At 71.6% G+C, this 47,477-nt stretch carries 40 protein-coding genes (1 of these 40 running past the window's edge); 24 read left to right on the forward strand and 16 right to left on the reverse strand.

The genetic code is table 11. From position 1 onward, the window contains the following. The 3 genes from ABZ794_RS05435 to ABZ794_RS05445 all read left to right on the forward strand — a co-directional run. Positions 1–602: the final stretch of an NADH-quinone oxidoreductase subunit M gene (locus ABZ794_RS05435; RefSeq protein ID WP_112585696.1), read on the forward strand. Its footprint begins 934 nt before the window's first position; only the last 602 of its 1,536 coding nucleotides appear in the window; its start codon lies beyond the left edge, outside the window; its stop codon occupies positions 600–602. Further along, the gene (nuoN, locus tag ABZ794_RS05440) at positions 599–2,152 is read left to right on the forward strand and encodes an NADH-quinone oxidoreductase subunit NuoN (RefSeq protein WP_238689482.1); all 1,554 of its coding nucleotides are present in this window, start codon (positions 599–601) and stop codon (positions 2,150–2,152) included. The genes ABZ794_RS05435 and nuoN overlap by 4 nt, the downstream gene beginning before the upstream one ends. 90 nt (positions 2,153–2,242) lie before the next feature. Beyond that, entirely contained in the window at positions 2,243–3,328 is a 1,086-nt protein-coding gene (locus tag ABZ794_RS05445; RefSeq protein WP_210785496.1) for a polyprenyl synthetase family protein, read from the forward strand. Here ABZ794_RS05445 and ABZ794_RS05450 read toward each other — a convergent pair. Beyond that, complete coding sequence (locus tag ABZ794_RS05450) at positions 3,304–4,533, reverse strand: MFS transporter (protein WP_357514393.1); 1,230 nt, start codon at positions 4,531–4,533, stop codon at positions 3,304–3,306. The two genes, ABZ794_RS05445 and ABZ794_RS05450, sit on opposite strands and share 25 nt — an antisense overlap. Positions 4,534–4,687: 154 nt before the next feature. Between ABZ794_RS05450 and ABZ794_RS05455 the strand changes: the two genes are divergently transcribed. Then, positions 4,688–5,470, forward strand: a complete 783-nt coding sequence (locus tag ABZ794_RS05455; protein ID WP_210785498.1) for an IclR family transcriptional regulator C-terminal domain-containing protein — start codon at positions 4,688–4,690, stop codon at positions 5,468–5,470. A gap of 102 nt (positions 5,471–5,572) precedes the next feature. On the opposite strand, the gene ABZ794_RS05460 is transcribed toward ABZ794_RS05455, so the two are convergent. Then, a complete protein-coding gene (locus tag ABZ794_RS05460; RefSeq protein WP_357514395.1) occupies positions 5,573–7,699 on the reverse strand; it encodes a PhoX family phosphatase in 2,127 nt (708 codons plus the stop codon). Positions 7,700–7,925: 226 nt separating this feature from the next. On the opposite strand from ABZ794_RS05460, the gene ABZ794_RS05465 reads away from it, so the two are divergent. Next, positions 7,926–8,441, forward strand: a complete 516-nt coding sequence (locus ABZ794_RS05465) for a sigma-70 family RNA polymerase sigma factor (protein ID WP_051708644.1) — start codon at positions 7,926–7,928, stop codon at positions 8,439–8,441. After that, positions 8,438–9,154 (forward strand): zf-HC2 domain-containing protein, encoded by a 717-nt coding sequence (locus ABZ794_RS05470; protein WP_210785500.1) that lies wholly within the window; start codon positions 8,438–8,440, stop codon positions 9,152–9,154. The genes ABZ794_RS05465 and ABZ794_RS05470 overlap by 4 nt, the downstream gene beginning before the upstream one ends. 104 nt (positions 9,155–9,258) lie before the next feature. Here the strand turns inward: ABZ794_RS05470 and rarD are convergent, their stop codons facing one another. The 4 genes from rarD to eccE form a co-directional block, all read right to left on the reverse strand. Further along, the gene (gene rarD / locus ABZ794_RS05475; protein WP_238689484.1) at positions 9,259–10,185 is read right to left on the reverse strand and encodes an EamA family transporter RarD; all 927 of its coding nucleotides are present in this window, start codon (positions 10,183–10,185) and stop codon (positions 9,259–9,261) included. Then, positions 10,182–10,679, reverse strand: a complete 498-nt coding sequence (locus ABZ794_RS05480) for a GNAT family N-acetyltransferase (protein ID WP_210784021.1) — start codon at positions 10,677–10,679, stop codon at positions 10,182–10,184. The genes rarD and ABZ794_RS05480 overlap by 4 nt, the downstream gene beginning before the upstream one ends. Before the next feature lie 128 nt (positions 10,680–10,807). Further along, on the reverse strand, positions 10,808–11,194 hold the full coding sequence (locus ABZ794_RS05485) for a phage holin family protein (protein ID WP_091395522.1): 387 nt from the start codon (positions 11,192–11,194) through the stop codon (positions 10,808–10,810). 62 nt (positions 11,195–11,256) lie between these two features. Further along, complete coding sequence (gene eccE, locus ABZ794_RS05490) at positions 11,257–13,218, reverse strand: type VII secretion protein EccE (RefSeq protein ID WP_307850555.1); 1,962 nt, start codon at positions 13,216–13,218, stop codon at positions 11,257–11,259. 290 nt (positions 13,219–13,508) lie between these two features. Between eccE and ABZ794_RS05495 the strand changes: the two genes are divergently transcribed. After that, on the forward strand, positions 13,509–13,829 hold the full coding sequence (locus ABZ794_RS05495; protein ID WP_030486283.1) for a WXG100 family type VII secretion target: 321 nt from the start codon (positions 13,509–13,511) through the stop codon (positions 13,827–13,829). Between the two features lie 22 nt (positions 13,830–13,851). Then, the gene (locus ABZ794_RS05500; protein ID WP_210784020.1) at positions 13,852–14,145 is read left to right on the forward strand and encodes a WXG100 family type VII secretion target; all 294 of its coding nucleotides are present in this window, start codon (positions 13,852–13,854) and stop codon (positions 14,143–14,145) included. A 127-nt stretch (positions 14,146–14,272) separates the two neighbouring features. Here the strand turns inward: ABZ794_RS05500 and mycP are convergent, their stop codons facing one another. Next, on the reverse strand, positions 14,273–15,496 hold the full coding sequence (gene mycP / locus ABZ794_RS05505; RefSeq protein ID WP_210784019.1) for a type VII secretion-associated serine protease mycosin: 1,224 nt from the start codon (positions 15,494–15,496) through the stop codon (positions 14,273–14,275). A gap of 152 nt (positions 15,497–15,648) precedes the next feature. Here mycP and ABZ794_RS05510 point away from each other — a divergent pair, with 152 nt between their 5' ends. Next, a complete protein-coding gene (locus ABZ794_RS05510; RefSeq protein ID WP_357514400.1) occupies positions 15,649–18,450 on the forward strand; it encodes an SseB family protein in 2,802 nt (933 codons plus the stop codon). Then, a complete protein-coding gene (locus ABZ794_RS05515) occupies positions 18,447–18,812 on the forward strand; it encodes a hypothetical protein (protein WP_210784017.1) in 366 nt (121 codons plus the stop codon). The genes ABZ794_RS05510 and ABZ794_RS05515 overlap by 4 nt, the downstream gene beginning before the upstream one ends. Before the next feature lie 4 nt (positions 18,813–18,816). On the opposite strand, the gene ABZ794_RS05520 is transcribed toward ABZ794_RS05515, so the two are convergent. From ABZ794_RS05520 to acs, 4 genes are all read right to left on the reverse strand, one after another. Continuing rightward, positions 18,817–19,749 carry an alpha/beta hydrolase gene (locus ABZ794_RS05520; protein ID WP_210784016.1) on the reverse strand — a complete coding sequence of 311 codons (933 nt, stop codon included), beginning with the start codon at positions 19,747–19,749 and terminating at the stop codon, positions 18,817–18,819. Between the two features lie 202 nt (positions 19,750–19,951). Then, positions 19,952–22,390 carry an immune inhibitor A domain-containing protein gene (locus ABZ794_RS05525; RefSeq protein WP_210784029.1) on the reverse strand — a complete coding sequence of 813 codons (2,439 nt, stop codon included), beginning with the start codon at positions 22,388–22,390 and terminating at the stop codon, positions 19,952–19,954. Positions 22,391–22,723: 333 nt separating this feature from the next. After that, a complete protein-coding gene (locus ABZ794_RS05530; RefSeq protein ID WP_247669396.1) occupies positions 22,724–25,519 on the reverse strand; it encodes an immune inhibitor A domain-containing protein in 2,796 nt (931 codons plus the stop codon). 267 nt (positions 25,520–25,786) lie between these two features. Beyond that, positions 25,787–27,751, reverse strand: coding sequence for an acetate--CoA ligase (gene acs, locus ABZ794_RS05535; protein WP_357514403.1), 1,965 nt, complete (start codon positions 27,749–27,751; stop codon positions 25,787–25,789). 219 nt (positions 27,752–27,970) lie between these two features. Here acs and ABZ794_RS05540 point away from each other — a divergent pair, with 219 nt between their 5' ends. After that, complete coding sequence (locus ABZ794_RS05540) at positions 27,971–28,717, forward strand: oxidoreductase (RefSeq protein ID WP_210784013.1); 747 nt, start codon at positions 27,971–27,973, stop codon at positions 28,715–28,717. A gap of 23 nt (positions 28,718–28,740) precedes the next feature. Here ABZ794_RS05540 and ABZ794_RS05545 read toward each other — a convergent pair whose 3' ends face one another. Continuing rightward, positions 28,741–29,544 (reverse strand): HAD-IB family hydrolase, encoded by an 804-nt coding sequence (locus tag ABZ794_RS05545; protein ID WP_210784012.1) that lies wholly within the window; start codon positions 29,542–29,544, stop codon positions 28,741–28,743. Positions 29,545–30,167: 623 nt separating this feature from the next. Next, entirely contained in the window at positions 30,168–31,196 is a 1,029-nt protein-coding gene (locus ABZ794_RS05550; RefSeq protein WP_357514406.1) for a hypothetical protein, read from the reverse strand. A 146-nt stretch (positions 31,197–31,342) separates the two neighbouring features. On the opposite strand from ABZ794_RS05550, the gene ABZ794_RS05555 reads away from it, so the two are divergent. The 10 genes from ABZ794_RS05555 to ABZ794_RS05600 all read left to right on the forward strand — a co-directional run bounded on the left by ABZ794_RS05555 (position 31,343) and on the right by ABZ794_RS05600 (position 39,857). Continuing rightward, entirely contained in the window at positions 31,343–32,533 is a 1,191-nt protein-coding gene (locus tag ABZ794_RS05555; RefSeq protein ID WP_357514408.1) for a serine hydrolase domain-containing protein, read from the forward strand. A 111-nt stretch (positions 32,534–32,644) separates the two neighbouring features. After that, a complete protein-coding gene (locus ABZ794_RS05560; RefSeq protein WP_238689497.1) occupies positions 32,645–33,199 on the forward strand; it encodes a sigma-70 family RNA polymerase sigma factor in 555 nt (184 codons plus the stop codon). Beyond that, entirely contained in the window at positions 33,199–34,209 is a 1,011-nt protein-coding gene (locus tag ABZ794_RS05565) for a CU044_5270 family protein (protein ID WP_357514410.1), read from the forward strand. Before ABZ794_RS05560 ends, ABZ794_RS05565 begins: the two co-directional genes overlap by 1 nt. A gap of 219 nt (positions 34,210–34,428) precedes the next feature. Then, positions 34,429–35,532, forward strand: coding sequence for a septum site-determining protein Ssd (gene ssd / locus ABZ794_RS05570; protein WP_357514412.1), 1,104 nt, complete (start codon positions 34,429–34,431; stop codon positions 35,530–35,532). Beyond that, positions 35,529–36,740 (forward strand): TadA family conjugal transfer-associated ATPase, encoded by a 1,212-nt coding sequence (locus ABZ794_RS05575; RefSeq protein WP_357514414.1) that lies wholly within the window; start codon positions 35,529–35,531, stop codon positions 36,738–36,740. Before ssd ends, ABZ794_RS05575 begins: the two co-directional genes overlap by 4 nt. Further along, entirely contained in the window at positions 36,713–38,020 is a 1,308-nt protein-coding gene (locus ABZ794_RS05580; RefSeq protein WP_307850552.1) for a hypothetical protein, read from the forward strand. The genes ABZ794_RS05575 and ABZ794_RS05580 overlap by 28 nt, the downstream gene beginning before the upstream one ends. A gap of 170 nt (positions 38,021–38,190) precedes the next feature. Beyond that, complete coding sequence (locus ABZ794_RS05585) at positions 38,191–38,811, forward strand: type II secretion system F family protein (RefSeq protein WP_210783988.1); 621 nt, start codon at positions 38,191–38,193, stop codon at positions 38,809–38,811. A gap of 22 nt (positions 38,812–38,833) precedes the next feature. After that, positions 38,834–39,001, forward strand: a complete 168-nt coding sequence (locus ABZ794_RS05590; protein ID WP_081883916.1) for a DUF4244 domain-containing protein — start codon at positions 38,834–38,836, stop codon at positions 38,999–39,001. Positions 39,002–39,048: 47 nt separating this feature from the next. Next, the gene (locus ABZ794_RS05595; RefSeq protein WP_357514648.1) at positions 39,049–39,444 is read left to right on the forward strand and encodes a TadE family type IV pilus minor pilin; all 396 of its coding nucleotides are present in this window, start codon (positions 39,049–39,051) and stop codon (positions 39,442–39,444) included. Between the two features lie 50 nt (positions 39,445–39,494). Further along, positions 39,495–39,857 (forward strand): Rv3654c family TadE-like protein, encoded by a 363-nt coding sequence (locus ABZ794_RS05600; RefSeq protein WP_282102831.1) that lies wholly within the window; start codon positions 39,495–39,497, stop codon positions 39,855–39,857. A gap of 413 nt (positions 39,858–40,270) precedes the next feature. On the opposite strand, the gene ABZ794_RS05605 is transcribed toward ABZ794_RS05600, so the two are convergent. The 3 genes from ABZ794_RS05605 to ABZ794_RS05615 form a co-directional block, all read right to left on the reverse strand. Then, positions 40,271–40,849: a hypothetical protein gene (locus tag ABZ794_RS05605; protein WP_210783986.1), complete on the reverse strand. Its 579-nt coding sequence runs from the start codon at positions 40,847–40,849 to the stop codon at positions 40,271–40,273. 165 nt (positions 40,850–41,014) lie between these two features. Continuing rightward, positions 41,015–41,224, reverse strand: coding sequence for a hypothetical protein (locus ABZ794_RS05610; RefSeq protein WP_030334221.1), 210 nt, complete (start codon positions 41,222–41,224; stop codon positions 41,015–41,017). Between the two features lie 99 nt (positions 41,225–41,323). Then, entirely contained in the window at positions 41,324–43,744 is a 2,421-nt protein-coding gene (locus ABZ794_RS05615; RefSeq protein WP_307850551.1) for a DEAD/DEAH box helicase, read from the reverse strand. A gap of 140 nt (positions 43,745–43,884) precedes the next feature. Here ABZ794_RS05615 and ABZ794_RS05620 point away from each other — a divergent pair, with 140 nt between their 5' ends. The 3 genes from ABZ794_RS05620 to ABZ794_RS05630 all read left to right on the forward strand — a co-directional run bounded on the left by ABZ794_RS05620 (position 43,885) and on the right by ABZ794_RS05630 (position 47,352). Continuing rightward, positions 43,885–44,241, forward strand: coding sequence for an STAS domain-containing protein (locus ABZ794_RS05620; RefSeq protein ID WP_210783984.1), 357 nt, complete (start codon positions 43,885–43,887; stop codon positions 44,239–44,241). Continuing rightward, positions 44,238–44,675: an ATP-binding protein gene (locus ABZ794_RS05625; protein ID WP_030334228.1), complete on the forward strand. Its 438-nt coding sequence runs from the start codon at positions 44,238–44,240 to the stop codon at positions 44,673–44,675. Before ABZ794_RS05620 ends, ABZ794_RS05625 begins: the two co-directional genes overlap by 4 nt. Before the next feature lie 316 nt (positions 44,676–44,991). Then, positions 44,992–47,352 (forward strand): sodium-translocating pyrophosphatase, encoded by a 2,361-nt coding sequence (locus ABZ794_RS05630; protein ID WP_210783983.1) that lies wholly within the window; start codon positions 44,992–44,994, stop codon positions 47,350–47,352. Positions 47,353–47,477 lie beyond the last annotated feature (125 nt).

Here is a 47,477-nt window from a genome sequence, read left to right on the forward strand (position 1 = left end):
CGCACTTCGGCTTCATCGGCGTGGGCATCTTCGCCTTCACCACCCAGGCCGGCACCGGCGCGGTGCTCTACATGCTCAACCACGGGCTGGCCACCGGCCTGCTCTTCCTGGTGGTGGGCATGCTGATCTCCCGGCGTGGTTCGGCGCTGATCAGCGACTTCGGTGGCGCCGGCAAGCTCGTCCCGGTGCTCGCCGGGGTGCTCTTCTTCGCCGGTCTCGCCTCGCTCGCGCTGCCCGGCACTGCGCCGTTCATCTCCGAGTTCCTGGTGCTGATCGGCACCTTCACCGTGAACAAGCCGGTCGCGGTCATCGCCACGCTCGGCATCATCCTGGCCGCCGCGTACGTGCTGTGGATGGTGCAGCGCACCACCCAGGGCACCCTCAACCCGGCGCTGACCGAGGTCGACGGCATGCGCCGGGACCTCAACCTGCGCGAGAAGGTAGTGGTCGCCCCGCTGATCGCGCTGATCGTGCTGCTCGGCTTCTTCCCCAAGCCGGTCACTGACGTGATCAACCCCGCCGTCCAGGCGACCATGGACGACATCGGCAGAACCGACCCGGCGCCGTCCGTGGGCGGCACCGTCCAGGAGGCGGCAAAGTGACCGAGTTGAAGCTGCCGTCGATCGACTACGCGGCGATCTCTCCGATCCTGATCATGCTGGGCACGGCGTTGCTCGGCGTGCTGGTCGAGGCCCTGGTGCCTCGTCGCTGGCGGCACGTGGTGCAGTTGACGCTGGCGCTGCTCGCGGTGCTCGCGGCCCTGACCATGGTGGTCCTCAGCGCCGATGAGCGGATCATCACCGCGGGTCAGGCGCTCGCGATCGACGGGCCGACGCTCTTCCTCCAGGGCGCGATCCTGGTGCTGGCAGCGATGGCGCTGCTGCTGATCGGTGACCGCTCGGTCGAGCGGGGCGGGGCGTTCGTCGCCCAGGCCGCGGTGACCGCGGAGTCGGCCGACGACCGGCGGCAGGCCGAGGGGCGCAACGGTCTCACCGAGGTCTACCCGCTGACCACGTTCGCGATCGGCGGCATGCTGATCTTCGTGGCGGCGAACGACCTGCTGACCATGTTCATCGCACTCGAGGTCTTCTCCCTGCCGCTCTACCTGCTCTGCGCGCTGGCCCGTCGCCGGCGTCTGCTGAGCCAGGAGGCGGCGATGAAGTACTTCCTGCTCGGCGCGTACGCCTCTGCGTTCTTCCTGTTCGGCGTGGCCCTGATCTACGGCTTCACCTCCGGCATCCCGGGCCGCACGGCCGGCGTCGACTTCGCCACCATCCACGCGGCGGTGGGCGAGTCGCCGGCCAGCCCGGTGCTCCTCTTCGCCGGCATGGCGCTGCTCGCCATCGGTCTGCTCTTCAAGGCCGCGGCGGCCCCGTTCCACGTCTGGACCCCGGACGTCTACCAGGGTGCTCCGACCCCGGTCACCGGGTTCATGGCGGCCTGCACCAAGGTCGCCGCGTTCGGTGCCCTGCTACGCGTCTTCCAGGTCGCGTTCGCCGACGCCAACTGGGACTTCACGCCGGTCCTCGGCGCGGTGGCGGTGCTGACCATGCTGGTGGGCGCGGTGCTCGCTGTCACCCAGACCGACATCAAGCGGCTGCTCGCGTACTCCTCGATCGCCAACGCCGGCTACCTGCTTGTCGGTGTGTTGGCGCCGAGCCGCGACGGGCTGGCCGGCACGATGTTCTACCTGGTCGCGTACGGCTTCTCGGTGCTGGCCGCGTTCGCCGTGGTGACGCTGGTACGGGACGACGACGGCGAGGCCACCCACCTGTCCCGCTGGGCCGGGCTGGGCCGCCGGTCGCCGTTCTTCGCCGCGCTGTTCACGTTCATCCTGCTGGCCTTCGCCGGTATTCCGCTGACCAGCGGCTTCACCAGCAAGTTCGCCATCTTCGGGCCGGCGCTGGAGGGTGGCCAGGCCTGGCTGGTGATCGCCGGTGTGCTGACCAGCATGATCCTCGCGTTCCCGTACCTGCGGGTCGTGGTGATGATGTGGCTCTCCGAGCCGGGCGAGTCCACCCCGACCGTCATGGTGCCCGGTGGGCTAACCTCCGCCGCGCTGATGATCGGTGTGCTGGCGACCCTGGTGTTGGGTGTCGCCCCGGCGCCGCTGCTCGATCTGGCTGCCGGAGCCGCCGAATTCGTTCGGTAACCGAAGGTTCGATCACCAGGGGTCGGCGCGTGTTCACGTGCCGGCCCCCGGTGCGTATCCCCGGGCCGGAGCAGGTCGAACGGGTGTGGCATGGTTGATAGCGTGGTGAATCCGGCGGGCGAGCGTTCAGGTGCCTCCGGCTCCGGCGGTCGACGGGGTCGGGCGAGCACGAGTCAGTTCGGCGCGCTTGGCCTCAGCCTCTCCGATCCCCGTGTCGAGGCGTCCGTGCTGGGTCTTCTGGACACGGTCGAGGTCGAGTTGCGGGCCAGCGTGGCCAGTGCCGACCCGTTCGTCACCGAGGCCGCCCGGCACCTCGTCGAGGCCGGCGGGAAGCGGTTCCGGCCGTTGCTGGTGGCGCTCGGCGCCCAGTTCGGTGACCCGACCGGTGCGCAGGTGGTCCCGGCCGCCGTGGTGATGGAGCTCACTCACCTCGCCACCCTCTACCACGACGACGTGATGGACGAGGCCGCCGTCCGTCGGGGCGCGCCGAGCGCGAACTCCCGGTGGACCAACTCGGTCGCCATCCTGGTCGGCGACTACCTCTTCGCCCGCGCGGCGGACATCGCCGCCGACCTGGGCCCCGAGGCGGTCCGGTTGCAGGCGCGCACCTTCGCCCGGCTGGTGCACGGCCAGATCGCGGAGACGGTCGGGCCGCGCGCCGACGACGACCCGGTGGCCCACTACCTGCACGTGATCGCCGAGAAGACCGGCTCGCTGATCGCCACGTCCGCCCGTTTCGGTGGCATGTTCGGTGGCGCCGCCCCTGAGCACGTGGAGGCCCTGGCCGGGTACGGCGAGACGATCGGCGTCGCCTTCCAGCTCTCCGACGACCTGCTGGACATCGCCTCCGAGTCGGTGCAGTCGGGCAAGACCCCCGGCACGGACCTGCGCGAGGGTGTCCCGACGCTGCCGGTGCTCTACGCCCGCGAGGCGGACGACTCCGACGCGTCGTCGGTGCGGCTGCGGGAGATCCTGGCGACCGGCCCGTTGACCGACGACGCGCTGCACGCCGAGGCGTTGGGGCTGCTCCGGGAGAGCGCGGCGCTCAAGCGGGCCCGGGAGACCGTGCGCAGCTACGCCGAGGAGGCCCGCGCGCAGCTCGCCCCGCTGCCACAGGGCCCGTCCCGCAGCGCGCTCGAGTCGCTCTGCGACTACATCGCCGACCGCACCAGCTGATCCACGCCCCGGCCCGCTGCGGCGGCGGCGCGGGTCAACAGTCGGCTGCCGACGAGCATGAGGGCGGCGGCGAGCAGCATCGCCACGGCCGCGATGGTCCACATCGCCGGGTAACCGAGGTGGGCGGCGAGTGGGCCCAGGCTCAGCGGGCCGAGACAGCCGCCCGCGTACACCCCGGTCTGGGTGATCGAGGTGGCGGCGGCCGGTGACTGCGGGTGGAGCCGGACCACGGCGAAGTTCATCAGGCCGGGCCAGGCCCAGCCCAGGCCGAAGCCGAGCACCACGCCGACCACCAACGGCACCGAGCCGGTCAACGCGAGCAGGCCCAGCCCGGCCGCGCCGACGAGCAGCATCGCGGCGATGAGGGCGACGTGGCCGGTCTCGCGGCGGTCGGCCACCCAGCCGGCGCCCACCCGAGACGCCACGCAGACCGCGCTACCCAGGGTCAGGGTGAGGCCGGCGAGGCCCGGCGACAGACCCCGGGCTGCGGCGGAGTCCACCAGGAAGGTGCCCAGCGAGTTGGCCGCGCCCGAGGCCAACGTCGCCGCCGCGCCGATCACCACCAGCGCCGCCGTCGCCCGACCGGCGCGCGCGGCGCCGGCCCGCCGGGCCGGGCCGGGCATCTGCCGGGGTACGGCGGCCAGCGTCGCCAGCGCGGCCACGGCGGCGGCCACGAACGCCCAGCGCCAGCCGGCGGTGAGCGCGATGGTGGGCACCGCCACCCCGGCCAGCAGGGTGGAGACCGGGATGGCGGCCTGCTTGACACCGAACGACAGCCCCTGCCGCCGGGCCGGCACGTGCTGGGCCAGCGCGGCGTTGCTGGCCAACTGGCCGAGCGCGTTCGCGGCGGCGCTGAGCGCGAGCAGGCCGACCAGCACCGGGTACGACCGGGCGAAGGCGGCCACGGCCAGCATCGACCCGGCGGCCAGCAGGATGCCGCAGCGGGCCACCACTGCCGGCCCGTACCGCTCGACCAACCGCCCGGAGGGCACCGAGGCCAGCGCGCTGATCCCGAAGTAGACGGAGACGGCCAGGCCCAGGCCGGCCGGCGAGAAGCCGAGGTCCGTGCCCATCTGCACGGCGAGACCGCCGAGCAGGAAGACGGGGAGTACGCAGGCCACTGTGGTGACGACTGCGCCGGCGCTGGCCCGGACCGGACGGGGTCGGGCAACGGCCGGATCGGGGGTGTTGGAGGTGTCGGTCATCGTTCGGCAAACCTACGCGAGCCCCGCTCACAGCACTCTTGGTGACTGGCGGGGCACAAGCTGTGGATGGTGATCTGGCATCCTCGACCCGAACAGGCATTTCGCACTGGGCCTGTTTTTCATATGGTGTAAGTCCCCGGCGGCGGAGGTGGTTGTGCGCGACCCCTTGGCAGAACCTTCGGACCTGATTCGCAGCGTGTCCCGAGCGCTACGGGTGCTGGAGTCGGTCGGTCGCGCCCCGAAGGGCCTGACCGTCAAGCAGATCGCCCGGCGCTGCGAGCTGACAGTGGCCACCACCTACCACCTGGTCCGCACCCTCGCCTACGAGGGCTACGTGATCCGTCGCGAGGACGGCACGTACATCGTGGGGTTGGAGGTGGCCGACCGGTACCGGGAGCTGGTGACGGCGTTCCGGGGCCCGCCGGCGGTCGGTGAGACGCTGCGGCGGGCCGCCCTGGACACCGGCTACAGCCACTACCTCGGTCGGTTCGTCGGCGGTCAGGTGGCCCTCACAGCGGTCGCCGAGGGGCACCGGTCGCCCTACCTGGAGGATCTGGTCCCCGGTTTCGACGAGGGGGCGCACGCGACAGCGCTCGGCAAGTCGTTGCTCGCCACCCTCACTACCGACCAGCGCTACCGCTATCTGCGCGAGTACGGCATGCGCCCGTTCACCACCGCCACGCTGACCACCACCGAGAGTTTCGAGGCCGACCTGGCCGCCGGCGACCGGCGTGGCATGCAACTGGAGATGGGGCAGTTCCGCCAGGGGGTGGCCTGCGCCGCGGTGCTCGTCGCGCCGGACAAGGACATGGAACGCCGGGTCGTGCTGGCCTGCGCGTTGCCGGCCAGCGAGATGATGACCTCCGCCCGGGTGGTACGCGCCAAGTTGCTCACAGTGGCCCGCGGCGTGGCCGACAGCATCGCCACCGACAACTGACCGCCGAGAGGCCCTCTCCCGGGCTGGGAGAGGGCCTCTCGGGGCGGTCCGGCGCCGGACCGCCGGAGCAACGTCAGCGGCCGCTCGGCCGCGGGTACGACGTCAGCTGCCCACCGGGCCGCCGTCGAGGCGCCAGGTGACCACCACGCCCGGCTTGGCGTAGTCACCGTCGGGCCAGTTCGAGGCCGGGTTCTCCACCGAGGCCCCGGTGATCTCGCCGGGGTGCTGCACGGCGACGAAGACCGAGCGGTTGTCGCCGGTGATGAACGGGCCGCAGGTCTCCGCGCCGAGCGGCACCGTCAGGAACTGCTTGAGGTGACCCCGCTCCGGGCCCTCCACGGCGGTGGCGAACAGGCCGTCGTTGCTGCCCAGCGCGTTGCCGTCGGTGGAGATCCAGAGGTTGCCGGTGGCGTCGAAGGCGACGTTGTCCGGGCAGGAGATCGGGGAGACCTTGGTCTTGTCGTACCCGGCGAAGAAGGTCGACGGGTCGGTCGGGTCGCCGCAGACGATCGGCAGCGACCAGGCGAAGGTCTCCGAGGTGTTGTCGTTGCGGTCCTCGACCAGCTCCAGAATCTGCCCGTGCTTGTTGGCGTTGCGCGGGTTGGCCTCGTCCGCCTTCGGGTTGCTGCCGACGCCCCGGTTGGTGTTGTTTGTCAGCGCCACGTACACCTTGCCGGTGAGCAGGCTCGGCTCGACGTCCTCGGGGCGGTCCATCTTGGTCGCGCCGACCTTGTCACCGGCGAGCCGGGTGAAGGTGAGCACGTCGGCGGCGGTCATCCCGTCGACGAACGACCGGTTGCCGCTGACCAGCCTGATCCAGCGACCCCGACCGTTGAACGCGCCGTCGGCGGGGAGCTTGCCCGTGCCGTCGATCTCGGCGGCGCTGGTCTGGTCGAGCTTCGCCACGTAGAGCGTGCCGGACTCCAGCAGGGTCAGGTTGTGCTTGCGGGCAGCCCAGGAGTTGCCCTTCATGAACTTCTTGTCCGAGACGAACTTGTAGAGGTAGTCGAACCGCTCGTCGTCGCCCATGTACGCGACCACGTGGCCGTCCTTCGCGACGATCACGTTGGCGCCCTCGTGCTTGAACCGGCCCAGCGCGGTGTGCTTGCGCGGGCGGCTCTCCGGGTCGAACGGGTCGATCTCGACGATCCAGCCGAACCGGTGTGCCTCGTTGGGGTGCTTCGCCAGGTCGAAGCGCTCGTCCGCGCGCTCCCACTTGCGGCTGCCGCTGGGGTAGCGGCTGGCGGTGCTGATGCCGTAACGGTCCAGCTTCGGCTTCAGCTCGGCCGGGGCGGCGTCGGCGCCCACGAAGTACTGGTTGAAGTTCTCCTCGCCGGAAAGCACAGTGCCCCACGGGGTCACGCCACCGGCGCAGTTGTTCAGCGTGCCGACGACAGTGCGGCCCCTGGGGTCGGCGGCGGTCTTCAGCCAGGCCGAGCCGGCGGCCGGGCCGGTCAGGTCGAACTTGGTGCTCAGCGCGGTGACCCGCCGGTTGTACGGCCGTGGGCCCTTGCCCACCGGCTTCCACTGCCCGGTGCCCGCGACCCGCTCAAGCTCCACCACTGACATGCCGTGCGCGGCCATGGCGGTGCGCAGCTGCTCCACGGAGAGCCCGTCCAGGCCGGGGAAGCCCGGGAACATCAGGTCCTCGTTCGTGTACTCGTGGTTGACCACGAGCAGTGCCCGCTTGCCCTGCTTGTCCAGCGGCAGCACGCCCACGAAGTCGTTGTTGTAACCGAACTGCTTGGACTGCGCGGCGGCGGTCTGGTGGTGCAGGTCGAACTCCGGCGCGCCCGGCAGCACCGGGTCACCCCACTTGATCACCACGGCGTGGTCGTAGCCGTTCGGCACGACCAGGGTGTCCAGCTTGTTCGGTGGGATCGGCTTGAAGGTCAGCGCGCCGTTGCCGACCCCGGTGCCGGGACGACCGAACCCGAAGTTCTCCGGTACGTCCGGGGCGGTCGGGGCCGCCATGGCCGGGGCCGCTCCGGCGAGCGCGCCGGCTGCCGCGCCGCCGAAGCCGAGCACCAGCGCGCCGACCGCGCCGGCCCGGACCACGCCACGCCGCGACACCTCGGCGTTCACCACGTCACCGAAGTACGCGTTGTCGGAGGTGTTCGGGACCGGGTGGTCACACGCGTTTCCGCACCGGTACAGACAGGTCATGGCATCACGGGTGCCATGGCGGGTGCCGTTCAACAGGGGGAGCAGCCGGGGACGGTCGCTCATGGGGGAAGCCTCCAGAGAAGTCGGTGGCACGACAGGCGGCGTACCAGCCGGACGCTAGGAGGACGTGGTGAGCGCTCGTCAGCCGCGATGTGAACCGGGCATGAACACCTTCGTCGGTGGCACCACCACGCAACCGGTCTGACCTCGGGCTGAACCGATCGGCGTGACAGCACGTATTCCCGAGCGAACGCACCGCCGGACGCGCGCCGGAAGCGAGGAGACCGCCATCAGCGACCACGACGCCCAACTGCTGCGCGCGCTGCACGACGAGCACGCGGAGGCGCTGTACGCCCATGCTCTGCGGCTGGTCAACGGGGACCGGCAGCGGGCCGAGGACCTGGTGCAGGAGACGCTGCTGCGGGCCTGGCGACATCCGGAGTCACTCGACCCGAGGCGTGGATCGGTGCGGTCCTGGCTGTTCACCACCGCCCGCAACCTGGCCATCGACGCCTGGCGGCGCCGATCCACCCGGGTCGGCGAGGTGTTCACCGACGATCTGCCCGAACCGCCCGAGGTGATCGACGAGGCCGAACGGGCGGTGGAGGCGTGGACCGTCGCCGAGGCGCTGAACCGGCTCAGCCCGACCCACCGGGAGGTGCTGGTCGAGTGCTTCTACCAGGGGCGGTCGGTGGCCGAGGCGGCGTCCCGCCTGGGCGTACCGCCAGGGACCGTGAAATCCCGCACCCACTACGCGCTGCGGTCTCTACGGTTGGTCCTGGCCGAGATGGGGGTGACGGGATGACCCGGTGCGAGTTCGCGTACGACGACGGCGCGTACGTGCTGGGCGCCCTGGCCCCCGCCGAACGGGCGGCCTACGAGCGGCACCTCGGCGGGTGCGCCGAGTGTCGGGAGGCGGTCGCCGAGATCGCCGTCCTGCCCGGGTTGCTCGGGCGCCTCGACCCGGCGGGGTTGGAGCAGATCCTGCCGCCGCCGGCCCCGCCCCGGGTGCCCGCACTGCTCGACGAGGCCCGCCAGCGCCGTCGTCGGGAACGCGCCGCGGACCGGCGACGGTACGCACTGACCACACTGGCCGCCGCCGGGCTGGCGCTGCTGGTCGGCGTGGGCACCGCAGTGGCGCTGCCCCGAACGGTCGACCCGTCCGGGCCGCCCGGCGCGCAGGGCACATCGACACCACAGGTGTCGATGGTCGCCATGCGGCCGGTGGCCGCCGCCGGGCCGGTGCACGCCGACCTCGGGCTCACCGGCACCAAGTGGGGCACCCAGGTGACCATGCGCTGCGGGTACGACGCGCGGACGAGCTACGGCAAGGCGTACCCGTTCCGGCTGGTGGCGCGGGGCCCGAACGGCGCCACCGAGCAGATCGGCTCCTGGTTGGCGGCGCCCGGCGACGACCTCAGCTTCACCGGCGCGACGAGGTTCACCGACGCCGAGCTGGTGAGCGTGGAGCTGCAAAAAGCCGACGGCACGCCCCTACTGACCTACGCCGTCCCCTAAACCCACCCACCCACCCACCCCGGTCCTTCGCGATCTTGCACTTTCTGCCGTTCCATAAGGGGCATGGCAGGCATATAGACCACCGAAACTGCAAGATCGCGGGGTCAGGGGGTGGGGAGTGGGGTGGGGGCGGGGGTCTGTTGGCGGGACTGGCGGGTGCGGCGGGAGGTTCGGACGGCGTCGGCGGTGAAGACGATCAGGGCCAGCCAGACCAGCGCGAAGCCGGCCAGCCGGGCCGGCGGCATCGGCTCGTGGAAGATCAGCACCCCGCAGCCGAGCTGAAGGATCGGCGCCAGGTACTGGATCATGCCGAGGCTGCTCAGGGGCAGTCGGTTGGCCGCCCCGGCGAACAGCAGCAGGGGAACCGCCGTGGCCGCGCCGGCCAGCACCAGCAGCGCTGTGTGCCCGGCCGAGACGTGCCCGAAGGTCAGGTCGGCCCTCGCCGTCAGCCAGCCCAGGTAGCCCAGCGCCGGCAACGCCAGCACCGCCGACTCGACGAAGAGCCCCTCCGCCGCCGGCAGCCCGAGCCGCTTCTTCACCAGGCCGTAGCCGGCGAAGCTGAACGCCAGGGTCAACGCCAACCAGGGCAGCCGGCCGTAGTCCACGGTGAGCACCGCGACCGCCGACGCGCCGATCCCCAGCGCCACCCACTGCGCCGGGCGCAGCCGCTCCCGCAGCACCGTCACCCCGAGCAGCACCACTACCAGCGGGTTGATGAAGTAGCCGAGCGCCGTCTCCACCACCCGGTCGGAGTTGACCCCGTAGATGTAGGCGCCCCAGTTCACAGCGATCAACGCGGCGGCGGCGACGATCCCCGCCACCGCCCAGGGGCGGCGCAGCAGCGACCGCAGGAAGCCGACGTTGCGCAGCGCCGCCAGTAGCAGCGCCACGAAGACCACCGACCAGACGATCCGGTGGGACAGGATTTCCAGCGGGCCGGCGGGTCGCAGCAGCTTCAGGTAGAGCGGAAAGAAACCCCAGAGCAGGTACGCGCCGAGGCCGTAGAGGTATCCCAGACGGAGTGGCGTCACGCCTCCACCGTAAGGGGCGTAGTGCTGCTTTGTTCCTTTCCGGTGATCGGGGTCACCGGGGCTCGACGGTCCAGCTGCATCCACCGTTGCGGCGCGTCCAGCGGGGTGAAGCCCACCCCCGCGTACACCTGGTGGGCGTCGTTGGTGCAGAGCAGGATCCGGCGTACGCCCAGCTCGTCCAGGTGGTCGCGGACCGCGCCGGCCAGCCACCCGCCCAGCCCTCGACCCCGGGCGGCCCGGTCGACGTACACGTCGCAGAGCCAGGCGAAGGTGGCACCGTCAGTGACGACCCGGGCCACCGCGACCTGGCGGCCGTCCTCCGGCCGGTAGATGCCGAACGGCAGCGAGCCGGCGAACGACCGCTCGGTGGTCTCCCGGTCCCGTCCGAGCGCCCAGTACGCGTCGGTGGACAACCAGTGGTGCACCAGGTCCAGGTCGATCCGCGCCGGATCGGTACTGAGCAGGTGGCCGTCGGAATAGGTCAGCGAGAACATGCCGCGACGCTAACCGCCGAGGTGGGCGGTCCGGCCGCCACATTCCCGAACTCTGGTCAACGGCCCGCCGGGGCCCCGGCCGAGGTCGGAGCCCCGGACGGACCGGGGCGGTGCTGGCTGGTCGGCGGTCAGTCCCGGTCGAGGACGGCGCCGAGGATCCAGGTCACGATGCTCACGAAGAGAGCGCCGAGCACTGCTGCCGGCCAGAAACCGTCCACCGAGAACGGCAGCCCGGCCTGGTCGGCGATCCAGCTGGTGAGCAGGAAGAGCAACCCGTTCACCACCAGGGCGATGAGACCCAGGGTCAGGAGGTAGAAGCCACAACCGACGGTCTTGATGATCGGCTGGAGAACCGCGTTGACCACGCCGAAGATCACCGCCACCAGGAGCAGCGTGGTCACCGTCTCGGTGGCCGAGTTCGAATCCAGGGAGATGCCCGGGATGAGGAGCGTGGCCAGCCAGAAAGCCAGAGCTGTGCTGGCCAGCCGAATCAGCAGACCTTTCAGAAAACCCATGGCGGGGATCGTGCCACGGACACCGCACCGACGTAACCCGCCGGCTGGCCGTCCCGGTGGAATCAGGCGCGCGTCGGCGGGCCGATCAGTTGTGCCTCGATCGGAGTGGGGGAGAGCAGTGCCCAGCGCAGCGCCCGACGGTTGACCACGGCCACCATGTCCTCCCGGATCCGGGTCAGCCACTCGGCCGAGCCGCCCAGCCCCAGCGCGGCTCCGGCCAGGGTGGCCTCGGCGGAGGTCAGTGGCTGGAGCAACGCCAGGTCGGCGCGGCTCAACGCGTCCACATCGGCCGGGGTCAGCTCGTCGCGTACCACAAGGGTGGCCCGCCACGGCGGGCCCGGCGCGGCCTCGGCCGCCACCGGCCCGGCGTCGACGATCAGCAGCAACGGACGCAGCGCGGTGCCCACCCCGTCGGCGACCGCCCGACCGGGAGGGAGCAACGGGATCGTGCCGCCCGGCGCGCCAACCCCTCGGATGAACGGTTCCCAGGCGCGTGGCCGGGCGGTCTGCACCACCACCAGGGCGCCGAGTGCCAGGGCGCGCAGGGCCACCAGCTGGGCTGCCCGCACCCCGCCGACCAGCAGCACACGGGTGCTCTCCGGCCGGAACAGTCGCACTGTGACGGCTCGCCCGTGCCGGTTGGTGCCGACCATCATTCCCGCGTCGCCCAGGGACAGCTCCCAGTCGTCGACCGCCGAGCCGGGTCGCGCTCCGGGCGTCGGTGGGCGGGGCTGCGCCCCGGGTGCCGTCAGCGCCAACGGCAGCGTGGCGGCGAGCCCGCTCAGGTGGGCGCCGTCCAGTCGGCGTAGTTTTCCGCCCAGGTCGGTCACCAGGCGGGTCAGCGCCTCGGTGGCCGCCGCCAACTCGGTCGCCGTCGCGGCGGCCAGGCGTACGGTCAGCTCGGTCGGCACTCCGCCGGCCGCCGGCGGACCCGACGACGTCGACATCGTCGGCGACGGGCCTGAGCAGATCGACACCGTCGTGGCCGTCGCCGGCAGTGCGAGCAGGCGGGGCACCAGCCGGCGTCCAGCCGCAGCACCCGCGTCGGGCCAGTGGAGCAGACGGAAGGTGGCCTGGACGAGAGTGCCGGACCGGATCGCCGGCCAGGACTCCCGGACCGGTTCGCCGTCGTGGTGGGCCAACTCGCCCAGGACACGCAGCGCCGCCGGCACCCCGAGCGGCCTCGCGGCCAACGGCCCGAGCCGGCGGACGATCCGGCGGACCGTGCCGGCGAGCACCCGGCGCAGGTCCTCCTCGGACCAACCGTTCACCCGCAGCACCCGGACCGCCACCACCGCCCGCTCGCGCCCGGGGAGCCGCCCGTCGGTGAGCTGCCGGTACGACGTGCCGACAGTGCCACCGGCGCTCGGCACCGGCGCCGGCGCACCGGCGAGCAGCAGTTGGACCAGCAGCGGGGGCTGGTCCGGCCCGGTCGGGGGGAGCAACGCGGCCGGGGCGGGAATCGCCTGGGACACGTCGCCCAGCAGGTCGCCGGGGTCACCGAGCTCCAGGAGCGCGACCATGCCGGTGGTGTCCTCCAGGACGGCCGCCGGCCCGCCGGTCAACTCGGTCGAGCGGACGACGGTGCCCGGGGCGACCAGGTCGAGCAGTTCGGCCGGGTCGGCCGGCCCGCTCAACGCCCGCCGGCGGGTGAGGTGCCCGATGGCGGTGCCCAGCCACTCGAACAGCCACCGCCCCCGCACCGGCACCCAGGCGGCGGCCACCAGCAGCACGGCCACCAGTACGGCCGCCGCGACGACCGGTGCGGGTCGGCCGAGGGTGACGAGCACCAGCGCCGCCGCGACCTGTGCGGTGACCAGTTGGCCGGCTCGCGCTCCGGCAGCCGCCCGACGGCCGAGTGCGACCCAGTGGGCCACCGGCGACCGGCGACGGGGGATGCGCTGATCGACCGGTCCCGGGCCCCGGTCGGTGGGTCGACCCGGCCCGCCCACCCGTGCGGAGGCGCCTGCCTCGGGCCCGACCGGGGTCGGCGGGTGCGGCCCTCCGGTGGTGATCGCCGGCACCGTGCCTCCTCGACCATTGGGGACCGGGTCGGGCGGCCGGCCGCCCTCCGGCGGTCCGTCACACGCCGCGACGTGGCTGCGGCACATCGTAAGCGACCGATGGGCTCCTCGGTTGTCCACAGGGGAAGCCGGTGGGGTAGCAGAACCGCTACGAGGTCGCTACCGTCAGCCACGAAGTCCTTCGCTGACCCGTGTCTCAGTGCTCGACGACCGGGCCAAGCGACGACGCGTCGCCCCAGGGTGGGCGCGTCGACGGCCAGGTGCGATCCGAGAGACGAGGTGACGTCCGGATGTCCCAAACCAAGGCAGAAGCAGCGGTGATGCAGCAGACTGCCGCGAAGTTCGAGCAGGTGGACCAGTCGTTGCAGTCCATGCTGACCGGCCTGCTGGCCGAGCTGGAGGTGTTGCAGCAGGCCTGGCGTGGCGCTGGTGGCCGGTCGTTCGAGCAGGTCAAGCAGCAGTGGTCACAGGACCAGGCGGCGCTGCACCGCGCGCTGCGCGAGACCGCCGGTGCGATCCGCACCGCCGGTCGGCAGTACGACGTGTCCGACGACGAGGTGTCCAGCCGGGTGGCCGGCACCAACCGCGGCGGCATCCAGTTGCCGCTCTGATCCCGCTTGGGGAGGGAATCCGATGGACCATGGTGTGCTGGTCGTCAACTTCGCCGCGCTGCAGCAGGCCGGCGCTGACATTCAGAAGGCGTTGAACACCCTCGACGCGCAACTCGGCCAACTCGAACGCGACGCCGCCCCACTGGTGGCGAGCTGGACGGGCGAGGCGCGACAGGCATACGAGCAGCGGCAGGCGAAGTGGCGCTCGGCCTCGCAGGACCTGCAGGCCATGCTGCGTGACATCAGGTTGGCGGTGAACGACTCCGCCACCGACTACCTGGACACCGAAAAGAAGAACACCGGGCTGTTCCAGTGAGCGATGTGGGCCGGGAGCGCTGACCGTGTCCGGGCCAGCGCCCCGCCCGCAACCGGTCGGCGGTCAGGGCCGCACGCCGGCGGGCTCAGGCCGTGCGCGGGCGGGCTCAGGCCGTGCGCGGGCGGGCTCAGGCCGGGCCGGCCGGGCGCCAGCGTCGACGGGTACCACGGGGCACCACCAGGGCGAGCAGCGCCACTGTGACCGCCGTGATGCCGGCCACCGCCCCGACCAGCAGGGCTCGGTCCCGTGCGGCGGCCCGGCGGGCCTGGCGGGCGAGCTGCGCCGGGTCGGCCCGGTCGTCGGCGAGGGCGGCGACCGGCCGCGCGCCGGCCGCACGGCCGCCGCTGGTCTCGGTGACCGCCCGGTAGGGGTTCAACACCCCGGCGCCGTATCCGCCGCCCCGGCCCGCGCCCGGAGCTGGGTCGGCGGTGGCGATGATCCGCTCCGCCACCTGGGCGGCGGTCAGCTCCGGCCGGTACTGCCGCAGCAACGCGGCGGTGGCGGCCACGAAGGGCGCCGCGTAACTGGTGCCTTCGACCCGATGGTGGCCGGCACCGGGCGCGGCGGTCAGCACCTCGCTGCCCGGGGCCACCAGGTCGACGTACGGGCCGGTCTGCGAGAACGCCGCCCGCCCGCCGTCCGCCCCGATCGCGCCCACGCCGAGCACCCCGTCGTAGCCGGCGGGGAACGGTCGGGGGTTCCCGCTGTCGTGCAGATTGCCGGCGGCGGCCACCAGCACCACGTCCCGGTCGACCGCGTACCGCACTGCCGAACGGACCTCCGGGTCGTCCGCGTACAGCACCACGGACAGGTTCACCACGTCGGCGTCATGATCTACGGCCCACCGGATGGCCCGGGCGAACTCGTCGGCGCTGACCGTGCGCCCCGACTCCCGTCCCTGCACAACCTGCTGCTCACTCACCCGCACCGGCAGGATTCGGGCACCCGGTGCCAGACCGCGGAAGGCGACGTCCGAGCGGGGTGCCGCGGCGATGATGCTCGCCACACCGGTGCCGTGCCCGGCGCAGTCCCGACCGCCGTCCCCGCCGGGGTCGAGCAGGTCGACGCCGGCCAGCACCCGTCCAGCCAGCTGCGGGTGCACCCGGTCCACCCCGGAGTCGACCACCGCGACGGTCACCCCGGCGCCGGTGGCCAGCGGCGCGAGCCGCGCCGGGTCGTACCGTTGCTGTGGCCAGGGCCTGGCCGCGACCGGCCGGACGGGGGCGAGTGCTGTCGCGCACGCCGGCGCCGCCCGGAGCCCGGCGGTGGCGGCGACGGTCGGAAGGGCCGGTACGGTCAACAGGCTGGCGGCCAGACCTGCGAGGACCGGGCGCGTGATCGATTGGGACATCGACACCCTCCGTATCGCGTCGGCTCCGGAACGGGATGTTATCTCCTCCTCCGGGCCCTGGCAGGCCGCCGCCGGCCAGCCATTGTGATCTTGGTACCACCTTGTAGGTTGTACGCGATACCTGTGGCCTGTTCTCGGAAGGGGAGGTGGCCGTGACCGCATGGGAGCCGGCCACGGAGGCCGAGGTGGCGATGCGCGACGCGCTGCGCGCCAACGACCAGGAGCTCTACTTCCGGCTCCTGTCCCGCACCGATGTGCTGCTGCCGGTCTCCGCGCCGACGCAGCCCGGCCAGCCACCCGCCGGATGGGGCACCTGGACCACCGGCGGCCGGACCCACGTCCTGGCCTTCACCTCCGCCGCCGCCCTGCGAGCCTGCCTCGGCGATCACGCCGGCAGCAACCGACGCATCCCCTTCGCCGATCTCGCGGCCAGCTGGCCCAATCACGAGTGGTGGCTCGCCGTCAATCCGGGTCTGCCGGTCGAGGGTTACCTGCCGGCCTGGTTCGTGTCCCAGCTGTCCCGAGGCGACGTGCGACTGCCCGGCCGTGCCATGGGTGCCCGCGCTCGCCTGGAGCGAGCCGAGACGTTGGCCCGCACCCGGCCCGGCATGCCACCGCGGGACGCCGCGCCAGCCACTGGATCGCCTCCCGTGACGGGGGTGACCCCGTCCGGGCCCGAGAGTGCTCCGCTCGCACCCCGAAGGCCCGCGCGGAGCCCGGGCCCTCGGGTGGGTGCCCCGCCGGTGCCGGGTCCGGCGCCCCGGCCGCCCGTCCCCGCTGAGCCGCCGCGCCGACCTGGCGAGGAGGACCTGCCCGCCGCCGGTCAGCGGCACCCGACCGAGCCGCCCCGGCCCGCGCCGGGCAACGGAGCGCTGCCCCGTGCCGGCCGGCCGTCCCGGTTCACCCCGTTGGCGACCGCCGGCCCCACCACCGACCAGGCCGGGCCGGGCGCTGGCTGGCCGGCAGCAGCGACCCGGCCGGGCGACGTCGACGGCCCCGCTCCGGCTAACGGCAACGGTGGCCCCCAGGCCGCGCCCCGGCGCTCCTTCTTCGACCCCAGCCCGGCCCGCGATCCCGCCCCGAGCGGGGGGCGCCCCGGTGACCGGGCGGCCCCGCCGACCCGGTTCGGACGAGGCAGCCAGCCCTTCCCTCGCCGCCGCCCGGCCGATGCGCCGGCCGACGAGACCACGACGCGGGCCTTTCCGATGGCGGCGGACCCGGCAGCCACCCAGCCGGTACGACGGCCGGAGGGCGGTCTCGGCGCGTCCCGCGGGATGGACGCGCCGCCATCCGGCGAGGAGATCACCCAGCCGCTGCCGCCGCGCCGGCACAACCCGCTGGCTGAGGAACCCACCCGTGCGTTCCGGATGACCGGTGAGCCTCCCCTGACCGGTGCGCCTGGGCGGCCATCGGCGGACGAGACGCAGGCGATTCCGCAGGCCCGGCCGGGCCGGTTCGACCCGGCGGAGGATCTGCCGGTGTCCGTCGCGGAACCGGTCTCCGGGCCGCCCGCGCCGCGCCGCGGCTTCACGCCCATCGTCATCGAGGGCACCATCATCGAGTCCCGCGATCTCACCGACCCGGTCGAGAGCAGCGCGCCGGTCGACGCGCCCCGGCGGCCCAGCCCCGCCGAGGCCGCCCCGCCGGCGTTCGGCTCGACGCCCCCCGGTCCGGGCCTGTTCGGTCCCTCGTCCTTCGGTTCCAGCCCATCCGGGCCCACGCCGTTCAGCCCTGGTCAGCCCGCCCCGAGCCCGTCCGCCCCGCACCCCGTGATTCCGACCGGGGCAGGCGCTCCCGGCGGTGGGCTGGGCGACCCGCGATTCGACGGCCGCGTCGACGCCCCGCTGCGTGACGACCGCGCCGACACTGCTGTTTCGTCGGCCGGCCCGGCCGGTACGGACCAGGCCGGCGGCGAGGGCAGCGGCGCGAGCGTGATCGCGGACGAGGTTCCGCACCCGCCGGCCGACGAGCCGCCGCCGGTCGAGTTCGAGCCGGCCAACACGGTCGAGGAGGACCTGCTCAGCGCCGCCGGCTCGGGCAGTACCGACACGTTCCTGTCCACCCTGCTGCTGGCCCGGGTGCTACTGCCGGCCGCACCGGACTCGGTGCGGGGAAGCCGCCCTGGGGATCCCGGCTTCGTCTGGCGTACCGGGCAGCTCGACGGCGAGACGTACGTGGTGGTCTACACGTCGTCGGAGCGCCTCGCCGACCATGTCGAGGGGGACGTCGACACGGTCCGGGTGAAGTTCGCCCAACTGATCCGGCGCTGGCCCGACGAGGACTGGTCGTTCGCCGTCAACCCGGGCACGCCGGTGGGTGCCAAGTTGCCCGGCGAGCAGATCGTCGCGTTGGCCAACTGGGCCGCCGAGGTGGGGCTCGGCGACGACCTGGAAGTGGACCAGGTGGAAGCGCCGGCCGTGGCCGAACCCGCCGCCCGTCCCCGGTACGCCCCCGCAGCGGTCGACCCGACCCGGCCGACGGTCATGCAGAAGGCGATCGCCCCCAGCCAGCTCGCGTACTACCTGGATCGTGGGTACGACCGGGTGTCCGGGTTCGTGCACCGGGCCGGTGAGCTGTCCCACCTGACCACACCGGCTCAGCTGCACGAGGCGCTGGGCCTCAGCTACCCCGGTTCGCCGTTCGCTCCGGACGCCGAGGAGATCTACGTGCTGCGCTGGCCGGCGCACCGGCCGAGCCTCTACCGCATCCCGTACGGCGGTCAGAACGAGCCGGCGATGCGGGCCATGGAGGGCTGGGTCATCGAACGTCCGCCGTTCCGGGGCAACGGCTTCGCCCCGGGTGAGAGCAGCGACGTGGTGGCGGAGTTCAAGGTGGACAGCGCACGGCTGCCGCACGGTGCCCAACTCTGGCGCATCGGCGCGGACGGCAGCGAGCGGGTGGTCGCGGAGCTGGACACCGACTCGGTCACCTGGCGACGGGTCGGGGAGGCGTGATGCGCGACGGTTACGTGGCCCGTTGGCAGGGCCGGGAATACCAGGCCAGCCCGGACGCCGACGAGATCCGGCTCTACCAGCCCGAGGCGGGCGAGGGCTTCGAGGAGGTCCGCGCGGGCCGCTACGTCCGGGTGCTGCCGGTGAGCGAGATCGAGGATCTGGCGTACGTGCGGACCACCTGCACCTGGCAGGGGCAGCCGTTCATAGTGCTCGGCGAGCACGACGCCTGGCTGCGGGTGGAGTACACCGGTGGTCGCTGGCCGGTGGCCGAGGCGATGCGGCTGGAGGTCTTCGACTTCGGCGTCTACCAGGGTTGGGCGCCGGCCGCCGAGGTCACCGACCTGCGGGAGCAGCGGGTCTGACCGGTCAGGTCTTCGCCCACCGCAGGATTTCGCCGAGCACCAGCTCCGGTGCCTCCAGGTGCGGGAAGTGCCCCACCCCGTCGAGCAGTCGCCACTCGTACGGGGCGACGACGTACCGGCCGGAACCCAGCGCGGTGCGGGGCAGGGAGGCGGTGTCCAGGGCACCGTGCAGTTGCAGGGTCGGGGTGGACAGCGGCTTCTGCATCAGGCGGACGAACCGGTAGCCGTGCAGTCGCAGCAGCGAGCGGAACGCCCAGCGGTAACCCTCCAGCGCGCAGAACGCGGCCTGCGGGATGCACATCGCCTCCCGGCACCGCTCGGCGTACGCCTCGAAGTCCGGCCCGGCCACCCACTGTGGGCCGCCCCAGCGGCGAATGATCTCGCCGACGGCCGCCGCACCGTCGCGGGTCAGCACGTGCTCGTAGCGGGGTAGCTGGAACTTCAACGCCGGGGTGGAGGCGGTGAACTGCCCGCGCGGGTCGGCGAAGATGGCGGCGCGCAGTCGCAGCGGGTGCGGTGCCCCCAGCACCACGAGCCGGCGGACCAGGGACGGGTGGAACGAGGCCACCGTCCAGGCCACCATGCCGCCGAGGCCGCTGCCGACGATCGTCGCGGATCGTTCACCGAGCGCGCGGATCAGCCCGGCGATGTCGGCGGCGAGGGTGTAGCCGTCGTACCCCCGGGGTGGTTTGTCGCTGGCGCCGTAGCCGCGCAGGTCGACGGCGACCGCCCGGAAGCCGGCGTCGGCGATGGCCGGCAGCATCTGGTGCCAGGCCCACCAGTGCTCCGGGAAGCCGTGCAGGAAGAGCACCATCGGCCCGGTGCCGCCCTCGACCACGTGGAACCGGCTGCCGTTGGCGCCGACGAAACGGTGCGTCCACGGCCCCTCGGTGAGGACACAGGACTCGTCGACGGCCCCGCCGCGCTGGTCGGTCATGGCAGACAGCCTAGGACCCGGTTGCCGCAGGCGACCCTGGTGGTCGCGTTGAACAGGGGAAAGCCCCGGGTTGCCCCGGAGCGGGACCAGGGGCACCGGCTCGACTGAGGCAGGTCCGGCCATCCCGGAGGTGGCGCACAAAGGGCGACGCCCCGGGCAGATGACCTGCCCGGGGCGTCGCTGGTTGGTGCGGGATCAGTGGTCAGCTGACCCGGATCTTCATCGCGGTGCCGTCCTGCTCCAGAACCTTGATCTTGACACCGGTCGCGGGGAGCTTGACGCCGTGGTTCGGCAGCTCCTCGTAGAAGTACTTCTTGGTGTCGTCGAACAGCGGCTCAGCAGCCTGGCCACGGATGTACTGCGGCTGGCTGTTGAGGTGCAGGGTGAACGAGTCGGCCTTGTTCAGGCTGAACGGTGCGTCGTACACCTGGACGCGGGCCCGCCACGGAGCCCCGGTCAGGTTGTAGATCGGGCGCGGGTGCGCGTCGATGTACAGGTTGCGACCCTCACCGGGGTGACCACCCGGGTTGGTCGGGGATGCCGGGGCGGTGTTGTTGTCGTCCCAGCGGGTGTTCCAGTACGAGATGAGCAGGCCCTCCTGGTACGCGTAGTGGTCCACCCAGTCCGGGCGGGTGTTCGCGTAGCCGAAGAAGTACGGGCCGGTCTTCAGGTACTTGTCGTACGAGACGTACGAGCGGTTGCCGGCGATGTAGAAGTTGTCGAACTCGTCGGTGTACGTGGCACCGACGACCTCCCACTCGTCGAGCGCCCAACCCGCGTCGGTCTCGGCGCCGTCGCTGAGCACGGTCTGGCCGTCGGCGGTCACGGTGATCGCGTCACCGAAGAAGCCGCCCTCGGACACGCCACCGTCGGTGACGTAGTGCAGGCGGACCTGCGCCACCTTGCCGGCCAGCGAGTTCAGCGGAATGTTGATGTCCGCCCAGGCGCCGTTGCTGCTGCCGTCGAGGGCCGGGCGGCCGGCGCCGTCGACGCCGATCGGCTGGCCGTTGACGGTGCCGTCCAGGTCGGTCCAGGTCTGACCACCGTCGGTCGACGCCTCGAAGTAGAGGTAGTCGTAGGTCTCCTCGATGCTGTACTTGCCCTTGAGCGACAGCGCCGCCGCGGACTTGCCGGTGAGGTCGAACGTCCTCGTCATGGTGCCGTCGAGGTTGTCCTTGTTACCGGAGAAGTACTGCTTCGAGCCCTCGAACGGCGCACCGTAGTCGAAGGTGTACTCCCGCTTCGGCAGCACGACCACGACGGCCTGTGCCTTCTTCGAGTTGTACTCCTGCGGGCCGAGCTCCAACGTGCGCTTCTGCCCCGCCACGACCACCTCGTAGTCGAGCCAGCCGAGCTGGAACTTGTTCCATGCCCCGAGGTCGCCGCCACGGTCGCCGATGCCGGCGTCGTTCTTGGCGCCGAGCCGGCTCTGGGCCATCAGGGTCCAGTGCTCGTTGCTGTTGTCCGCCGGGCCGTAGTCGTCCGGCAGGCCCAGGTCGTGGCCGTACTCGTGGTAGAAGACGCTGCGGCCGCCGTTTTCCGGCTGGATCGTGTAGTCGCGGATCCAGACGCCGGTGTTGCCGATCTCGGTGCCGCCGATCGGGAAGTTCGGCGGGCCGACGGGCGAGCTGTTGAAGGCCGACCAACGGTGGCTCCAGATGGCGTCCTCACCCTGCTGCGGGTCACCGTCGGCCTGGTCGCCGCCGGAGTGGACGATCTGGAAGTGGTCGATGTAGCCGTCCGACTCGTTGAAGTCGCCGTCACCGTCGTAGTCGAAGCGGTCCCACTGGTCGAAGGACTTCATCTCGGTGGCGATCTGGGCGTCCGTCCGGCCCTTGGCCTTCTGGTCGGCGACCCACTGGTTGGCGGCGTCGCGGATCAGGTTCCAGGTGCTCGGGCAGACGGAGTCGGCGCAGACGGCGGGGTCGCCGGTCGGGTCGTCGTCGGCCTTCGGGTCGTCGGAGCGACCGTAGCGGGCCTCGTTGTACCGGACCTTGACCCAGTCGGTCACCTCACCCTCGACGGTGTAGCGACCCGAGGACTGCGCCTCGTAGTACTGCTTGAGCGACTCGTCGCCCGGGTTGGTGCCGAAGTAGAGCTGGCGGAAGTGCTCCGGGCTGAAGTCCGGCTGCCAGATGGTGGAGTTGTCCACGGCCCGGTTGGGCTCGGGGATCTTGTTGTGCAGCGGCCCCTCGAACGTCGCCGGGCCGGCGACATCCGGGTTCATGTCCTTGTCCGGGTAGGACGGGTGCCGCTCGTCACCGAACTCGGCCAGGATCACGAAGATCTTGTCGGTCCGCTCACGCTTGAGCTCGACGTACTGGTCCCTGGTCTGCGCGCCGGCGCCGGCGCGTGCGCGAGCGTTGGCGCCCGTTCCGCCCGCCTTGCCGACCTCGCCGACCTTGACAACCGTGCTTCCGTTGCGCTCGATCGGCTTGCTCCGACCGGTCAGCACGTCGCTGAGACCCTGCTGACGCAGCGCGCGGCGCTTCTCCTCGAGCTTGTCGGGGAGCTCATCCTGCAGTGACTGCGGTTCGGCAGCGGCCGGTGCTGCTGCCGGCAGTTTGGGCTGAGGCGCCGCCGAGGCGGACGGGCCGAAAGCCAGGCCTGTCGCCGTCAGTGAGAGCCCGAGCAGACCCACTGCGACTTTGCGCACGTGGTACCTCCGGTTTGAGGGAACCGGCCCAACGGGGGTACGGGCCGGTGGGAGATCGATCCCACTAGTGGGACCATTGGTGAACATAGTTACTGGCGGGACGGGTGGGAAGAACCTCGCGTCGATTTGTTGCAAGATTTTGTTGGGAATGCTTTTCACCGTCACACCCCGCCGGTTCATCAGCCGTGCTGACCAGCGCGAGCCCGGACGCGAACGTATACAACGACATTTTTCGATCAAGCTGAGCGCACTTACGACAGTGGGGCCGGCAGCGTCTCCGCCACCGGCCCCACAGTCAGTTCTCGATCCGTGAAACCGTTACTTCTTCGCCGGAGTCACGTAGATCATGGCTGACGAGTTGTCCCCGGCAGCCTTCTTGATCGTCAGCGAGACGCCGTAGTTCACGCCCTGGTCGCCGGGGTTTCCGGTGCCCAGCACGATCGCGCCACCGCCCAGGGTCACGCCGTAGAACTCCGGCGCCGGGCTGCCGTCCGGGTTGGTGACCCGGGTGGTGTACGGCGCGTTGTTACGCGACGGCAGGACCACCGACGCGTCGTTGTCCCGGGCGTAGGCAGCGCCATCACGCATCTCGATGCCCGGGTAGTAGCCCTTGGCGTCGGTGAACGCCTTCACCGGCGGGAGCCCCTTGAACTTCGTGCAGTACGCGCTGTACGGCTCGTCCGCCGCCTCCAGGCACTCGGTGAACGGGTACGTCCGGTTCAGCGTGAAGGCCGCGTTCGAGGACTGCGGGCGGCTCGGCAGGTTGTCCGTCACCGACGGGTCCTTCACGGCCGCCTCGCCGGTGCGCCGCAACGGGTCGAAGTGCGAGTCGACGATGAGCAACCCGCCCTTCGCGCCGTAGCTGGGCAGCGAGGTCATCTGCCCGGTGACGTGGTTGACGTCGCCGAGCGCGGTGTCCCGGTACCAGACCAGCATGCCCGGCGCGTTGTAGGAGATCCGGTCGACCTTCCACGCCTCGTGCGAGTAGATGGTGTCATAGGCGTACTGCAGGCCCTTGTCGAAGCCGTCGAAGTTGCGCCACTCCGCCAGGTAGTACTGGGCGTGCACCTCGGTGCCGCTGGAGACCTTCCAGCCGCCACCGGTGGTGTCGACGAAGGTGCCGCCGTTGGCCGTCCAGCCGTTGGCGCCGCCCTCGACGTCGTCGCTCCAGGTGGTGGCGCCGCCGCCGGTGACCGAGAAGTCGTCGACGAACCAGTTGCGCTCCTCGAACGCCTCGTCGGTGGCCAGGCGCAGCCGCACCTGGACCGTCGTGCCGGCGTACGCCGACAGGTCGACGTAGTCGTGCCGCCAGCCGTCGGTGCTGCCGGTCAGGCCGTACTTCTTGCCGCCGAAGTCGTTCATGCGGCCGTTGGGGTCCGGGTAGCCGTCCGGCGTGGTGACCACCGTGCCGCCCTCGTCGTACACCTTCTGCTCGGTCCAGGTCGTACCGCCGTCGGTGGAGAGCTCCACGAAGCCGTAGTCCCAGTCCTCCTCGATGATGTAGTTGTTCCACATCCAGAACTTCGAGTCGGCAGCCGCCGGCACGTCGACCGAGCGGCTCAGCTTGACGTCGGCCCACTCCTGGTCGTTGTTGCTGTGCCACATCTTCGTGCCGCTGTGCGGGGTCGCCAGCGTCGTCACCTTGTCCGGCAGGTCGACCTTGATGCCGTCCTCGGAGTCGATCGGGGTGCGTGACGTCTGGCCGAGCTTCACCTCGCGCGGGTTCGACCCGGGGCGGATGGTCAGCGGGTCGGCCCAACCGAGCACCCACTTGTCCCAGATGCCCATGTGCGTCGGCAGCGCCTGGAAGATCTCACCCGAGTGCGAGCCCGAGGCCATCAGGTCCCAGAAGTCCACGTCGGAGTCGGCGTTGCCGGACGTGTCGTAGAGGTCCGGCAGACCCAGGTCGTGGCCGAACTCGTGGGCGAAGACGCCGACGCCGGCGTCCTCCGGCTGCACGATGTAGTTCGACGCCTTCAGGTTGGTGCCCGGGATGGTGTAACCACCGGCGACCGTGGAGGAGTGCGCCCACACGGCGTACACGCCCTCGGCGCCGCCGCCGCGGGACTTGCCCTGGCCGGCGTGCACCAGCACGAGGTGGTCGATCACGCCGTCCGGCTCGAAGACGTTGCCGTCACCGTCGCGGTCGGCCTGGTCCTCGATGTCGTAGTCGGCCCACGGGAAGTCCGGGTCCTTCGCGACGAGCGCGTCGATCGCGTCGGTCGCCAGGCGGCCCGCGCCGGCCGGGTTGTCCGGGTGGCCGTTCATCGACTGCTCACGGCCGGGAACCCACGCGCCGGTCTCGTCCTGGAAGCAGCGGTTGGCCGCGTACCAGCCCTCCGAGTGCGGCACTGTGATCCACGGGCTGGCCTGCCCGTCCACCGTGTACGCGTTCTTGGACATCTCCAGGTACATGTTGTGCATGGTGCGACCGGACAGGTCGATGCCCTTCTTGCCGTCCGGGCCCTTCAGGTCCGTGCGGACCCGCTCGGTGATGCCCTTCTTGCTGTAGAGCATCTTGTTGTAGTGCTGCGGGGAGAAGTCCGGCACCCACATCGAGTTGTTGTCCTCGTGGGGCAGGCGCGCCGGGTCCGGGATCTTGTTGTGCTTCGGGCCGTTCTGGACCGTGCCGGGGACGCAGGTGCGGTCCTCGAACACCGTCTTGGGGACCATGACGCCGGTGAAGTCGTCGTTGGCCTTGTCGTTGAACTCCACCAGCAGCGTCAGCAGCTTCGCCGTCTGGGTGGTCGGGGCCTTCTTGAACTTGCGGGGGTTCTGACCCGTCTTCAGCGACTTGGCCTCGTCCTTGGCCAACTGCCGTGCGGTCACCGGGTTGCCCCGAGCGTGCTTCTGGTCGAACGCTCGCGCGGACTCCGCGGCAGGGGTGTAGATGCCACCCTTGCCCTTCACCTCACGGCCGGTGGTGTCCGGCTGCACCTCGGGCTCGGCGTAGTTGATGTAGTGCTCGTCGGCGCCGATCACCGCCAGAGGGGTGCCGGACGGCGACTGGGCCGCCGCGCTGCCACTCACGGTCAGTGAGGTGGCCGCGAGGGCGATGGCGGGCAGTGCGACGAGTAGACGTCGCCGCGCCCTGGACTGCGGTTTGTGGTTCATGCCGCTCCGTTTCTCGGGCATGGGGAGGAGGACGTTGGCGTGGTCGACCATCGATGTGATGCGTGTCGAACTCTTCCAACCTGCGTGAACCTAAAGCACAACCGGCCGAAAGGACAGCGGTGGCCCACGCCTGTGCCCGTTCAGCTTCTCCCGACTCCCCCGACCGACCGATGTGACAGTGGCGGGGCGGCGCAAACCGTACCCGTAAGACACGACGGAGGGTGGCGGTCCGCACGGACCGCCACCCTCCAATGAGTACGCCTACCGTCAGTCCTCGTCGGACTTCGTACCGCTCATCCCCGAGGAGATCAGGTCCATCACCGAGGAGTCCTGCAACGTGGTCACGTCGCCCAGCGACCGGTTCTCCGCCACGTCCCGCAGCAACCGGCGCATGATCTTGCCGGAGCGGGTCTTCGGCAGCTCCGGCACCAGCATGATCTGCCGCGGCTTGGCGATCGGGCCGAGCGTCTTCGACACGTGGTTGCGCAGGTCGGCGATGAGCTGCTCGCCCGCCTCACCGGCGATGTCAGTGCTGCCCCGCGGAATGGCGAACGCGACGATCGCCTGACCGGTGGTCGGGTCGGTCGCGCCGACCACCGCCGCCTCGGCCACCGACGGGTGCGACACCAGCGCCGACTCCACCTCGGTCGTCGAGATGTTGTGCCCGGACACCAGCATCACGTCGTCCACCCGGCCGAGCAGCCAGATGTGCCCGTCGTCGTCCTTCTTCGCACCGTCGCCGGCGAAGTACATGCCCTGGAAACGCGACCAGTACGTGTCGATGAACCGGTCGTCGTCACCCCAGATGGTGCGCAGCATCGACGGCCACGGCTCGCGCAGCACCAGGTAGCCGCCACCACCGTTCGGCACCGACTGGCCCTGGTCGTCCACCACGTCGGCCACGATGCCCGGCAGCGGCGTCATCGCCGAACCCGGCTTGGCCGCCGTCACCCCCGGCAACGGCGAGATCATGATCGCGCCCGTCTCGGTCTGCCACCAGGTGTCCACCACCGGCAGTTCGCCCCGGCCGATGTGCTCCCGGTACCACATCCAGGCCTCCGGGTTGATCGGCTCGCCGACGCTGCCCAACAGGCGCAGCGACGACAGGTCGAAGTCCGCCGGGATGTCGTCGCCCCACTTCATCATCGTCCGGATCAGGGTGGGAGCGGTGTAGAGGATGCTCACCCCGTACTTGTCGATGATCTCCCAGAACCGGCCCTTGTGCGGCGTGTCCGGGGTGCCCTCGTACATCACCTGGGTGGCGCCGTTGGAGAGCGGGCCGTACACGATGTAGGAGTGCCCGGTGACCCAGCCGATGTCGGCAGTGCACCAGTAGACGTCCGTCTCCGGCTTCAGGTCGAACACCGCGTGCGTCGTGTACGACGCCTGGGTGAGGTAACCGCCGGTGGTGTGCAGGATGCCCTTCGGGCGGGCCGTGGTGCCGCTGGTGTAGAGGATGAACAGCGGGTGCTCGGCGTCGAACGGCTGCGCGGTGTGCTCGGCCGACGCGGTCTCCACCGTCTCGTGCCACCAGTGGTCCTTCTCCGACCACGCCACGTCCTCGCCGGTGCGGCGGACCACGAGGACGTGCTCCACCGACGGGGAGTTCGCCACCGCCTCGTCCACAGTGGGCTTCAACGCCGACGGCTTGCCCCGCCGGTAACCACCATCCGCGGTGATCACCACCTTGGCGCTGGCGTCCTGGATCCGGTTGCTCAACGAGTCGGCGGAGAAGCCACCGAAGACCACACTGTGCGCGGCGCCGATCCGGGCGCACGCCAACATGGCAACCGCCGCCTCCGGGATCATCGGCAGGTAGATCGCCACCCGGTCGCCGGCGGTCACCCCCAGGTCGGTGAGCGCGTTCGCCGCCCGGCAGGTCAGCTCGTGCAGGTCCGCGTACGTGATGGTGCGGGTGTCGCCCGGCTCGCCCTCCCAGTGGATCGCCACCTTGTCGCCCCGGCCCGCCTCGACGTGCCGGTCCAGGCAGTTGTACGCGACGTTGAGCTGCCCACCCACGAACCACTTCGCGAACGGCGGGTTCGACCAGTCGAGCACCTCATCCCACTTCTTCGACCAGGCCAGCCGATCGGCCTGCTTCGCCCAGAAGGCCAGCCGGTCGGCCTCCGCCTCGGCGTACGCGTCGATGGTGACGTTGGCGTGCGCGGCGAGTTCGGCCGGCGGGGGGAACTGGCGCGTCTCGTTCAGCAGATTGGCCAATGCCTCGCTCATGCCGTGACTCCTCATCCTCGGGGTGACCTGGGTCTCGATGGCACGAGGGTAGTCGCGGGGCCTGCTACCGGCCACGGCTGCCCACTGCGTCGCGCCGAGTGGCCCCCGCCGCGCGCCCGGCGGCCCGTCCCGCCGGTTCGCCCCCCGGGTCGGGTGGTCCGGGTCGCGTTGCGGGCGGGTGCGGCCCGCCGCGCCGGGCCGGGTCGTTAGCGTGGCGGGGTGACCACCGACCCGCTCGCCCCGCTGCTCGCGCTCGCCGACATCTCCGCCGCCGTCGAGCAGGCCCGCGCGCGGTTCGACCAGGCGCTCGGGCACCGGGCGCTGCGCCGGCACGGTGGACAGGTCGCCGCCGAGGTCAGCCTCCGCTCCGCGGTGGCCAGCGCGGCCCTCGAAGGGGCCGGGCACGAGCGCGAGGCGGTCCGGGCCGGCACCGTCACCGACCCGGTGCTCCAGGGGGCGCTGCGGGTCGCCGGAGCGCTGCCGGGCCTGAGCGAGCTGTGGCCGAAGGCCCCCCGCCAGGCGCTCGCGAAACTGCACGTGCTCGCCGCCCGGGACCTCGTGTCAGAGGCCGAGCTGGGCCGCCCGGTCGCCGACCCCGTGGTCGCCACCCGGCTGGACGGGCTGGCCGGCCTCGTCGCCGGCGGCACGAAGGTCTCCCCGCTGGTGCTCGCCGCCGTCGTACACGGGGAGTTGCTGAACCTGCGCCCGTTCGCCGGGCCGTCCGGCGTGGTGGCCCGCGGGGCCGCCCGGCTGGTGCTGCTCGCCAGTGGCCTCGACCCGCGTGGCCTGCTCCCCGTCGACGTGGGGCACCGCGAGCGGGAGCCCGAGTACGTCGGCGCAGCCGGTGCCTTCGCCACCGGCACCCCGGACGGGCTGCGCTCCTGGCTACGCCACTACATGGCCGCCGTCGAGGTCGGCACCGACCAGCTCACCGCCATCGGAGACGAGATCCTCGCCGCCGCCTGAGCGGCTGGACGGGTTGAGGATGGTCAGGCGGTGGTGGCGGCTCGGGTGCGGCGGTGCCGGCCGTACCAGGCGATGCCGATGGCCACGCCCACCCCGACCCCCAGGGCCGCCGCGGCCACCGGGACCGCGGGACGTTCCCGCAGTCGCCGGCCCAGCGGAATCGGGTGCCGGAACTCCAGCACCGGCCACGCGTTCTCCGAGGCCAACTTGCGTAGCTGCCGGTCCGGGTTGACCACACTCGGGTGGCCCACGCACTCCAGCAACGGGCGATCGCTGTACGAGTCGGAGTAGGCGTACGAATCAGCCAGGTCGTAGCCCCGGGCGGCGGCCAACTCGCTGACCGCCTCGACCTTGCTCGGGCCGGCCGCGTAGAACTCGACCTCGCCGCTGTACCGGCCGTCCCGCACCGTCATCCGAGTGGCGATCACGTCGGTCACCCCGAGCAGCTCGCCGATCGGCCGGACCATCTCCTCGCCGGACGCCGACACCAGCACCACGTCCCGCCCAGCCGCCTGGTGCTCCTCGATCAGGGCGGCGGCTTCGGCGTACACGTAGGGGTTGATCAGCTCGTGCAGCGTCTCCGCGACGATCTGGCGAACCTGCTCCACCTGCCAGCCCTTGCAGAGCGCAGCCAGGTAGTCCCGTGTTCGGGCCATGGTCTGCTCGTCGGTGCCGCCCAGCCGGAACATCAGCTGCGCGTACGCCGACTTGACCACGTCACGCCGGGTTATCAGCCCATCCCGGTAGAACGGCCGACCGAACGCCAGGGCGCTCGACTTGGCGATGACGGTCTTGTCCAGATCGAAGAAAGCGGCACTTCGGCCCACGGCGCGAAAGTCTAGCCGGATGGTCTATCGTCGGCGGGTGCCCGGGGTCATGCCACCCCACAGACCTGCGGGCTCTCCGCTCCGCGTGATCACGCTCACACTCTGCGAGGAGATTTTCGCAGTGAGTGGAGGCAGCACCACTCGACGTGACGGGCCCGCTCAGGCAGACTTGTCCGTACGACGAGCTTTCACATCCTCGAAACAGGCAGACCCTCAGCGGTTGCACCCCCCGTGACCGCTGAGTGGTTCGGCTCGACCCCCCCGGAGCCGAACCTCCGACGACCCCCGTCTCCCCCCGACGGGGGTCGTCCCTTTCTGCTGGAAACGCTCCACCACAGCTCACAAGTCGTCCTCCGGCCCGTCCAGACCGTCCAGGGACGGCGTTTCTACGGCCAGAGGCAGCAGAGCGGAAGCAGTGCCGTCGAACGCCTTCAAGACCCGAGCGGCGTAGTCGTCCGGGGTGTGGGTGTACCGGTCAAGCGTCGTGGATGCCTGCTCGTGGCGCGGGAGGGCGCGAGCCGGGTGTGCAGGCCGATGGCCGGTGGCGGATGCGGGCGTGGATCAACAAGCGCAAGCCGTGGGTAAGAGCGCTATCGGAGCGGTAGCCGGGTGCGTGCTGACGCCTACAGGTATCTGATGCCAGCCTCGGTGATGTGAGCGGCCAACACGTCGTGGGCTGAGTCGCCGGACCACACTTCGACGCGTCCGCTCTCGCGCAGAAGATCGTCGCCTGCCACCGGGGCGCCCAGTTCCCACTGCGCCGGCCAGCCGTCGAAGCGGCGGACCTCGACGAAGCCGCGGGCCACCAACGAGATCAGGCCCGGCCCGAGGACCGCAGCCACCCGCTGTCGTGACGGCGCCTCGGCCCAGCCGAGTTCCCGCAGGGGCAGCGGTGAATCTTCCAGAGGGCAGAGGACCAGTTCTTCTGCGAGGTCCAGCCCTTCGTCATCGTTCATGGCAGCTCCTCCTCGGTCGAGCGGATCCCCCGGTCGTTCGGTCGGTGGTGTGATCACCTCCGGGACGGGGTCTAGCTCGGTCAGCACCTGAAGCCATGCCCGGACGTCAGTGACGAGGTGGGCGTCGGTCATGTAGTCGACGAGGGGCGCGAGGTCGGTCAAGACTCGGTTGATGTTGAGAAGCCGGTGGTAGTCCTGGTAGTCGTCGGCCACTGCGAGTGCTTCCCATCTCGCCTGCCAGTCTTCACCTGGCTGGACGAAATCCTCCTCGGTAAGCGGAGTTGCGCGAAGGCTCGCTGCCCGGGCAGCGGCTTGTTCCCGAGTCATGCCGAAGCTGTCCACAGCCCGCCGGGCGACGGCGTCCGGACGAGCGCTGGCTGGTAGGTCCTGGACTCGCTGACCTGCATCAAGGGCGATCGTGATGAGCGAGGCGAGCTGCGCGACCGCCACCTCCGTTGGGGAACCGTGTTCTGATGCGAGGTCGATCAGGAAGACCGCCAGTGGCATGTCGGCGCAGGGTCGATGGCTGGGCCATCCGCGGTGCTGGCGGCGCACGTCCGAGGTCGCCCCGTCGATGAGTGCGATCCACCAATGCGCGTGACTGACCGAGGCAGGCTTGCGGTCGAGTAGCCATTGCCGGCGTAGCGGCGGATCAATCAGGAGAAGTCCGCGGTAGGTGTCCTCAAACTCTGTCACCCCTCGCCTCCCCGGCATCAGGCAATGCTGCGCCGACGACCGTAGCTTGCAGGAGTGGGACCGTCTGCCGCCCAACCTCGTCGCGGACGGTGCGACCGCCGCCTGCCGTGTAATTTGCCAATCGGGACGAGCTGAGGAGGAAACACGTGGCTTCTGGTGGCTTCTCGTCGAAACGGCTGGCTCGGCTGCAAGGGCTGCTTGAGCGGCACGTCGAGTCCGGCTTCGTCCCGGGCGTGGTGGTCGTCCTCGCCCGGCACGGCGAGGTGCACGTCGAGGCAACTGGGCATCTCGCGTTCGAGGGCCCCGGGTCGCAGGTGCCGATGGCGGTCGACACGATCTGTCGCCTGGGCTCGATGTCGAAGCCGATCGTGGCCGCGTGTGCGATGACCCTCGTCGAGGACTGCACTCTCCGCCTCGACGATCCGGTCGACGATCTCCTCCCGGAGTTGGCGGACATGACAGTGCTCGCCGATCCCCACGGCCCACTGGACGACACCGTCCCTGCGGAACGCCCGATAACGCTGCGGGACGTCCTGGACGGCACCCTTGGCACCGGTATGGTCCCCGCCGAGCCGGGAACGGTCCCGATCGCCGACGCGCTGGACGCACTCGAATATCAGTCGCCGGCCGAGTGGATCCGCCAGCTCGGTGACCTTCCGCTCGTCCATCAGCCAGGTGAGCGCTGGATGTACGACACCGCCGCCAACGTGACCGGCGTACTCATCTCCCGAGCCACCGGCATGTCCTTCGGGGATGCCGTGCGTGAGCGGATCTGCAAGCCGCTGGGAATGGCCGACACCGCCTTCCACGTGGGTAGCGAGAGCATCGGACGCTTCGCGACGGCGTACGAGCAGGACAACGCCGCCACCGGCGAGCCGGTCGTCGAGGACGCCCCCGACGGGCGGTTCAGTCGACAGCGGATGTTCGAGTCCGGTGGCGGCGGGCTCGTCTCGACCGCCCAGGACTACCTCGCCTTCGCCTCGGCTCTGCTCGCCGGCGGCGCCCACCGAGGCGAGCGGGTGCTGTCGCGGCCGGCGGTGACGCTGATGACGAGCGACCACCTGACCCCGACGCAGAAGGCCATCTCCGGGTTCTGGCCCGGATACTTCGACGCCATCGGCTGGGGCTTCGGGATGTCGGTCCGGACCCGCCGCACACACCTCGGGCCCTCGGTCGGCAGCTACGGATGGCCCGGTTTCTACGGGACCGCCTGGTACAACGACCCCGCCGAGGACCTGACGACGATCGTGTTCATGCAGCGGGCGCACGCGGGCGACCAGCGGCTACCGATGTGGCACGACTTCTGGACCACCGTCTACCAGGCGATCGACGACTGACCGCAGCGCTCGTTTTCCCGCTGGGCGGCACCCGCCCTCGGCCGCCCGGTAATCCTCGGGCCCTCAGCGACACAAGCCACTGTGAGAGTCGCCGAGGCAATGGGGGTTCGGGTGGGTCCACCGGAGAAGCGGGACGAGGGCTGGTTCACCAGTCTCTACGCCGCCGAGTACGAGCACATAGTCCGATACGGTCTGCGTCGGCTCGCTGACCGGGATGCGTCCGCGGAGCTTGCCCAGGAGGTCTTCGTCGTCGCCTGGCGTCGCCGCGTCGAGGTGCCGGAGCGCAGCCTGCCCTGGCTGTACGGGGTGGCCCGGCGCCTTCTGGCAAACCAGTGGCGGTCACGACGTGCCGCACCGGACCTCCTTTCGACCACCGATGTCGACCTCGAGCGACTGGCCGGATCGTCGGGTGCCGACACGAGCGTCGGGGTCGCCGACATCTGGACTGCTCTGGCCACCCTCAACGACCTCGACCAGGAAATCCTCCGGCTGGTCGGCTGGGAGGAGCTGACGGTGTCCGAGGCGGCCAAGGTTCTCGGCTGCACCGGGGCGACCGCCGCGGTGCGCCTGCATCGCGCCCGCCGCCGTCTTGCCGAAGCGATGTCGGACCGGCCCGCGCAGACCCGGCGTAGCCCGGTGTTGGTGACCATTCGAGAGGATCTGTGATGTTCGGAGCAGAGCGCACCCGTACTCTTCTCGGCCCGGCCGACCCGGCCCGGAACGCCGCCGTCGGGCCACCGCTGGTCTCGGCGCGCGAGCTGATCGACCGCGCCGACGCTACCGAAACGGTCGCCGGGCGTCGTCGCGTACGACCGACCCGCCGGCTGGTCCTGACGGCCGGGACGCTGGCGGTCGCGGCCGGTGCCGTGGCGGTGCTCCAGCCGTTCGGCGGGGACGCACCGGACACTCCGGGCGAACCGGCGGCGGCAACGGGGTTGGTGCTCGTGCCGGTCGCGTACCAGTTCGACGCGGATCCGCCGGCCGCCGGCCCGCAGCTGCGCATGCTGGCCGACAAGATCAAAGACGCGGCGTACGACCACCAGAGCGGCCGCTACATGTATCACCACACGAAGCTGTGGGGCGATCCGGTGATGACGTCCGCCGACGGCCGCCACCACGTGGCCTTCGCCAGCGAGACGAAGCTCTGGCAGGCCGCCGACGGGACCGGCAACCAGGTCAGCACCCAACTGGAGCCGCAGTACCCCGACCAGGAGTCTCGGGACTACTGGCAGCGCGAGAACGCTGCGCGGCCAGCAGCCACCGGCACCCCCGCACCGGACGTCATTCCGCTGTCGCCCGAGGAGCTCAGGCCACTGTCGGCCGACCCGTCGGAGCTCCGGGAGCGGCTGAAGGTCGAGTACGGCGCGGGGGCGGCGAGCAAGTGGGTCGGCACGCTCTACGGGCGGTACGTCGTACCGCGTGCGACCCGAGCGGCGGTCCTGCGGGTCCTGGCCGACGTGCCCGGCTTCCGCTGGCGGGGGCAGGTCACGGACCGTGCCGGCCGCAAAGGAGTCGCCGTCACCTTCGACGACCGCGAACACGACCAGCAATCCCTTCTGATCTTCGATCCGAAGACGGGCGAATTGCTCGCCGATGAGCTGTTGACGCTGTCGCCCGTGCGGATCAGCTCGTACAAGGTGATCCTCGATACCGCCTGGTCGAATCAGCCCAGCTGACCACCGTCTTGCGGGGCCGCTCCTTTTGGGAGCGGCCCCGCTGTCTTTGCTCAGCGGCGCTAGCTGCGGAGTTGCCCGCGCCCGTAGCAGATCAACTTTCTCAGCGGGGGTTTTCCACAGGCCACCAGGTTGTCCACAGGCGACGACATCGCGACGGCTCGTGGGGCGGATTCCGAGCACTGTCGGCGGCATACCAGAGCCCGACCGCTGGAGGCCGCGATGCCACCCCGTACCACGGTTCCGCCGATCCGCCGGCTCCCGCTGGTCGTCACCGGCGACGACGATCTGCTCGACGATGTGCTCCGGCTCGCCGCCGTCGGCGGCACCGAGGTGGAGTTGGCCCGCGACCCAGCGGCTGCCCGTACCCGTTGGCTTCCCGCACCCCTGGTGCTGCTCGGCGCCGACCAGGCGCAGGCGTGCCTGCGCGCCCGGTTGCCGCAGCGGCCCCGGCTGGTGCTGCTCGGCCGGGCCGGTCAGCTCGACCCCGGCTGGCAGATCGCCGAGCTGATCGGGGCCGAGCACGTCGCCACGCTGCCGGCCGCGGAGCCGTGGCTGGTCGACCGGTTCGCCGAGCATGATCCGGGCCGTCCGGCCGGCGTCGGCGCCCGGGTCGTCGCTGTCCTTGGGGGTCGGGGCGGTGCGGGCGCGAGTGTGCTCGCCGGTGGTCTTGCGGTGACCGCCGCGCGGGCCCGGCTGCGCACTCTCCTGGTCGACGCCGACCCACTTGGTGGTGGCCTCGACCTCGTGCTGGGCTGGGAGCAGTTGGAGGGTCTGCGCTGGCCGTCGCTCACCAGCGCCGACGGACGGGTGGACGCCCCGGCGCTGGTGCAGGCCCTGCCCAGCCGGGGTGATCTCGTGGTGCTCTCCTGGGACCGCGGCGAGATGCTGCCGTTGCCGCCGACGGCGATGGCGGCGACCGTCGACGCGGCCCGGCGTGGGCGGGACTTCGTGGTGATCGACCTGCCCCGACAGTTGGACGATGCGGCAGTGGTGGCGCTGCAAGCCGCCGACCAGGCGTTCGTCGTCGTGCCGGCCGAGTTGCGCGCTACCGCTGCGGCCACTCGGGTGGTGGCCGCAGCCGCCCCGCACTGCGCTGCGCTCTCGGTGGTGGTGCGCGGGCCTGCGCCAGGGCGGTTGCGGGCGTCCGAGGTGGCACGCGCGCTGGGCCTTCCCTTGGCCGGCACGCTGCGCCCCGAGCCGGGGCTCTGCCGTGGGCTGGAACGGGGCGAGGCGCCGGCCGCCGGGGGCAAGGGCCCACTTGCCGCGCTCTGCCAACGGATCGTCACCGACCTCACCGGCGTGCCGGCTACGGGTGCGGCATGACCGCCGGGCCGGAGGACGGCACGCTCGCCGCCCGGGTACGGCAGCGGATCGCGGCAGCCACCACCCCGGTCACCGCGGCGGCCATCGTTTCCGCGGTACGGGCCGAGCCCGCCGCCGCAGTGCTCGGCGACACCGCCATGCTGCGGATCGCCGACCGGGTGCGCGACGACCTCGTCGGCGCCGGGCCGTTGGCGCCGCTGCTGGCCGACCCGGAGGTCACCGACGTCCTCGTCAACGGCGCCCGGGTCTGGGTCGACCGCGGATCGGGGCTGCAGCAGGTCGCCGTCCCGATGGGCTCGGTGGAGGACGTCCGCCGGTTGGCGCAGCGGCTGATCGCCAGCGCGGGGCGGCGGCTCGACGACGGCTCCCCGTACGCGGACGCGCGGCTTCCCGATGGCACCCGACTGCACGCCGTGCTGCCGCCGGTGGCGACCGAAGGTCCCTATCTGTCGCTGCGGACCTTCCGACACCGGCCGTTCACCCTCGACGAGTTGGTGCGCCAGGGGACCGTGCCGCGACCGTTGGCACCACTGCTCGCTGCCGTCGTGGCGGCCCGGTTGGCGTACCTGGTGACCGGGGGTACCGGGTCAGGCAAGACGACGCTGCTCAACACGTTGCTGGGAATGGTGCCGGCCACCGAACGGATCGTGCTGGTGGAGGACGCCGCCGAGCTGCGCCCGGGGCATCCGCACGTGGTGGGGCTCCAGGCGCGTACCGCCAATGTGGAGGGCACGGGCGTGGTCAGCCTGGCGGACCTGGTCCGACAGGCGTTGCGGATGCGCCCGGACCGGCTGGTCGTCGGGGAGTGCCGGGGCGGTGAGGTGGTCGATCTCCTGGCCGCGCTCAACACCGGCCATGACGGGGGCGCCGGCACCCTGCACGCCAACACACCGTCGGACGTGCCGGCCCGGTTGGAGGCCCTGGGCATGTTGGGTGGGCTGCCTCGCGCCGCGCTGCACGCCCAGGTGGCCGCCGCGTTGCAGGTGCTGTTCCAGGTGCGACGAAGCAACCGGGGTCGTGTCCTGGAGTCGGTCTGCCTGCTGCTGCCCGAGGGGCCCGAACGGTTGGTGACGGTGGTGCCCGCCTGGGTACGCGGCAGTGGGCTCGGGCTCGCCGCCCGTGCCCTCGGGGCGCTGCTGCGGGAGCGTGGGGTGGCGGTGCCGCCCATCCTCAGCGAGCCATGGCCCGGATCGGCGGGTCCGGCATGACCGGCGAGACGATGCTGGTGGCGGCACTGCTCCTGGTCGCCGCTGCCCTGGTGGCGTGGCCGGTGAGGAGCATTCGGTCCCGTCGACGTCGCGTGCTGGCACCGGGGCGGAGGGCCGGCGGCGTCGATCCGGATGACGCCCTGGTGCAGTGGATCAGGGAACTCGGTCGCACGCCGGACGGGCCGGTCGACGGCACCGCCCCGACCAACGGTCATCCGATCGACGTCGCGTGCGAGTCGGCGACTACTGCGGGTGCCAACGGAAGACGGACGGCACTCGGCTGGCCCGACCGGGACGTCACCCGCAGCCCGAGGTGGCCGGGAGCGGCAGACAGGTTCACGCGTCCGTTGGGCCCGACGCGCCCGCCGGCCCGTCGGGATCCCCGACGCCCGACCGGCACCGCCCGCCCGGAAGCGCCCCCCACCATGCTCGACGTCGAACAACGGCCGGCGGCCACGGTCACGATCGGTGTCAGCGGTGTGGACGCGGCCGGTCGGAACGAGGTCTCCGGGCCGGCAACCGCCGATGGGCACGGCGACCTGGACGCCGGCTGTCGGGGCGACGCGTCCGCCGGGGCGGCGTCCGACGGGTGCGCGATCGTCGATTGCCGCGCCCACGGGCGCGTCAGCCCGACCGACAGGACGCCGGGTGCGCCTCCGTCGGTGCGCATCTCGCGATCGACGACCCGCGTGCTGCCGGTGGTCGGTCTGCTCGGTGGCGGTGTGGGTGCCGTGGTCGGCGGTCCGGTGGCCGCGGTCGCGATGGCCGGGTACGCAACGCTGGCCGTGCGCGCCGCGCTGCGTCGGCGAGTGAACCGGAGCGCCGAGCGGGACCGACGACGTGGGCTGGACCAGCTCTGCGGCCTCGCGGCGGATTTGCGGGCCGGCCTGCCCGTCCCACACACGCTCGGCGTCACGGCCGTTCAGGGTGACGGGGCGAGCCGCCTACGTCAGCTGACCTCGGCGGCGGTGCGGTTGGCCGACCGGACCGGTGCGCCGTTGGCGGAGCTTCTGGAGCGGATCGAGGCGGACGCTCGGGCGACCGACCGGGGTCTGGCCGCGGCGGCGGCCCAGGCGGCCGGTGCCCGGGCCACGGCCTGGCTACTGGCGGCCCTGCCGCTTGGCGGGATCGGGCTGGGGTACGGCATCGGCGTCGACCCCATGTGGGTGCTCCTGCACAGCACGATCGGCGGCGCTAGCGCGGTTGTCGCGGTCGCCCTTCAGGTCGTGGGCCTCCTCTGGACGGAACGGCTGGGCGCGACACCGGGGCGGGCCGGATGACGGCCCGAGGCCCAGCCGGCCAGCCCGGCGGGGCCCGAGGCCCAGCCGGCCAGCCCGGCGCCGCCGGCCAACCTAGCTCCGGGAGGCAACGCAGCTGGGCCGGCCAGCGCAGCGCAGCCGACCGGCCCAGCTCAGCGAGCCAAGCCCACTGGGCGAGCCAGCCCAGCTCGGTGAGCCAGCCCAGCTCAACCAGGCGGCGGCCGGACGCGATCCGCCTCGTGGCGGTGTTGGCTGGGCTCGCCGTGGCCATCGTCGTGGAGGGCTGGCTCGGGCTGCTCGGCGCTGTTCCGGCCGCGTTCCTGCTCGATGTCCTGTTGCGGCGGATCGAGTCGCCCGCTGTGCGTAGGCGGCGGCAGCAGGAGGCCGCCGACCTACCGCTCGCCGCCGACCTTCTGGCCGCGGCCATGCGGGCGGGTGCGCCGGTGGATCGCTCGGTGTTGGCCGTCGCCGAGGCACTGGACGGGGCGCTCGCCGGCCGGTTGGCCCGTGTTGGCCGCACGCTGCTGCTTGGTGGTGGCCCAGCGGAGGCATGGTCCGCGCTGGACGGCGTGCCCGGCGCGGAGCGCCTCACCGCGGCGGCGTTGCGCTCGGCCAACAGTGGTGCCGCCCTGGCCGGCGCCCTGACCCGGCTCGCCGACGACCTGCGCGCCGACCGGGCCACCGCTGCCGAGGCATCGGCCCGCCGGGCGGGTGTGCTCATCGTTCTGCCGCTGGGGCTCTGCTTCCTGCCGGCGTTCATTCTCGCCGGACTCGTGCCGGTGATCGTCGCCGTCCTCGGCGACGTGCTCTGACCCATCGAGAAGGGAAACAGTCATGCGCAAACTCATCGCTCGCCTGCGCGGCGATGCCGGGATGAACACGGCCGAGTACGCCGTGGGTACCCTCGCCGCGGTCGCCTTCGCCGGGATCCTGTTGAAGGTGCTGACCTCCGGCAACGTCCAGTCGGCGCTGACCGCCGTCATCGACCGGGCACTGAAGTGATCGAGCGCCGGCCGGCCGGCCGCGATCCAGGGTCGAGTGTTCCCGGGCTGGCGGCACGCGCCGGGCGGAGACTTCACGTCCTCGCGCGGACCGTTGGCGGGGACCGGGGGTCCTTCACCGCCGAACTGGCGGCCGGCCTGCCGGCGCTGCTCCTGCTCCTGCTCGCCGGCCTGACCGCTGTCAACGCCGTCAGCGCACAGGCGGGCTGCCTGCACGCGGCCCGGGAGGCTGCGCTCGCCGCCGCCCGGGGCGCGGACGGCAGCGCGGAGGGTGGCCGTGCGGCGCCGCCGGGCGCGACGGTTTCGGTGTCCGTCGACGGCGACCGGGTGCAGGCGACGGTACGGGCCCCCGTCCGGACGCTGGGCGGCCGGTTACCGCGAATCACAGTGGTCGCCACCGCCGTCGCCGCCGTCGAACCGGGCGCTCACGAGGGGAGTTGGTAGTGCGAACAGATCCATCACCCCGCGCCGGTGGAGAACCGGCTGCCGGAGGGCTGGTTGCTGGCCGGCCGGACCGCCAGCGAGGTGGCGCGACGGTCCTGCTGCTGGCGATGGGGCTCGTATTCGTGGTGTTCGGGACGTTCGGCGCCGCCATCGTCGCCGCCGGAATGGCGAGTCAGCGGGCGGCGGTAGCAGCCGACCTCGGCGCGCTGGCCGGGGCGGCCCGAGCGCTCGACGGCGACGTGGTGGCCTGCGCGTCCGCTGCTGACCTGGCCGGTCGCAACAATGGCCGGCTGGTCGGCTGCCACCTCGACGGGTTGGACGTGCTGGTGACGGTCGAGGTGGCGTTCACGCCACTACCCGGCCTGACCCGGGTGGCCGCGGCGAGCGCCCGCGCCGGCCCGGTGCGGGGCTGACCCGCACTGGCCGGCGCCTGCTCAAGGAGCCAACGGCCCTGGTGGGATTGGTGGGTGCTGTGGAGCTGAATCGGTTAGGACATCAAGGGTGATGCGTTTACGACATCAGCTCCAAAGGGAGACCGGACCCGTCAGGGGCCGAGTCACCAACGGCCTCGCGCCTGAGGAGGGTCCAACGGCGCGCCGGCAGGGGCGTGCGGTCCAACGGCCTCCCGCCCGGGAGCGCGGTCCCCGACGGCCTCCCGCCCGGGAGCGCGGTCCAACGGCCTGCCGGCCGGGCGCGGCCAGAGCAGAGCGCGGCCTGCCGGCCGGGACCTGGTCGAGGTCCCGGTCCCGGCCGGCAGCCGAGGATTGGGTGGCTGCTACGGCGACCGTGGAGGGTCGCCGCGCCGCCCTGGTCCGGGCCGGGTGTGTCAGCGGGCCTGGAGCGCGTCGAGGGCGACGGCCATCGCGATGACCAGGCGACGGTCGATCTGCGGGTTCTGCACCTCGACGACGTACTTGTCGCGCAGGCCCCACTTCTTGACCACGGTGAAGACCGGCTGGCCGTTCGCGGTGAAGTCGAAGTGGTACGGCAGCCAGGACAGCGAGTCGACGAATCGACGCAGCAGTGCCACCGGCATGCTGCGCTCCTGGCCCGTCACCTGCGGCAGGCCGCCCTGCTCGACGTGCCAGGTGGACCGCAGCAGCGACTGGGCGAAGTCCTTGCGGAACAGGCCGATCGGGTTGCCGGCCGCGTCGGTGACGTCGTAGGTGGCGCCGAGGTCGATGCGCTGGCGGGCCTTGAAGCCGAGCAGGGGCTGCTGCTTGGAGTCGTCCGTGTAGATGGTCACCTGCTCCTTGAAGGCGAGCCGCTTCTGCTGCGCGAACGCCAGCAGCTCACCCTCGGTGCCGTCGGGGGAGACCGCCCGGACCTCGTACTGGTTGACCATCATGCGCAGTCGCTGGCGGATGTGGAACTGGTGCTGGCCCTGCAAGTTGTCGAGCTGCATGTGTACTCCTCTGGGGGTTGGTGCGCCGGAGTCTCGCACAGCCCGACAAGTGCCGCCCTCCCCGCTGTCCATGATCAGTTGCTGCTGGGTAGCCGTCGAGGTCGCCGGACGACTACCCAGCCCGGAGTGATCACTGGTGCCCTGGCAGGATCGCTCCGGGAGACCTCAGCGACTGTCGACGGAGGTCGCGGCCCGCAGCGCCCAGGTGTTAAGGACCTGGTGGATGCCGCGCAGCCGCTCGTTGATCTGTTCCAGCCGTTCCGCCTGGGCCAGGGCGGCCAGTGCCGACCCCAGCGCGATCTGCTGGTCGAGGGTGAGATTGTCCTGGTCGATGGTGTAGAGCAGGTCGACGGTCTCGGCGATGGTGTCGGCCACAGCTTCTCCTCGGGCACGGGGGGCGATCAGCAACATTGGCATCGATGGAAGCGCTCCCACATCATTGTGCCCCGTGCCATGCCGATTCATGCAAGCCGCTCAGTCCGGCAGGTTCGCCAACACCACGTCGAGGACCCGGATCGCGTCCGGCTTGGAGAGCGGGTTGTTGCCGTTGCCGCACTTCGGTGACTGCACGCAGGACGGGCAGCCGGCGTCGCAGCCGCACTCCGCGATCGCGTCCCGGGTGGCCCGCAGCCACGCCGCCGCCGTTCCGTACGCCCGCTCGGCGAACCCGGCACCGCCCGGATGCCCGTCGTAGACGAAGACGGTCGGCGCCTCGGTGTCCGGGTGCAGCGCGGTGGAGAGCCCACCGATGTCCCACCGGTCGCAGGTGGCCATCAGCGGCAGCAGGCCGATCGCGGCGTGTTCGGCGGCGTGCAGCGCACCCGGCACGTCGGCCGGCTGGACCCCGGCGAGGGCCAACGACTGCGGTGACAGGGTGAACCAGACCGCCACCGTGCGCAGCTCCCGGGCGGGCAGGTCGAGCGGTCGGGTGTCGATCACCTCGCCGGTGGCGATCCGCCGCCGCTGGTACGACACCACCTGGCTGGTCACATCCACCTCGCCGAGGAACATGCCGACCGGCCCGGCGTCCACGTAGGAGCGCACCGACACCACGGACACGTCGGTGACGTCGCGGGCGTGGGTGGACCAGTCCGGCTCTTCGGCGCGCACCAGCGCGCAACCGTCGGCCAGGTCGAGTTGGTCGACCACGTACGAGACGCCCTGGTGCAGATAGATCGCGCCGGAGTGCAGCAGGAAGTGCGACGAGCCGCCGTCGACAGTGCCGAGCAGCCGACCGGTCGACGACTCCACCACGGCGACCGGGGCGCCGCCCTCGCCGCGCAGGTCGACCTCGGGCCGCTCCCGGTGCCGCCAGTACCAACCGGTGGGCCGCTGCCGCAGCGCCCCCGCCGCGACCAGTTGGTCGACCGCCTCCTTCGCCCCCTCACCGAAGAGCACCAGGTCGGCCGGGGTGAGCGGCGCCTCCACCGCGGCGCAGGCCAGCTGCGGTGCCAGCACGTACGGGTTGGCCGGGTCGAGCACCGTCGCCTCCACCGGCGCGCCGAAGATCGCCTCCGGGTGGTGCACCAGGTAGGTGTCCAGGGGGTCGTCCCGGGCCACCAGCACCGCGAGGGCCTCCTGCCCGGAACGCCCGGCGCGGCCCGCCTGCTGCCACAGCGACGCCCGGGTGCCCGGGTAGCCGCAGATCAGCACCGCGTCGAGCCCGACCAGGTCCACGCCCAGCTCCAGCGCGTTGGTGGAGGCCAGGCCGAGCAGGTCGCCGTGCAGCAGGGCCCTTTCCAGCTCGCGCCGCTCCTCCCGCAGGTAACCGCCCCGGTAGGCGGCCACCCGGTCACCGAGCCCCGGCACCGCGTCGTCCAGCGCTCGACGCGCGTTGGCGGCCACCACCTCGGCGCCCTTGCGGGAGCGGACGAACGCGAGGGTGCGTACCCCCTCGGCGACCGTGTCGGCGAGCAGGTCCGCGGTCTCGCGCAGCGCCGACCGACGGACCTGGTGAAGCTCGTCGTGCTCGCCGGTCGCCTGCGGCGGCACCGGAGAAGAGGCCGACGAGTCGGGTGGCAGCAGCGGCGGTTCCCAGAGCGCGAAGGTCACCCCGCCACGGGGGGAGGCGTCCTCGGTGACCGCTGTCACCGGCAGGCCGGTCAGCCGTCCGGCAGCGGTGGCCGGGTCGCCGGAGGTGGCCGAGGCGAGCACGAACACCGGGGTGGCCCCGAACCGGGCGCACTGCCGGCGCAGCCGACGCAGCACGTGCGCGACGTGCGAGCCGAACACGCCCCGGTAGGTGTGGCACTCGTCGATCACCACGTACGCGAGTCGGCGCAGGAAGCCGGACCATTGGGCGTGCCCGGGCAGGATGCCGTGGTGCAGCATGTCCGGGTTGGTCAGCACGAACCGGGAGTGCCGGCGGATCCACTCCCGCTCGGTGCGCGGAGTGTCCCCGTCGTAGCAGGCGGGGCGTACCCCCTCCAGCTCCAGCGCGGCGACGGCGCGCAGTTGGTCGGCGGCGAGCGCCTTGGTCGGCGCCAGGTAGAGCACCGTGGCCCGGGGGTCGGCGAGCACTGTGGCCAGGGCGGGCAGCTGGTACGCCAGTGACTTGCCGGACGCGGTGCCGGTGGCGACGACCACGTGCTGGCCCTCGTACGCCAGGTTGGCCGCCTCGGCCTGGTGTTGCCAGGGCGCGACCACGCCGCGTCGGGTGAACGCCGTGCGCAACTCCGCCGGTGCCCACGACGGCCACGGCGCGGGCACCCCGGCGCGGGCCGGCACCCGCTCGACGTGGGTGACCGGGTCGGCGGCGCCCCGGGCGCGTAGCCGGCGCAGCAGGTCGGCCGGGGCTGGCCCGGGGCCGGGACCAGCGGATACGGTGGCCGCGGACGACGACTCCAGGTCGTGGCGCGGCGTGCCGCGCGCGGAGCTGAAGTCGTTGGAGGTCACGCCCTGCACTCTCGCACTGGTGTTCGGAGATGAAAAGTCGGACACCGGGGTAAGGGGAAGCCTCCGCTGGCGTCCGCAGGCCGTCCCGGCGGTAGTGGTTAGATGCCCACGAGAGTTTACGGCTCTGGCGAGGAGGACCGATGGAGCTGTCACTGGCGACCCGCACCGTGGGAGAGCACACGGTGCTCGAGGTCGGTGGTGAGGTGGACGTCTACACCGCGCCCCGGCTCCGTGAACGACTCCTCGAACTGATCGACGGTGGCGCCCGTCACGTGGTGGTCGACCTCGGTCGGGTGGACTTCCTCGACTCCACCGGTCTGGGCGTGCTGGTCGGCGCGCTCAAGCGGCTCCGCTCGGCCGCCGGTTCGTTCGCGCTGGTCTGCGACAAGGAACCGCTGCTCAAGATCTTCCGGATCACCGCGCTGGACCAGGTGTTTCCGCTGCACCCGACGGTCGACGCGGCGATCAGCGCCGACTCGGCGGGCGCCGGCGCGTGATGGCGACAGTCAAGCTCTCCTTCTCGCCCGCCCCGGTGCACGTGCGCACCGCCCGCCTGGTCGGCGTCGCCGTCGCCCGGCGGGCCGGGGTGCGTGAGGACCTGCTGGACGAGGTGCGCCTGGCCATCGGTGAGGCGTGCACGCGCGCGGTGGCCCTGCACCGGCAGTACGGCCTGGCCGACCCGGTGCTGGTGGAGATGTCCGACGGTGGCTCGTACGCAGTGCGGGTGGTGGACCGGGCGCCGATCGAGGCGGGTATCGGTCTGACCGCGCTGCCGCCGGACGAATTGGCCAACGAGTCGCTGACCGATGAGGCGCTGACCACCGGCGTCGGCTTCGCGCTGCTCGCCGGCTTCGTCGAGGACCTCCAGGTGCGCCCGGTCGACGAGGGCATCGGCACCGAGGTACGGATGGTGTGGCCCGTCGGCCGCTGATCAGTTCCGCTGCGTAGGCCGCGTCCCCTGCCGGGGATGCGGCCTTCTTTGCATGGATGGGGCCCTATATCAGATTTCGTTTCATAACACAGCGACGAAGATCATCGCGACACGGTGCCACCTGGGTGTGACCTCCAACACTGCGGAGGGCTACAGTACCCGGGTTGTCAGCAAGTGACCTATCCCGCAGCCAGCGGGTATGGGTGTTCATCGCTGGTCCGCTGGTGGGTTGGCGCGCGCTTGCGAGTCCGCATCCAGGCGTCGGTCAGTGCGTCTCCACTCACCGGCGCGATTGTTCGGTAACAGGAGGACACAGATGTCCGAGACCTTGGCCGCCGACGGCGGCGGGCTTTCCCTTACCGGAAGCAATGTCACCTACGTCGTCATCGCCGCGGTTGTCGCGCTGGTGGCACTCGGTTTCGCTGCCGCCCTGACGAAAACGGTGCTGGCCGCTGGTAAGGGCACCGAGAAAATGCAGGAGATCTCGGGGGCGGTCCAGGAGGGCGCCTCGGCCTACCTGCTCCGGCAATTCCGCACCCTGGCGATCTTCGTCGTCGTCGCCGTCGTGCTGCTGTTCCTGCTTCCGGTGCACGACACCGATGGCAGTGAGCTGGCCGTGAAGATCGGCCGTTCGCTCTTCTTCGTGGTGGGCGCCCTGTTCAGCGCGTTCATCGGCGGCGCCGGCATGTGGTTGGCCACCCGCGCCAACCTGCGCGTGGCCGCCGCCGCGCGGGAGCGAGCAGGTGGCCGCGAGGCCGCCATGAAGATCGCTTTCCGGACCGGCGGCGTCGTCGGCTTCCTCACCGTCGGCCTCGGCCTCTTCGGTGCGGCGCTGGTCGTCCTCGTCTACCGGGGTGACGCGCCCACAGTGCTGGAGGGCTTCGGCTTCGGCGCCGCGCTGCTCGCGATGTTCATGCGGGTCGGCGGCGGCATCTTCACCAAGGCCGCCGACGTCGGCGCCGACCTGGTCGGCAAGGTCGAGCAGGGCATCCCCGAGGATGACCCGCGCAACGCCGCCACCATCGCCGACAACGTGGGCGACAACGTCGGTGACTGCGCCGGCATGGCCGCCGACCTGTTCGAGTCGTACGCGGTCACGCTGGTCGCCGCGCTGATCCTCGGCCGCGCCGCCTTCGGCGAGCAGGGCCTGGTCTTCCCGCTGATCATCTCCACCATCGGCGTGCTGATCGCGATCGTCGGCGTCTTCATCACCCGGCTGCGCGCGTCCGACCGTAACGCCCTGACCGCGATCAACCGGGCCTTCTATCTGTCTGCGGTGCTCTCCGCGGTGCTGGTGGCGATCGCCGCGTACGCGTACCTGCCGGCGACGTTCGGCGAGTTCGACAGTGGCCTCACCGACGCCACCGGCAATCCGCGACTGGTGGCCATCGGCGCGGTCGTGATCGGCATCGTGCTGGCCGCCGCGATCCAGGCGCTGACCGGCTACTTCACCGAAACCAAGCGCCGACCGGTGCAGGACATCGGCAAGAGCTCGCAGACCGGTGCGGCGACAGTGATCCTGGCCGGCATCAGCATCGGCCTGGAGTCGGCTGTCTACTCGGCGCTGCTGATCGGCGCCGGCGTCTTCGGCGCCTTCCTGCTCGGCGGCAGCTCCATCACGCTGTCGCTGTTCGCTGTGGCGCTGGCCGGCACCGGCCTGCTCACCACTGTCGGCGTGATCGTCGCGATGGACACCTTCGGGCCGATCTCCGACAACGCCCAGGGCATCGCCGAGATGTCCGGCGACATCGACGAGCACGGCGCTCGCACGCTGACCGAGCTGGACGCGGTCGGCAACACCACCAAGGCGATCACCAAGGGCATCGCGATCGCCACGGCGGTGCTCGCCGCGACCGCGCTGTTCGGCTCGTACACCGACACGCTCAGCAGCGCGTACGCGACGGCCGGCGTGGGCGACGTCGGCAACGAGATCCTCAACGCGCTGAACGTGGCGAACCCGCGCAACCTGGTCGGCCTGATCATCGGCGCAGCGGTGGTCTTCCTCTTCTCCGGGCTGGCCATCAACGCGGTGTCCCGCTCGGCCGGCGCCGTGGTGATGGAGGTCCGCCGGCAGTTCCGTGAGCTGCCCGGCATCATGGACGGCACCCAGCGCCCGGAGTACGGCAAGGTCGTCGACATCTGCACCCGGGACGCGCAGCGCGAGCTGATGACCCCCGGCCTGCTCGCCATCCTGGCGCCGATCGCTGTCGGCTTCGGCCTCGGGCCCGGCGCGCTCGCGGCGTACCTGGCCGGTGCGATCGGTGCCGGCACGCTGATGGCGGTGTTCCTGTCCAACTCCGGTGGGGCCTGGGACAACGCCAAGAAGCTTGTCGAGGACGGCGCGTACGGCGGCAAGGGCTCCGAGGCGCACGCCGCCACTGTCATCGGCGACACCGTCGGTGACCCGTTCAAGGACACCGCCGGCCCGGCGATCAACCCGCTGCTCAAGGTGATGAACCTGGTCTCGCTGCTGATCGCTCCCGCCGTGGTGGCCTGGAGCGTCGGCGACGAGCGCAACGTCGGCCTGCGGGTCGGCATCGCGCTGGTCGCGACGCTGATCATCGTGGCGTCGGTGGTGTTCAGCAAGCGCAAGGGCATCGCGATGTCCGACTCGGACGCCGATGGCAGCACCGGCGCGGGCAGCACCGATCACCGCCCGGAGACGGTAAACGCCTGATCCAGGAACGGCCCGGGGTCCCCCGGGGCCGGATGCCGGAGGACGGGGTGCCCGGCCCGGCCGCCCCATTGCGCACCAGGCCAAAGGGCGTTCGCTGGAACGCCTGGGGTCGTGCCGGGCGGGGT

It is taken from the genome of Micromonospora sp. NPDC047187, assembly GCF_040643355.1.
Classification (GTDB): Bacteria; Actinomycetota; Actinomycetes; order Mycobacteriales; family Micromonosporaceae; genus Micromonospora; species Micromonospora salmantinae.

Excerpts from the sequence above, each read along its gene's own strand:
- ABZ794_RS05445 (WP_210785496.1), top strand. The coding sequence starts at position 2,243 with ATGGTTGATAGCGTGGTGAATCCGGCGGGCGAGCGTTCAGGTGCCTCC.
- ABZ794_RS05450 (WP_357514393.1), bottom strand. The coding sequence starts at position 4,533 with ATGACCGACACCTCCAACACCCCCGATCCGGCCGTTGCCCGACCCCGT.
- ABZ794_RS05460 (WP_357514395.1), bottom strand. The coding sequence starts at position 7,699 with ATGAGCGACCGTCCCCGGCTGCTCCCCCTGTTGAACGGCACCCGCCAT.
- ABZ794_RS05470 (WP_210785500.1), top strand. The coding sequence starts at position 8,438 with ATGACCCGGTGCGAGTTCGCGTACGACGACGGCGCGTACGTGCTGGGC.
- ABZ794_RS05480 (WP_210784021.1), bottom strand. The coding sequence starts at position 10,679 with ATGTTCTCGCTGACCTATTCCGACGGCCACCTGCTCAGTACCGATCCG.
- ABZ794_RS05485 (WP_091395522.1), bottom strand. The coding sequence starts at position 11,194 with ATGGGTTTTCTGAAAGGTCTGCTGATTCGGCTGGCCAGCACAGCTCTG.
- ABZ794_RS05495 (WP_030486283.1), top strand. The coding sequence starts at position 13,509 with ATGTCCCAAACCAAGGCAGAAGCAGCGGTGATGCAGCAGACTGCCGCG.
- ABZ794_RS05500 (WP_210784020.1), top strand. The coding sequence starts at position 13,852 with ATGGACCATGGTGTGCTGGTCGTCAACTTCGCCGCGCTGCAGCAGGCC.
- mycP (WP_210784019.1), bottom strand. The coding sequence starts at position 15,496 with ATGTCCCAATCGATCACGCGCCCGGTCCTCGCAGGTCTGGCCGCCAGC.
- ABZ794_RS05520 (WP_210784016.1), bottom strand. The coding sequence starts at position 19,749 with ATGACCGACCAGCGCGGCGGGGCCGTCGACGAGTCCTGTGTCCTCACC.
- ABZ794_RS05530 (WP_247669396.1), bottom strand. The coding sequence starts at position 25,519 with ATGAACCACAAACCGCAGTCCAGGGCGCGGCGACGTCTACTCGTCGCA.
- acs (WP_357514403.1), bottom strand. The coding sequence starts at position 27,751 with ATGAGCGAGGCATTGGCCAATCTGCTGAACGAGACGCGCCAGTTCCCC.
- ABZ794_RS05565 (WP_357514410.1), top strand. The coding sequence starts at position 33,199 with ATGTTCGGAGCAGAGCGCACCCGTACTCTTCTCGGCCCGGCCGACCCG.
- ssd (WP_357514412.1), top strand. The coding sequence starts at position 34,429 with ATGCCACCCCGTACCACGGTTCCGCCGATCCGCCGGCTCCCGCTGGTC.
- ABZ794_RS05575 (WP_357514414.1), top strand. The coding sequence starts at position 35,529 with ATGACCGCCGGGCCGGAGGACGGCACGCTCGCCGCCCGGGTACGGCAG.
- ABZ794_RS05580 (WP_307850552.1), top strand. The coding sequence starts at position 36,713 with ATGGCCCGGATCGGCGGGTCCGGCATGACCGGCGAGACGATGCTGGTG.
- ABZ794_RS05590 (WP_081883916.1), top strand. The coding sequence starts at position 38,834 with ATGCGCAAACTCATCGCTCGCCTGCGCGGCGATGCCGGGATGAACACG.
- ABZ794_RS05605 (WP_210783986.1), bottom strand. The coding sequence starts at position 40,849 with ATGCAGCTCGACAACTTGCAGGGCCAGCACCAGTTCCACATCCGCCAG.
- ABZ794_RS05620 (WP_210783984.1), top strand. The coding sequence starts at position 43,885 with ATGGAGCTGTCACTGGCGACCCGCACCGTGGGAGAGCACACGGTGCTC.
- ABZ794_RS05630 (WP_210783983.1), top strand. The coding sequence starts at position 44,992 with ATGTCCGAGACCTTGGCCGCCGACGGCGGCGGGCTTTCCCTTACCGGA.